Raw genomic sequence first — 57,671 nt, forward strand, 5'->3', positions numbered from 1 at the left:
TGACCAACCTCGTCTGGACCGTCCTGCCGTACCTCTGCCTCGTGGTCTTCGTCGCCGGCCATGTCTGGCGGTGGCGCCACGACCAGTTTGGCTGGACCACGCACACCAGCCAGGTGTTGGAGAACCGCCTCCTGCGGCTCGGCTCCCCTCTGTTCCACCTCGGCGCTCTCGGGGTTGTCGGTGGGCACGTGATGGGCCTGCTGGTGCCCGCGTCGGTGACCGAGAAGATCGGGATCAGCGAGCACGCCTACCACCTCACCGCGGTCTGGGGCGGTACGGTGACCGGCCTGATGCTGATGACCGGTCTGGTCTTGCTGATCATCCGGCGGGTGGTCAACGGCCGGGTCCGCCGGGTGACCACCCGGATGGACAAGGTGCTTTACGCCGCGCTCGCCGCCATGGTGGTGCTCGGCATGATCGCCACGGTCGGGGTGAACCTGCTTGGCGGGGGCTACGACTACCGGGAGACGATCGCCGTCTGGTTCCGCGGGATCTTCTGGTTCCAGCCGGACCCCACCCTGATGACCGGGGCTCCCCTGGTCTACCAACTGCACGCGATCGGTGGCTTCCTCTTCCTGGCGTTGTGGCCGTTCACCCGACTGGTCCACGTCTGGTCGGCGCCGCTGGCGTACCTGTGGCGTCCGTACGTGGTCTACCGCCGGCGCCGCGGCCCGGCGCCGACCGCGGCCGCCTCACCGGAGCAGGTACGGGACGCTGCCGGGGAGCCGTCGGCTCGGCGGTGACCCCTCGTGTGGTGGCGCCTCGATCGGAGGCGCTACCGACGCGGCGGCCCTTCGAGGCGTGAGTTCTGCCTGGATACGTCCTCGGACCACGGTGACCACGGCTCGAGGCTAATGTGTCAATATCGGGCGGTAGCGGAGGGTGATATGCAGCAGCAGTATCTTCCGGATGTCTACGTGAAGTTCCTGGAACGCTTCCCGGATGTCGCAGCGGCGCAGGGCGTGCTGGCGCGGACGGTGCGGGAGCGCAACTCCTTTGACGACCGGACCGACCGGTTGATCAAATTGGCGGTGGCGGTTGGGGCCGAGGCGGAGGGAGCGGTGCGCTCCAATGTCCGTAAGGCGCTTCAGCATGGTGCGACCGTGGACGAGGTGCGAGCCGTCGCGCTCGCGGCCATCACTACCTGTGGCTTTCCTACCGCCGTCGCGGCCTTGGGCTGGATCGATTCGGTTGTCTTGGCGCCGTCGGACGAGTGATGCCGGTCGTGACACCCCCGCGCGGTGCCGGTGGTGCGCGGTTGTCTTCACATCGCGGGCGGTGCGGCCTCCCGCCACTGGGTCGGGGTGACTCCGTGGCGGGCACGGAAGCGTTTGCTGAAGTAGCTGGTGTCGGGGTAACCGACCCGGCGGCTGATCGCACTGACGGCCAGGTCGGTCTCGGTGAGCAGTAGGCGTGCCTGCTGCATCCGGCGTTGAGTGATCCACTGGGTTACGGTTCGGCCGGTCTTGCGACGCACGGCTGTGGTGAGGTAGCCGGTGGTCAGCGCGAGGTCGGCGGCGATGTCGGCGAGGGAGATGGGCTGGTGGTAGCGCGCTTCGATGGCCTCGAAGACGGCCGCCAGCAGCGGTTCGTCGGCGCAGCGCAGGTGGTCGGCGAGGTCGGTCGTCAAGCGGGCCACGGTCACGAGCAGCAGGGTCAGGTGGGCGAGGGCGGCCTCTTGGTGCCCGTCGCGGCGGGTCCGGATCTCGGCGTCGAGTGCGGCGAAGCGCTCCATCAGGCTGCCCCGGTCGACCGGTGGGACCGGTAGCCGCTGGGCCCGGTTGCTGCCCTGCGCGAACGGAAAAAGCAATGGGTGCGTCCGCCAGGATGAGTAGGCGCCGGGCATCCCGGGCCGGACCACGTCGGCCGGGAACCAGACCGTCCAGCCGTCGCTGGTGACCTCCGCGAACGGGTCGCTGGAGGAGACGACCTGCCCGGGTGCGATGACGAAGAGGTCTCCGTCGGCCACTGTCCAGGTGCGGTCGTCGATGCGTACCGTCCCCTGACCCACGTGGGCGTAGTAGAGCACCAGGAATTCGTGGGTGTGGGCGCCGACGGTGGCGAGGTCGAGGAATGGCTCGCCGTCGGGGTGACGGGCTACCGCGACCGGGGCGATGCCGGGCAGGTGGCCGAAGCCGAAGACCGGCACGCCCTGCCCGGTGACACCGACCTGGCGGGATGGGGGAGCCAAGTTCCGTCGCATCCTGTCCACAGTTCCGCCATTGTCCGCAGCTTCGCTGTCCATGAGGCTGAGGGTACGACCGAGTTTCCGCTATTACCGGAGCGTGCCATGACCGGACAGCACAACTCCCATTCTGAGAATCGGGCCTATCTGCCCGCCATGGGCAAGCAATGGTTGCTGCCCCTCTACGATCCGTTCGCCCGCTTTATCGGCATCGGACGGGTCCATGCGAACTTGCTGGACCGCGCGAATCTTCGGCCGGGACAACGAGTACTGGAGATTGGCTGTGGCACCGGTGATCTGCTGCGGACGCTCAAGCGCCGTCACCCGGAGGTCCACGCGGTGGGGATCGATCCGGACCTCAGCGCCCTGCGCCGTGCCCGCCGCAAGGCGGCCCGGGCCAAGGTGCAGATCCAGTACGAGCGTGCCTTCGCCGATGACTTGCCGCTGCTGGACGACAGCGTCGATCGGGTGCTCTCCTCGTTCATGCTGCATCACATTGACGAGGAGGATTGGGTGGGAGTGCTGCGGGAGGTTCGGCGGGTGCTGCGTCCCGGCGGGGAGCTGCATGTCGCCGACATCGACGGCAGTCTTCCCGGACACGAAGGCGGCCATGTCCACCGCTCTGGGCGGACCGGGGACAGCCTCCCCGACCGGGCCCTGTCCGCGTTGGTTGACGCCGGGCTGACCGGCGTCCGGGAGAACGGCTACGGCCGAGCCCGACTGGGCCGGTACGTCTTCTACCGGGCTGACGTCGGTTGAGGGAGAGTGCTTTCGCCCGAGGCGGCGGCGGGCCGTTGAGGACGGTGGTCCGACCCAGCCGAAGCCCTGCGCCGGCACATCAACGCCGGACCTTCGGGGGCACGTCGAGGTCCTGGGCGTCGGCCACGTCGGCGCAGGGGACGACCCTGACGAGGTCACGATGCTGACGGAGGTAGTCCCGAGCGCCCCGGTCCCGGGTGGCGCTCGCGGCGACGCCGGCCCAGTGCGCACGTCCGAGCAGTACCGGGTGTGCCCACCGGCCGTCGTGGTAGCCGGCGACCGCCAGGGCGTCGGGTCGCGCGGCGGCGGCCACCCGGCGTACCGCCTCGACTCCCACCCCCGGCATGTCCACCAAGGTCACGACAGCAGCCGACGCGGCGGTTACCTCCAGCGCCGCCAACCCCGCGCGCAGCGATGAACCCATGCCGGTCGGCCACGCCGGGTTTCGGACGACACCGGAGCGGACCAACTCGGTCACGGCCTCCGCCCGCGCCCCCACCACGACCAGTACGGGGGCGCAGCCGGCGGTCACCAGCACGGCTCGGCTCCGCAGCACCAGGGGCTGGCCCCGGAAAGCCACGAGCGCCTTCGGCCCGCCGTACCGCCGTCCCGCTCCAGCGGCGAGCAGCAGACCCGCGACGTGGCCGGTGCGCACCGCGTCCGGTCCTGCATCCACCGGTCCTGCGTCCACCGGTCCTGCGTCCACCGGTCCTGCGTCCACCGGTCCTGCGTCGGCCGGTGAGCAGGCCGGGCCATGCCGTCGTTTCCGCATGTTCAGCTGACCGGGACGTCGACACGCCTGTGGATGGGGCCAGCCAGGTAGGTCAGCGGCCGACCGGTGCCCCCGGTGCCGGCGACCGCGATCACTTCGGCGCAGATGGACACGGCGGTTTCCTGGGGCGTTTGGGCGCCCAGGTCGAGGCCGATGGGCGCCCGCAGCCGGCCGAGTTCGTCCTCGGTCAAACCGGCCGCGGTGAGCCGGAGCAGCCGCTCGCGGTGCGTTTCGCGGCTGCCGATCACGCCGACGTAGCCGGCACGCCCCCGTAGGGCCAGCGACAGCAGTTCGGTCTCATGGCGATCATCATGGCTGAGTACCACGATGGCGCTCCGGGCGTCAGCCTCGACGCTGCGCAGGTGGCGGTGTGGCCAGTCACAGACCACCTGGTGGGCGTCCGGGAAGTGCTCTGCCCGCATGAACACCGGCCGGGGGTCACACACGGTCACCTCGAAGCCGAGAAAGCGCCCGAGTTGGCTCATCGCGCGGGCGACCGGACTCATCCCGTAGAGCACCATGCGGGGTGCCGGCTGGTGTCTGGCGAGCAGGACGTTAATCGGCTGCCCGCCGCCGTTGACGATGCGTTCGACCTGCCCCGTTCCGGTGGACACCCGCTCCCGGAGCCGGCGTGCCACGCGCTCATCCAGCCCCGGATCGCCCGACGACCCCCACAACCTGTCCGGGTCTGCCACCAGCAGCGTCGCTTGTCGGCCGGCGGGTAGCACCAGAGCGGAACCGACCGTCCGATTCGCCAGCAACCGCTCGAGCAGCGGTGCCATGACCTCCACCGCCGCGGGCAGCACCACCACGTCGATCTCGCTACGACAGGAGAGGCCGAGCACCGGTGAGCCGTCGCTCTGGTGGGTGTAGCGGTTCCGGTGCACCCGACCAGAACGGATCGCGTCCTGGGCCGCCGTGAGGACCGCGCCGTCGATGCACCCGCCGGCCACGCCACCGGCGACCTCGCCGGTGGCGCAGCTGGCCATCACCGTCCCAACCGGACACGGTGCGCTCCCCGTCACCCCGACGACAACGGCCATGGCGACGGAGAGGTCGGCCGAATACCACCGCCGTAGGGTCGGCGCGATGTACCTGATTCCCGCTGTCATCAGACTCCCTGCCGACCCGCGGTGAGCGGCCCAACGCGGTGTGGACAACCCTTGGGCCGTTACCGAGCAGGCTCTGTCATGAGGTCCTCGATGCGGACGGGCAGACGCCGGACCCGGACCCCGGTCGCGTGGTAGACGGCGTTGGTGATCGCCGCTGCCGCCCCGACATGGACGACCTCGCCCAGGTTCTTGAGGCCGAACGCGCTGAACGACGGGTCCGGCTCGTCAATGAAGTCGACATCGAGTGTGGGCACGTCGGCGTTCACCGGAACCAGGTAGTCGCACAGGTTGGTATTGAGGAAGCCGCCGAAGCGAGGGTCCACGGTGCTCTCCTCGCGGAGCGCGGTGCTGATGCCCCACACCAGGCCACCCAGGGCCTGGCTGGTGGCGGTGCGCCGACTGATCACCCGCCCGCAGTCGATGACCGACAGCATCCGGGTGACCCGCGGTCGGCGGATCCGGGGACCGACGCGGACCTCGACGAAGTGGGCGACATAGGAGCAGGTGACGAAGTCGGGGAAGACCGGGCCCACCCGGGCGTTGTCCACGTCCGCCATCACCGCGCTCATCGGCGCCGTGGCGCTGTCGGGTGCTTCGGTCGGGCTTCGCCCTGGGGCGAAGTACTGCCCGGGAGCCTCGACCGAGGGGACACCGGCGGCCATGAGAAGCCCGGTTATCGGTGGCCCCGAGTTGTCTGGCCCGAGCAGCCGTCCCTCCGCCAGTCGGCACTCGCTGACATCAACGTTGGCAACCGGCTCGCCATGCGTGGCGGCGATTTGATGCAGGTGGGCTCGGATCCTGATGGCCGCTTCCCGGATGGCCGGCAGGGCGGAGGCGGTTCCCCACGAGGCACCGGTTTCTGGCTGAGGAGCGACCCGGGTGTCACCAACGGTTACCCGAATGTTGTTGGGCGAGAGGCCGAGGGAGTCGGCCGCGGCCAGCGCGATCACGGTACGGATGCCTTGGCCCATCTCGTGTCCGCTGATCGCGACCTCCGCCGTGCCGTCGTCACACAGCCGTACGTGCGCGCCGGCGGCGGAGGCGAGGCCGGGATAGCAACCCGTCGCCACGCCCCAGCCAATGAGGCTGCCATCGTCGCCGCGCATCGACCCGATCGCCGGGTCGCGATCCGACCAGCCAAACCGCTCAGCGCCCCGATCAAGGCACTGTTTGAGTCGCCGCGAGGAGAATGGTTTGCCGGTTGCTGGGTCGGTAGCGGTGTCGTGGCGCCGTCGTAGCTCGACCGGATCGACGCCCACCCGCTCGGCGAGTTCGTCCAGGGCGCTCTCCAGCGCGAACATCGTCGCCATCTCCATCGGCGCGCGCATGTAGCCGGGGGTCTGGGTATCGAGTCGCACCAGGGTGGTGGTGCCGCGGAAATTCGGGATTCCGTACATACTTCCCGAGACCTGCGGCCCCCAGAACGGCATCAGGTCATGGCGTGATGTCTGCGCGAATGCGTCGTGCACCAGGGAGGTGATCGTGCCGTCGTCCCGTGCACCGAGCCGGATCCGGTGCCGGGTCGCGGCCCGAAAGTGCACGCTGTGGAAGACGGCGGACCGCGGGACGATCAGCATCACCGGCCGGTCAACCCGCCGGGCGGCCAGGGCGGCCAGGGTGGTGCTGTACGTCTGACCGGTGCGCTGGCCGAAACCGCCACCGAGGGTCGGCGAGACGACCTGGACCAGCTCCATCGGGATCCCGAACTGCTTCGCCAGGGCGTGCCGGACGCGTCCCGCCGCCTGAGTGCCCTCATGGATCAGGAGCGCCCCTTCGTGCCACTCGGCGAGGGTGGACAGCAGTTCCAGTGCGTTGTGGTGCTGCGCGGGGGAGTGGTAGGTGGCGTCGACCACAACGGGCGCCTGGTCGAGTGGCCGGTCACCCTCGCCGATCTCCACCACGGGGAACGCGGGCACCGCCTCTGCCTGGTCGACCCGTTCGCCCCCTGGGTCGTCGAGTTCCACCGCGAACGGTTCGACGTCGTAGCGGGCGGTTACCAACGCCGCGGCTTCTGCCGCGGCCTCCAAGGTCTCCGCCACCACGATCGCGATTGGCTGACCGCGGTAGGCCACGGTGTTGTCCCGCAGCGGTTGGAAGCTCTCGCTCGCGCTCCCCAATCCGAAGGAGAATTCGGACGGGTGCAGGCGATCCAGGTTTTCGTGTGTGAGTACCGCGAGCACACCCCGCACCCGTTCCGCCTTGGCGGTCTCGAGCGTCGTGATCCGACCGCGGCCCACGGTCGCACTGACCGGGACCGCGTACGCCATCGCCGCGGCCGTTCGATCGGCACCGTAGATCGGTTCGCCGCGGACCTTGTCGGCGCCGTCGTGGCGGACGTGGTCGGAGCCGATCCAGGCCATGGCGTTCATCCCATCCTCTGCTGAGCCGTCGCGACGGCCTCGAGTACGGTCTCCACCGCCAGCCGTACCCGGAAGTGGTTCTGCGGCGTGGTGCGAGCCGACCGGAATTCCGGCTCCAGCGCCCTACGGATGGACGCCTCGTCCAGCTGGGTACCGGTCAGTGCTTGCTCGGCCTCCCGTGCCCGCCAGGGCACAGTGCCCAGGCTGCCGAGCGCGATCCGTATCTCGCTGGCGGTACCCCCTGCGTCGAGGTGGAGCCCGACGGCTGCTGACGCGAGGGCGAACGAGTACGAACTCCGGTCGCTCACCTTCTGGTAGCTGGACGACTGCGCCGCCGGTGTCATCGGCACCCGGACGGCAGTGATGAACTCGCCGGGCTCGAGGGTCGTCTCCCGGTGTGGCGTGTCGCCCGGCGGCACGAACAGGTCATGGATCGAGATGGATCGGGTGCCGTCGGGCCCGATGACGGAGAGGCTCGCGTCGAAGGCGGTCAGCGCCACCGCCAGGTCGCCGGGATAGACGGCGATGCAGCGGTCGCTGGTACCGAGGACGGCGTGGTGGCGGTTGACGCCCTCCATCGCGGAGCACCCCGACCCGGGCTGACGCTTGTTGCACGAGAACTCGACCGATCGGAAGTAGCCGCAGCGGGTGCGTTGCAGCAGGTTGCCGCCGATCCGCGCCATGTTCCGTAACTGTTGTGAAGCCGCGGACAGGAGGGACTCCGCGAGCACCGGGCAGTTGGTACTGACCAGCGAGTGGTTCGCGACGTCGTTCATCCGGGTCAGCGCGCCGATGACCAGGTCGCCCTGCTCCTCCCGGACGAAGTCGAGGTCCGGGACGTCGGTCAGGTCGATGACCAGACCGGGGGCTTCGACGTCGAGCTTCATCAGGTCCACGAGGGTCGTTCCACCGCTGAGGTAGTGGGGTTGGTCGTCGGGAGAGGTGGCGAACGTCGATACCGCCTCCGCCGTGGAGCGCGCCCGGGTGTAGGTGAAGGCCCGCATCAGGACCGCCCGTGACCGGCGGCCTGAACCCTGGCGACCGCTTGGACGATGCCCTGGTAGGCGCCGCAGCGGCAGAGATTCCCACTCATGAACTCCCGGATCGCGTCGGTGGACCCGGCGTGCCCCTCGTTGACACAGGCAATCGCCGACATCAGCTGTCCCGGAGTGCAGTAGCCACACTGCAGGGCGTCGCAGTCGAGGAACGCCTGTTGCATCGGATGCAGTTGGTCCGCCGATTCCGTGAGCCCCTCAACGGTCCGTACCGAACCGCCGGCGACCTGGGCGGCGAGGGTCAGACAGGCCACCACGGGCCGGTCGTCGACATGGACCGTGCAGGCACCGCACTGTCCATGGTCGCACCCCCTCTTCGTGCCGTAGAGGCCAAGTTGATCTCGCAGTGCGTCCAGCAGCGTCGTTCGGGCATCGAGCGTCCACTCCCGGTCCTGACCGTTCACGATGAGTCTGGTCTGCACGGTCATGGACCCATCCCCCTCCTGGTCTCTTCCCGCAATCGCCTCAGGTCGTCAGCCGTTCGTAGATTAGTGCCTGTTTCAACCCTTATTCGGTGATTGCACCGAATCAGTCGCTGGATTGGCGCCAGCGCCCCCGAGGTTTGCGGGTGGTCGGCGGTTAGCCGCGTTGTCGCTCCACTGGACACAGGTCAGGTGATACGCGGACCGCCCGCGTCGTCGTGGGCCTGGTGTCCCACCTGACTCGGCTGCCGCCCCAGCTCACGCGCCTGCCCGCCACCCGGGACGCGAGTGTGACGGGGGCCGCAGCCGCTCGATTTGACGGGCGAACCCGAATCCGCGTAACTTTCTCTCTGCCAGCGCGGAACGGGGCAAACAGGGCGAAAGCCCAGAGGCCCGCTCCAAGCGGCACCGGCGACAAGAAGCTTCACTTTCAAGTCGCCGGCCGGGTGGTGCCCACCGAGTCTGCCGAGAGGCCGATTTGGTGCGGCGAAACCGACCGGGTAAGGTACTGCCGGCAGGAACCGGGCGAGTCAGCGGGAAACCGCGGGCGGCCGGTCTGCCAAATCCGAGGATCACACACGCGGGCAACCTCGTGTGTGCTCAACGGGAGCTGAACCGTGCGAAGCACGACAGACCGGGACAAACGGTTTGACACGGCGGAGACGGTGAGGTAAAGTAGTAAAAGTGCCTGGCGCGAGAGTGGCGGGCTGGAGCGGTTGCCTCCGGAGGGGCCCTGGTTTGGGGTTCTGATGGTGTGTGGTTGTTCTTTGAGAACTCAACAGGGTGTTTGGAAAGCCAGTGCCGTTTTGGTCTGGGTTGGCCTGCTGTTTGGTGGGTTGGCTTGGGCTTGAATTTGGCAGCAAATTGTTTTTTGTTGCTGGGATTTTCTTCAAGTTTTTGTTGGAGAGTTTGATCCTGGCTCAGGACGAACGCTGGCGGCGTGCTTAACACATGCAAGTCGAGCGGAAAGGCCCTTCGGGGTACTCGAGCGGCGAACGGGTGAGTAACACGTGAGTAACCTGCCCCAGGCTTTGGGATAACCCCGGGAAACCGGGGCTAATACCGGATATGACTGGCTGCCGCATGGTGGTTGGTGGAAAGATTTTTCGGCTTGGGATGGACTCGCGGCCTATCAGCTTGTTGGTGGGGTAATGGCCTACCAAGGCGGCGACGGGTAGCCGGCCTGAGAGGGCGACCGGCCACACTGGGACTGAGACACGGCCCAGACTCCTACGGGAGGCAGCAGTGGGGAATCTTGCACAATGGGCGGAAGCCTGATGCAGCGACGCCGCGTGAGGGATGACGGCCTTCGGGTTGTAAACCTCTTTCAGCAGGGACGAAGCGTTTGTGACGGTACCTGCAGAAGAAGCGCCGGCCAACTACGTGCCAGCAGCCGCGGTAAGACGTAGGGCGCGAGCGTTGTCCGGATTTATTGGGCGTAAAGAGCTCGTAGGCGGCTTGTCGCGTCGACTGTGAAAACCCGTGGCTCAACTTCGGGCTTGCAGTCGATACGGGCAGGCTAGAGTTCGGTAGGGGAGACTGGAATTCCTGGTGTAGCGGTGAAATGCGCAGATATCAGGAGGAACACCGGTGGCGAAGGCGGGTCTCTGGGCCGATACTGACGCTGAGGAGCGAAAGCGTGGGGAGCGAACAGGATTAGATACCCTGGTAGTCCACGCTGTAAACGTTGGGCGCTAGGTGTGGGGGGCCTCTCCGGTTCTCTGTGCCGCAGCTAACGCATTAAGCGCCCCGCCTGGGGAGTACGGCCGCAAGGCTAAAACTCAAAGGAATTGACGGGGGCCCGCACAAGCGGCGGAGCATGCGGATTAATTCGATGCAACGCGAAGAACCTTACCTGGGTTTGACATCGCCGGAAATCCTTCAGAGATGGGGGGTCCTTCGGGGCCGGTGACAGGTGGTGCATGGCTGTCGTCAGCTCGTGTCGTGAGATGTTGGGTTAAGTCCCGCAACGAGCGCAACCCTTGTTCGATGTTGCCAGCGCGTTATGGCGGGGACTCATCGAAGACTGCCGGGGTCAACTCGGAGGAAGGTGGGGATGACGTCAAGTCATCATGCCCCTTATGTCCAGGGCTTCACGCATGCTACAATGGCCGGTACAATGGGCTGCGATACCGTGAGGTGGAGCGAATCCCAAAAAGCCGGTCTCAGTTCGGATCGGGGTCTGCAACTCGACCCCGTGAAGTCGGAGTCGCTAGTAATCGCAGATCAGCAACGCTGCGGTGAATACGTTCCCGGGCCTTGTACACACCGCCCGTCACGTCACGAAAGTCGGCAACACCCGAAGCCGGTGGCCTAACCCTTGTGGGGGGAGCCGTCGAAGGTGGGGCTGGCGATTGGGACGAAGTCGTAACAAGGTAGCCGTACCGGAAGGTGCGGCTGGATCACCTCCTTTCTAAGGAGCGCCATCCGTCGAAGGGCGGTATGGAGCCTCGGTTGCCTGTGTTGGGTGATGGGGTGCTCATTGGTCGGAGACACTGGCTAGTCAGTTTTGGCAGCGGTTTGATGCTCTTGTACACGCTCCCTGTTTGGGGGGTGGTTGGAAGGGGTTTGATGATGCGGCTGGGGTTGGCGTTGGACACCCTGTTGGGTCCTGAAGGAATGACCGTGTGGTTGTTTCTTGGGCCGTTGTTCCTGTGATGTCGCCGGTTGGTGGTGTTGCGGGGGTGGCGGTGTTGCCTGGCGTGGCTTGTCTCGTATACCGGGTGCTGGTTCTGCCCTTGTGGGGTGGGGTTGGTGTTGCTGGTGCGGGGTGGTGGTTGCGGGTTGGTTGTTTGTTGAGAATTACACAGTGGACGCGAGCATCTTTGTGGTCAAGTTGTCAAGGGCGAACGGTGGATGCCTTGGCACCAGGAGCCGATGAAGGACGTGGGAGGCCGCGAAAGGCCTGGGGGAGTTGTCAACCGAGCTGTGATCCCAGGATGTCCGAATGGGGAAACCTGGCATCAGTCATGTGATGTCACCTGCACCTGAACTCATAGGGTGTGTGGAGGGAACGCGGGGAAGTGAAACATCTCAGTACCCGTAGGAAGAGAAAACAATATGTGATTCCGTGAGTAGTGGCGAGCGAAAGCGGATTGGGGCTAAACCGGCGGCGTGTGATACCTGTCAGGGGTTGCGTGGTCGGGGTTGTGGGATCCTGCGACACGGGCTGACACTCGTGTGGGGAGTGATAAAGCTGGTGGTTAGTTGAACAGTCTGGAATGGCTGACCGTAGACGGTGAAAGTCCGGTAGGTGAAAACTGCCAGTCTCCTGTGGGTGTTCCCGAGTAGCGGCGGACTCCTGTAATCTGCCGTGAATCTGCCAGGACCATCTGGTAAGCCTAAATACTTCCTGGTGACCGATAGCGGATAGTACCGTGAGGGAATGGTGAAAAGTACCCCGGGAGGGGAGTGAAATAGTACCTGAAACCGTTCGCCTACAATCCGTCGGAGCCTCATTTGTGGGGTGACGGCGTGCCTTTTGAAGAATGAGCCTGCGAGTTAGTGGCATGTGGCGAGGTTAACCCGGGTGGGGGAGCCGTAGCGAAAGCGAGTCTGAATAGGGCGTTAGAGTCGCGTGTCCTAGACCCGAAGCGGAGTGATCTAGCCATGGGCAGGCTGAAGCGTGGGTAAGACTGCGTGGAGGGCCGAACCCACCAACGTTGAAAAGTTGGGGGATGACCTGTGGTTAGGGGTGAAAGGCCAATCAAACTCCGTGATAGCTGGTTCTCCCCGAAATGCATTTAGGTGCAGCGTCGTGTGTTTCTTGCCGGAGGTAGAGCACTGGATGGTCTAGGGGGCCTACAAGCTTACCGAAATCAGCCAAACTCCGAATGCCGGTAAGTGAGAGCGCGGCAGTGAGACTGCGGGGGATAAGCTTCGTAGTCGAGAGGGAAACAGCCCAGATCACCAGCTAAGGCCCCTAAGCGTGTGCTAAGTGGAAAAGGATGTGGGGTCGCATAGACAACCAGGAGGTTGGCTTAGAAGCAGCCATCCTTGAAAGAGTGCGTAATAGCTCACTGGTCAAGTGGTTCCGCGCCGACAATGTAGCGGGGCTCAAGCACACCGCCGAAGCTGTGGCATTCACGCGTGTACTTCGCATGGCCTTTGGGTTGTGTGTAGGTGTGTGGATGGGTAGGGGAGCGTCGTGCCGGGGGTGAAGCAGCCGAGTGATCGAGTTGTGGACACGGTGCGAGTGAGAATGCAGGCATGAGTAGCGAAAGAAGGGTGAGAAACCCTTCCGCCGGATGACCAAGGGTTCCAGGGCCAGGTTAATCCGCCCTGGGTGAGTCGGGGCCTAAGGCGAGGCCGAGAGGCGTAGTCGATGGATAACGGGTTGATATTCCCGTACCCGCGAAGGAGCGTCCCTGATGAACCTCGTTGTGCTAACCATCCGAGCTTGGTGTGGTCTTCGGACTGTGCTGGGGGAGCGTGGGAACCTGGCGGGTAGTAGTCAAGCGATGGGGTGACGCAGGAAGGTAGCTGAGCCCGGCCGGTGGTTGTGCCGGGGTAAGCGTGTAGGCTGTGTCGTAGGTAAATCCGCGGCGCGTGTGGCTGAGACGTGATGCCGAGCCGATTCAGGTGAAGTCAGTGATCCTATGCTGTCGAGAAAAGCCTCTAGCGAGTTCCGAGCGGCCCGTACCCTAAACCGACACAGGTGGTCAGGTAGAGAATACCAAGGCGATCGGGTGAACTGTGGTTAAGGAACTCGGCAAATTGCCCCCGTAACTTTGGGAGAAGGGGGGCCGGAGACGTGAAGGCACGTGCTGCTGGAGCGTTGTATGGCCGCAGAGAGCAGGGGGAAGCGACTGTTTACTAAAAACACAGGTCCATGCGAAGAAGTAATTCGATGTATATGGACTGACGCCTGCCCGGTGCTGGAACGTTAAGGGGACCTGTTAGTCTTTCGGGGCGAAGCGGAGAACTTAAGCGCCAGTAAACGGCGGTGGTAACTATAACCATCCTAAGGTAGCGAAATTCCTTGTCGGGTAAGTTCCGACCTGCACGAATGGCGTAACGACTTCCCCACTGTCTCAACCACAGGCCCGGCGAAATTGCATTACGAGTAAAGATGCTCGTTACGCGCGGCAGGACGGAAAGACCCCGGGACCTTTACTATAGCTTGACATTGGTATCTGAATTAGCTTGTGTAGGATAGGTGGGAGCCGGTGAAGTGTGCACGCCAGTGCATGTGGAGGCAATCTTGAAATACCACTCTGGTTGGTTTGGGTATCTAACTTCGGACCGTTATCCGGTTCAGGGACAGTGTCTGGTGGGTAGTTTAACTGGGGCGGTTGCCTCCTAAAGGGTAACGGAGGCGCCCAAAGGTTCCCTCAGCCTGGTTGGCAATCAGGTGTTGAGTGTAAGTGCACAAGGGAGCTTGACTGTGAGACTGACGGGTCGAGCAGGGACGAAAGTCGGGACTAGTGATCCGGCACTGGCGAATGGAAGCGGTGTCGCTCAACGGATAAAAGGTACCCCGGGGATAACAGGCTGATCTTCCCCAAGAGTCCATATCGACGGGATGGTTTGGCACCTCGATGTCGGCTCGTCGCATCCTGGGGCTGTAGCAGGTCCCAAGGGTTGGGCTGTTCGCCCATTAAAGCGGTACGCGAGCTGGGTTTAGAACGTCGTGAGACAGTTCGGTCCCTATCCGCCGTGCGCGTAGGATACTTGAGAAGGGCTGTCCCTAGTACGAGAGGACCGGGACGGACGAACCTCTGGTGTGCCAGTTGTCCCGCCAGGGGCACGGCTGGTTAGCTACGTTCGGAAGGGATAACCGCTGAAAGCATCTAAGCGGGAAGCCTGCTTCAAGATGAGGTATCCCATCCACCTTTGGTGGGGTAAGGCCCCCAGCTAGACGACTGGGTTGATAGGCCGGAAATGTAAGCTCGGTAACGGGTTCAGTTGACCGGTACTAATAGGCCGAGGACTTGATTACTAAGTTGCTGCGCGTCCACTGTGTAACTCTTGGCAAACAAACATTGCCTGTGGTGTTGGGTGTGTTTGATATGTCGATAAGTGTTACGGCGGTCATGGCGGAGGGGAAACGCCCGGTTACATTCCGAACCCGGAAGCTAAGCCCTCCAGCGCCGATGGTACTGCACTCGGGAGGGTGTGGGAGAGTAGGACACCGCCGGGCAAAACTTCAGTTGAGGGCCGACCCTACCCGGGTCGGCCCTCAACGCATTTCCAGCCCTTCAACACCACGCCCCCAAGTTTCTTTGCGCCGCCTGCCGCCTGCCGTCCTCGCCCAGTCCCGGCCGATGTTGGACCAGTGTGACGACCGTAAGGGGCCCCGTCAGCGGTGACGGCATTGTCTCTTGAGCTGCGGCAGCGTCAATCACGCTGGCTTCCCTGTCCGCTGCTCGTTGAGTGTGGTCGGCCCGACCGCACCGACTTGTCGAATCCGCCGCATTGTGCCGTCGTGGTCCGCCGAGTCACTGGCCGGACCGTGGGACTGGTCGTCGCGAAGCGCTGTAGCTGTTGGCTACGACAGCTGGACGGCTGCGGGCATTGGTGTGCCCCGCGCTGCGGGTAGATGCCCCTGCGCCGTGGTAACTGCCCCTGCGCCGCGGTCGCTGCTGTCCCGGCTCTGACCGGGGCTGTGGTCGCCGGGGAGAAGACGAGGGCCCTGCCGGCGCAGTGCCGACAGGGCCCGGTCAGTTCAGGTGAGGGGCGGGGTTCAGGAGGGCTCCGGGCCGCAGATGAAGCGTGGCTCCGCGGCGTAGCGCCAACTGAACTTCTCCCGCTTCGTCTCCTTGCCATCCTTGTAGAACACCCGGTAGGCGTTCTGGCTGAACCCGTCGCTGCCGTTGGCGGCGATGCAGTCCGGGCCTGGCTCCAGGTAGACCGTCTTCGGTTTGGTGATGTTGCTTCGGGGGCCGTACTCCGTCTTCACCTTGTCCCAGACCTTCGTGCTCCAGATCGAAACAGTGATCTTGTTCGACGTGTACGAGGTGTCGATCAGGAGCCCGTACTCGGTGTTGTTGCGGAACTTGAAGTCGAGCTCTGGGTAGAAGATCGTGGACTCGATGACCGCGGGGTAGCGGCTGAAGTAGTACGAGTGGGGCTTGTGCTCGACATCCTCGAGCCCCGCGTAGTAGGTGGCGTTGAAGAGCGTCGTGGTGAACTGTGAGACCCCGCCCCCGACTCCCGGTACGAGCTTGCCGTTGAGGATGACCGGCGCGTCCTGGTAGCCCTTGGCGTAGTTCCGGTCGCCGGTATGCCCGTTCAGGGAGAACGTCTCGCCGGGCAACACCAGTGTGTTGTCCACGTCCTTCGCGGCGGTGATGATGTTCTGACTGCGGGGCGAGGAGAGCCCACCGGGGAACTGGGTGGTGAAGGTCGACACCTTCTCCTTGATGCCCAGGCCGGCCAACTTCTCCGTGGTGAGCTCCGGCTCCTTTGTCTTGAGCGTGCCCGTCACCCGACGGTCATCCGACTGCGGTAGGACCGCGAGTAGAGCCTCCCCAAGGTCGCTGGTGTCCAGCTCCTTCCCGTCCCGACTCGCGGTGATCTTCGGCTTGCCGTCGGTGAGGGTCATCTGGGCGTTCTTCGGGCTCACCTCGACCTTGGCCAGGTCGTCATCGAGCGCGGTGCGGAGCCGCTCGCCATCGACCTTCGCCGACAACGTGCCAGCCTCGTCGGCGGTGAACAGCAGGCTCTTCGCGATCGCCGCCGGCGGAATGCTCACCGAGCCCTCGTCCGTCGTCAGGGTCACCGGAGCCGCCACGGCCGGTTTCGCCAGCTCGGTCACCATCCGGTCCACCTCCTCGGCGGTGGTCACCGGGTGGGTCTCGGCCAGCGGAATGGTGACCGGCTCGCCGCTCAACCAGCCCTCCCGAACTGCCTGCGCGGAGTGCTCCCGGTTGAGCTCCAGGCTGGGCTTCGGATGGGTTGCTTTCGGGGTGAGGCCACTCCAGGTGATTCCGGGCATGGTCATCTTGCGGCTCTGCTCCCCCAAGACCTCGTTGAGCGCCGCGTCGAGCCGCTCCACGTCCACCGTCACCACCGGTGGCACCGCGCGGGAGCCGACGAGGCGCTCGAAGACGTGCGCCTCCACCTGCATGGCGGCTCGCACGGTGGCCTCCACGTCAACCTGGAGACCCACCTCGGCCGGCACCAGCTCCGCAGTCTGTTCGCCGACGACCACCGGCAGGGGAGCGTTCAGCTCGGCGGTCTGTCGTTCCACCGCCGCGCGCAGCTCGTCGGCCGCGGCTGCCTGGCTCTGACCGCCGAGCTCCGCGCCGAGGACGGTCGTGCCACGGGGTACGTCACCGGCGTACGCGTAGGTGCCGATGCCGATCGCGGAGGCGAGCACGGCGGTGGTGACCCCGGTGGCGATCAGCAGCCAGGTGCGGTTGGCCCACCCCCCGCGAGGCGGAAGGGACCACCTGCCGCCAGATAGTAGGGACCACTTCCCGCCCGGTTGACGGTTGGCGGGTTGCTCTGTCTCCTCAACGGGCCACTGCACCGCGGTCACCTGCACGGTGGGCCGGTCGTCCGCGGGCAGCTTCTTGTCGCCGTACAGGGTCACAGTCACCTCGATCAGGGCGTCGCACCCGGGTGGCTATCACACCCGGAAGGAAACTACGGTAACCAACATGTGCTCGTTGCGGCAGGGCGCATCCTGCGTCGCGTGTCGCGCCTCCCCCCCGAACCTCGCGTGTCCGTCCGGGCATGCGACGGTGGGGTCCATGCGGGAGGACGAGGCAGCCCTGGCGTACGGCGGTGGTTGGGCGGACCGGGCTGGTGCCGTACGCACCGATCCGGATCGGCTGGCGACGCTGCTGGACGCGGCAGAGACCAGAGTGCTGCCGCTGTGGCAGGACCGCTGCCTGGCCGACGGGGCGGCGCCGGTTCGACTGAGCGGCGAAGCGGCGGCGCCGGTTCGCGCCGCCGGGGCGGAGCCGGTCTTCCTCGGGTTCGTGGCGGGGCAAGCGGTCTTCGCGGTGGACCTCTCCGAGCTCACCGAGGACGCCGCTGCGGCGGCTGCCGGGGCGACTCGGGTGGTAGATGTGCGCAGGCTCGTCGGGCGGCTCAGCCCAGCCGAGGCAGCCCTCCAGGCGTACGCGCGCGGTCTGCTGCACTGGCACCGGCAGCAGCGGTACTGCGGCACGTGCGGTGGGGCGACCAGCGTCCAGGAGGCCGGGCACGCCCGGCGGTGTACGGAGCCGGACTGTGCCCGGTTGTACTTTCCCCGGATCGAGCCCGCCATCATCGTGCTGGTGGAGACAGCGGGATCGCCCGGCCGTTGCCTGCTGGCCCGGCACGCCGGGGCGGCTGAGAACGCGTTTTCGACCCTCGCCGGCTTCGTCGAGGTGGGGGAGACGCTGGAAGACGCGGTCCGGCGGGAGGTGGCCGAAGAAGCGGGCGTCGTGGTGACCGACGTGGCGTACCAGGGGTCGCAGGCCTGGCCGTTTCCGGCGGGGCTGATGGTGGGGTTCCGGGCAACCGCCGAGTCCGACGAGATCCGGGTGGACGGGGTCGAGCTGCTGGAGGCGCGCTGGTTCACTCGCGCCGAGCTGCGTCAGCGGGCGGCGGTGGGCCATCGGCTGGGCCGGCCGGACTCGATCGGTCACCACCTGCTCAGCAGCTGGTTGGCCGAGGACGAGGCCGCAGCGTCAGCTTCCCGCTGACGCCCGCCGCGGTGCCGGCACCCGCGTGCCGGCTCGCGCTGGGGTCGACATCCATGTTCGGAGCGTCATGACCAGGGTCGTGACCACGGCGGCTCCCAGGGTGGGCCAGAGCAGACCGGCGACGGTCCGTGGCGTGGTCCACAACGCGACCGTCGTCAGCAGGACGCTGCCCACCCACAGCGGCGCGGCGGGCCAGCGGACGCCGGTGGCCACCGCCGCGTTCAGCAGGACGAAAACGACGGCGTAGAGCGCTCCGACCGCGGCGAAGAGCGGCGCGAACGGGCCCAGGTGGGTGTAGTCCGGGCCGCCGGCGAGTTGGAAGGCCAGGGTGCCGGCGAACGTCGCGCCGAGAATCAGTAGTACGCCGCAGCCGGCGGTTACGGCGAGGGCGACGGTCCGACTGAACCGGTCGTCGCGGGCCAGCCGGGGCAAGGCGAGTACGGTGGCGACCTGCGGCGCCCACAGCGCCCCCTTGGTCAGCACGGTCCCGACCGCATACCCGCCGGAATCGTCACCCGGCAGTAGCTGACGGGCGAGGAAAAGGTCCACGTACGAGACGACGAGCATGGCGAGCATCGCGGCGCAGCCGGTCAGGATCTGGCCGGCATTCAGCGGCGGCGCCGTGGCGGGGGCCCTCGCGGCAGCCGGCCGGGCCAGCGCGGCGAGCCCGACCGGAGTGAGCGCGGCGGTCCCGGCACCGAGCAGCAGGGAGCCGGTCAGGCCGGCGTCCAGCAGCAGACCGACCAGCACCCCGCCGTACCGGCCAGCGGCCAGCAGTCCCATGGCGACGGCCAGTCGGACGAACCGTTGCCCGCCCTGAAGCTCCCCCAACGTCCGGCAGGAGAGCACGATGGCGGCCGTGGTGATCGCGGAGAGGATGAGGGCCTCGACCGGAAGCCGCAAGCTCGGGACGAGTAGTGGGGTGGCGAGGATCAGGGCGGATGCGCAGAGCGCGGCGGTCAACAGGGCTGCCCGGCGGGTGTGGGTGGGGCCGTGCTTCGCGTGGTGCACGGCGACGGCGAGCTGAAGGCCGAATCCGGGCACGCTCGCGATGGCGATCAGGCCGAGCGTGGTGGCGAGCGCGCTGAGCTCGGCCGAGTCGAGCTGGCGGGCGGCCAGCACCGGAGCGAGATAGGCGAGGCCGTTGCCCAGCAGCCCCGCGGCGGTCACCGCTAGGCCGGCGGTGCCGAGTGCCCGGGCGCCGGTGTTCGGGGAACGCGTCTCCGAACTGTCCACATTGTCGGTTCGCCGGCTCACACGATCCCCGATGGGTCGGAGTCTCGCCAGGAGGTGTTCCCGGCGATGCCGCCGCCTGACCGCGTGGGTACCTCCACGGTTGACGGTGCCGTGGCGGGGCGTTGGGGAGCGCGGTGGACGGGGCGGCGTCGAAGGCAGGTGGACAGCCAGAGGCAGCCGAGGGCGAGAACCATGAGGAGCTGCGGAAGGGCGGCGGTGTGCCGCTGCGTGGCGTCCAGGTACGTCCAGCTGGCGAGAAGGACGAGGGCGGCGGGGAGCCAGGACTCGACGAAGCGGGGGGCGAGCCGTACCCAGCGGGGGTCGCTCGGCCGCGACTCGCGTAGCGAACCGGGGAGGGCCAGTAGGACTCCAGCGGCGACGAGTGCCCCGCCGACGAGGCCGCCGAGCAGGATCAGGGCGGTCGCGCCGACCGCCAGCAGGGGCAGGGAGCGGTTGGTCGGGCGTCGTGGTCGCCGGGCCGGCCGGGCCGGCCCGCTGCCGCGACGTTCGGGGAGCAGCGCGAGGAGGGCGACGCCCAGGAGCAGGGCGCCTCCGGTCAGGAGCGCCACCTGGTACGGCCGGTCCGGGGTGAAGCGCAGGACGACCTCGCCCGCGGCGCCGGCGGGCAGCACCCAGCCCTGCTGCCAGCCGTCAACGACCATGGGGCGCAGTGGCTCGCCGGCGAGCGTGGCCTGCCAGCCCGGGTTGGTGTTCTCCCGCACCGCGAGCACCCGTTCGACGGCGTGCTCAGCGACCTGTACCCGCCGCTCGGTCGCAGCCCACGCGGTGACGTCGAGGGCGCTCGGGCCCAGCACGCCCGTGCGCTGCTGCGGTACGAGAGCGACCCGGGTGGGCGTGGCGAACTGGCTGGCGGCGGCGATGAGACGGTGTTCGGTGGCGCCGAGCGACAACTCGGGGTCGGTGCCGCACGGCTCGGCTGGGACCTCCCGCAACTCCAGGAGGTCTCGCATCGTGCCGCGTAGGGCGGTGGTTACCGTCTTTTCGCCGATCGTCAGCGTGGGGCCGGAGCCGCAGCCCAGCGTCAAGGGTGTGTCCAGGTCTGCTCGGCTGGTGGGGGCGCCCGGAAGCACGGTGATCTCTCCGACCGCGATCGGCAGGGGCTCGGGCAGCCGAAATCCGTATGGATCGATGCTGGCGGCGGAGGGCGGGTCGAGGAACTGGATGGTGATCTCGTTGGTTCGGGCCGGCGGATCCAGGGTCAGCACTCCGTCCTCGCCGAGTAGGCCGCCGCGGATGCCATCGTCGGCGATCACCCGTACGCTGCCGAGCCGGGTGGCCGCGACGGCCGGGTCAACGGCGAACCGAAGGCCGCTGATGACCTGCGGCCTGAGCCAGGTGAGGCGCAGGATCGGTGCGTCATCGCTGGTCGCTGGTGACCAGCTGGTGGCCGGGTCCCCGTCCAACACCGCGCCGGGGCGGCGGGTCGGATGTGGGACGCCGGTTGACGAGGCGCTCACCTCGGGCGCGAGGCCCAGTGCCTGGGCGGCGGTGACCGCCTCGTCCAGGGCCGCGTGTAGGGCGGAGCCGTCCATCGGGCGGGCCCACAGCTGCGGGTCGTAGGTCCCGGCAGCGGGCAGGGTGAGCGTACGGTCGATCGTGCGTCCATCCTCCGAGCCGCGGATCGCGTTGGTGGAACAGTGCGGCTTCCCGTCAACCATGAAGCAGGCGGGCGTGCGGGGGTCGGCGGAGACGACGACGGCCGGTGGTTGTTCGGTGGCGGGGGCGTCCGGCAGCCGGAGGGTGCGACTGGTCCGGATGCCGGGGATGCTGATTTCGGAGATCCCCACCACCCCGGCACCGAGTGCGCGGAGGGCGAAGGTGTCGTCGATGGAGATGCGGATTCGCTGGGTGGCGTGGATGCCGTCCAGGTCGAAGGTCATCCGGTCGCCGAAGCTCTCCACGGTCCGGCTCTCGTATCCGGCGGTAACGGTCACCGTGGTCGGCAACACGTCCGCCGTCAGGTCGAAACTGAGCTCCACCTTGGTGATGTTGGTCGGGTTCTCCAGCGCCACCTCGATCCACTGTCGATCACCGTGGCTGTATGGGGCGGACTGCCAGGAGGTCGTCGGGTCGCCGTCCATCGCCGCATACGGCTGATGCTCGGAGCGGTTCCCACCGGGGGTGCTGACCTGCGAGCGTGCCGTTGCCGCGCGGATCGAGCTGATGCCCTCAAACTCCGCCACTGTGGACCAGTCTGCGGCCCAGTCGGGCAGGTAGTCGTGCGCGGGGGCGGACGACGCGAGGGGCTCGTCGGCGGTGTGGGTGTGCGAGACGTTGTCCTGGGAGCGCCCGAAGGAGACCTCACGGCGCCGAAGCCCGTCGGTCATTGCGACGGGACCGGAGCCGCCGCCGGCTTCCGCTTCGCTGGCCTCCGCGTCGCCGGCCAGGACCGTGGGGGCCGGGCTCAACAGGCCCGCCGCAGCGAGGTCGAGCAGGGACTCCGGGCCACCGACGACGGTGGCGACCTCCGTCCGGTCGTAGGCGACGACTGGCTCCACCCGGCGGTTGACCTGGTAGACCTCGAGTGCCCGTCCCGGTACGTCGAGCCCCTGGTCGCGAAGCTCGTCGACCGCCTCTGGCCCACCCCGGACCGGGCCGAAGGTGGTGACCCGGGTCAGCCCCGGTGAGCGCTGCAGGGCCTGGCGAACCACGGCGGGGCGGGTCGTGTCGGAGCGACCGTGGTCGAGATCGGCACGGAACAGGACATGGCTGATCCCGGAGCGGGCGAGGAGGTCGGCGAGGCCCGCCGAGCCGGCGCCGGAGCTGAGCGTGGCCTCGATCGCGTCCAGGAGCCGAATGGTGGTGGGCGGGGTGAAGGGGATCGAGTTACGTACCGCCCAACTGCTCTCCAACAGCGGTTGGGTGATCTCGTCGGTGGTGCTGCCCCAGTCGTAGGCGGGGCGGCGGGCTCCGGGGACGACGAGCACCCGTCCCGGTCCGGTGTTCGCGTCCAGCCAGTCGGCGGCGTCGTGCCAGTATTGGGGCACTTCCCGCGCGCTTCCCGGGGTGGCGAGTCCGCCGACGATCGCCGGGCTGGCGACCGCCGCGACCGCTGCCATGGTCACGCCGGTGGTGACCCAGGCCCGCGCGAAGGCCGGCTTGCGGCGCGCGGCGGGCGCGGTACGCGCTGCCCGCACGACCAGGCTGACCAGGTGGGCCAATCCGAGCGCCAGTGGTAGGCGGAGCAGGACGTCGAACTTGTGGGTGTTCCGCAGTGGTGCGCCGACCCCGTCGAGGAACTGCTGCTGTCCTCCGGCGAGGAGGTTGGGGAACTCGCTGACGTGCCCGAGCCCGACCATCGCGGCGCCGAGCACCAGGCCGGTGACGAGGAAGCGGCGGTGCGGCATCCCGCGCCGGGAAAGCCCCAGTACACCCAGGGCGGCGACGGCGAGCGTGGCGAGGATCAGCGCAAGCTCGTTGGCCAACCGGGCGCCGCCGGGGATGGCCTGCTCAACCGGGGAGGCCAGGTACGCCACCCAGTAGGACGCGCCGCGGAACGTCGTCACGGCGTCGGTCACGCTGGTGGTGCTCTGGGCGGCTTCGATGTAGTCGAGGAACGGTGGGCTGTACCGCCCGAGAATGAGCAGTGGAGCCAGCCACCAGGCGGTGGCCAGGGCGACCGCGGAGCACCAGGCGGCGAGCGCGCTGATCCGGCGGCGGATCGGTGCGATTGTGGCGAGCCAGAGCAGGGCGAGCGGCACCACCGCGAACACGGCGGTCGCATTGACCCCGCCCGCACAGGCCACGGCGAGTGCCGACCCCGCGACCGCCCGACGTAGGGGCGCACCTCGGGCGAGGCCGACCAGGGGGATCAGCACCCACGGCGCCACCGCGCTGGGCCAGGATTCGACCGAGGACCAGCCGAGTTGGGTGAGAATCCGGGGCGACAGCGCGAAGGCGATGCCAGCGATCATGCGTCCAGTGGGCGAGCCGATGCCGAGCTTGCCGGCCAGCCGCACCACGCCCAGGTAGGCGACGCAGAAGAGCAGCGCCCACCACAACCGTTGAATCACCCATGGTGCCAGGCCAAGCTCTGACCCCACCAGGAAGAACGGACCCATTGGCCAGAGGTACCCGTAGGCCTGGTTCTGTAGCTGGCCGAAGGTGCCGGAGGGGTCCCAGAGATGCAGCGAGCGGAGCAGCCATCCGGCGGGATTGACGTTCAGGTCGACCTTGGTGTCGGGGACGATCAGCCCGGGCGCCTGCTGGAAGGCGAGAGCGGTGAGGACGACGCAGATGGCGAGGTGCCGGAATCTCTGGTCCAGCCGTCGGACTCGATTCGGCCGTGCGCCGGCGCCACTGGTCACCTCTGCACGCATGTCGCTCCTGTTCCGCCGGGGTACGGGTATCGGCAGCCGACGACGGTCGAGCGACGTAGCCGGGACCGGGGGTGAGGGGGTGGCACTAACGAACGGTGTGACGAATGTGGATGGACGGCAACCCCCCACGGCGTGTAAGCGTGTGGCAGGCTGCCAAGCATGTCAATGCCAGAGGCTGGGGCTGTGGCACCTGGAAAGCCCGCTGCGTCGGAGTCCGGCGGCCCGAAAACGTTCGTTCGACGGTTTCGTCCGGATCGCGTCGGAGCGGTGGCGATAGCCCTCATCGTGGTGTCGGTCGCCTGGCGGGCCGGCCTCGCCGCGCGCGGCTGGTTCTCCCAGGACGAGTTCGTGCTCGCCGCCCAGGCCCTTGACGCCCGGTTGGACGCGGACTTCCTGCTGGGAACCTTCAACAACCACCCGACGCCCGGCGGTCTGTTGATCGCCTGGCTGATGGTGCGGCTGGCCGGTTTCGCCAGTTGGCCCTGGGTGCTGATGCTGGCGGTGGGACAGGCGGTCGTGGGCATCGCCGTCTACCGGCTGCTGCGTGACCTGCTGCGGCCGGGCTGGGGTCTGCTGGTCCCGTTGGCCCTCTTCCTGTTCAGCCCGCTGACGTTGGAGGTGTCGTCGCTGTGGCTGGTCGGGCTGCTCCTGTTGCCGGTGCAGCTCGCGCTGGTCCTGGCGGTGCGGGCCCAGGTCTGGTACGTGCGCACCGGCCGCCGCCGGCACCTCGTGATGGTCGCCCTGTGGCTGCTGTTCGGCCTGCTGTTCGACCCGAAGGCGCTGCTGATAGCACCGCTGTTGTTTCTGCTGACCCTCTTCCTGTTCACTGCCGGCTCGCCGTGGCGAAGCGTGGTCAGGGTGGTGCGTCGGTACTGGCCGGTTTGGCTGTTGCTCACCGTGCTCTCCGGGGCCTACCTGGCGTTCTACCTGACCCGACCGGCTCGTGCGCTGGACCAGGTGACCTCAGCCGGTCAGGCTTTCACCTTCCTCGGTGACCTGGTCGGTGCGACCGTCGTGCCGGGCCTGCTCGGGGGGCCGTGGCGGTGGACCTACGCCGGTGACGGGCCGCCGTTGGTGGATCCCTATTCGGTCGCGATGTGGCTGTCGTGGCTGGTGCTGGCGGCTCTGGTCGTGGTGACCGTCCGCCGGCGCCGGTCGGCGGCGCGGGCCTGGCTGCTGCTGGCCTGCTACCTCGGCCTGGTCGCGGTGCTCTTCGCGGCGACCCGCCTCGGTGGCGTGCTCGGCCCGATGGTGGGCACAGTCCCACGTTTTGTGGCTGATGTGGTTCCGGTCGCCGCGATCTGCGTCGGGGTAGCCCTGTTCGGGCTTCGGGATGCCGGCGAGCAGGACCGGTACGTCCCCCGGCCGCTACCGGGGATTCCGCGGGTGCTCAACTCGATTGCGGTTGGTCGGGCGGCGATCACCGCCGTCCTGGTCGCGGTCGGGCTCGGTGCGGTGTGGAGCACCGTCACGTTTGGCGATAACTGGAGCACCAAGTACGGCCGGGAGTACCTCGCCACGGCCCAGGCCGAGCTGGCCGCCGCGCCTGCGGGCACCGTCTTCCTCGACGCGACCGTCCCTGATCGGGTGGTGTCCGGCTACTTCTGGCCGGACAACCTTCAGTCGTACTTCTTCCGACCGGCGGAGCACCAGCCGGAGTTCGTCGAGGTGGCCGAGCTGCCGGTTACCTTCGACGCGGAGGGTCGAATCCGGCCGGTTCGGATCGAGGGAGTCCCGGTTCTGCCAGGCCAGGTGTCCGACTGCGGGCACCTGGTGGAGAGCGGTCGTACGACTCGGATTCCGTTGGCAGCGCCGGTCGAGGAGTGGCCGTACGTGGTGGAGTTCGGCTACCTGAGCTCCGGCGACGCGACCGTGACCTTGCGCCTGGGCGAGGACACCCGGGAGATCGCGGTGCGGAGTGGACTGAATCAGCTGTTTTTCCCGTTGCACGGTGCGGGGGACGCCATCGAGGTCACCATCAACACTCCGGACATCTCCCTCTGCACCAGGTTGATCACTGTCGGGCGGGTGGTGCCGGCGTCGTGAGTGGGTGACCGACCAGCCGTACGGGCCCGGGTGGTGCGGGATCGGCTCCTGCTGTACGCCGTCGCGGCGGTGGTGACGGCGATAGTGCTCGCCCCACTGGCGGCACCGGGCTACGTGTTGCGCTACGACATGGTGTTCGTGCCCCGGCAGCCGCTGACCTGGGATCTCGTGGCGCCGGCGCAGGGCCTGCCGCGGGCGGTGCCGATGGACGCCGTGGTCTCGGTGCTCACCCAGCTTGTCCCGGGCTGGGTGGTGCAGCGGATCGCATTGGGCGGGGCGGTCCTGCTGGCGGCGGTTGGTGCCGGGCGCCTGGTGCCGACCGAACGGACCGGGGTTCGGCTGCTCGCGGCGGTCGGCTATGCCTGGACGCCGTACCTGGCCGAGCGGCTGTTGATCGGGCAGTGGGGGCTGCTCGTCTGCTACGCCGCCCTGCCGTGGTTGGTGCGGGCCGTGCTGGAGTTGCGGGCTGGGCGGGCCGACGCGGTGGCCCGCGTGCTGCTCGCCGCCGCACCGGCGGCGATAACCCCGACCGGTGGCCTGATCGCGTTTGGCGTGGTGTCGCTGCTCGCACCGCAGCGGCGGCGTTGGCGGGGATCGACGGTCGCGGTGGCGGGGGTCGCCCTGCTCAACGCCCCGTGGGTAGCCGCTGCCCTGGTGACCGACGCGGGCGGCACCTCCGACCCGGCGGGAGTGGCCGTCTTCGCCGCCCGGGGCGAGAACTGGGCAGGTCCGCTGGCGGCGCTCGCCGGCACCGGGGGCATCTGGAGCGCTCAAGCCACTCCGGCGAGCCGAGCCCTGCCCCTGGTACCGCTGGTGACCCTGGTGCTGTTGGCCCTGGCCGCCGCCGGGTTTGGCCTACTGCGGCGGCGGATGTCGTCGGATGCTCTGACCCGGTTGTTGGTGCTGGCGGGGGCCGGTTTCCTGCTCGCCGCGCTTGGTGTGGTGCCGGGGAGCGCCGACGTGCTGCGGTGGGCGGTGGCGCAGCTACCGGGGGCCGGGCTGCTTCGCGACGGGCAGAAGTTCCTGGCGCCGTACGCGTTGCTGCTGGTGGTCTGCGTGGCGCTGGGCGCCGAACGGCTCGTGACCCGGATGGAGCGGACGAACCGGGAGGTGGCGGGGGTGATGCTCGGTGGTGTGTTGCTACTGCCGGTCGCGGCTATGCCGGATCTTGCGTTCGGCGGCGCGGGCCGGTTGTGGCCGGTCAGCTATCCGGCGGACTGGCAGGTGGTGGCGGGGCGACTGGCGGCCGACCCCGGTGGGGAGGTCTTGGCGCTGCCGTTGAGCGGCTACCGCGCGTACTCGTGGAATGCCGGGCGGACGGTCCTGGACCCGGCTCCGCGCTACCTACCGGCGACCGTCCTGATCGACGATACGCTCCGGGTCGGTGATGTCGCGGTGACCGGCGAGAACGCGCGCCTGCGGGAGATCCGCCAGCTGCTCGGGGCGGGGCGGCCGGTGGCGGAGACGGGGGTGCGCTGGGTGCTGGTGCAGCAACACCGCGCGGACCAGGTGGATCCGGCTACCCTCACCGGCCTCGAACTCGTGCACCAGGGGGCGTTCCTGGCCCTCTATCGCAACCCAGCCGTACCGCCGAGCCCGGTGGTGGTGTCCCCGGTTCGGTGGGCGGTGGTGGTGGCGTTGGCTGCCGCCGTCGCGGTGGTGGTCGCTGCCATGTTTCGGCGCTACGTCGGTGGGCTACTGCGTGGTAACCTCCGCTCCGAGGTTCAGACATTGGAGGATTGGCATGCGTAAAGCCCTGACCTTGGCCGTAACCGGCCTGGTGGCGGCGGTGCTCGGGTTCCTGTCTCTCGCCGGGCTGGCGGCCGCGACGACCGCCACCGAGGAGGAGGCGGTCGCCAAGGCTGAAGAGCTCGTTGAGAAGGCCAAGCAGGCCAACGAGCCGGACCCCTACGTACCCGAGATCTACGGCAGTAGGTAAGACGGGGCGCCCCGTGTGCGCGTCTGGCGGGGCGACTCCGCGCTCTCCAGTAGAGCGGCGAAGCGGCTTCCGGCCGCCGGCCAGGTAAAGGCCGCCGCGTGCTCCCGCGCTGCCGCACCCAGCTGCTGTCGTAGCTCGTGGTTGTGCAGCAGGGTCTGCACCTTCGCCACGTAGTCGTCCACGTCATCGGCGAGAAGCCCTGTTTGGCCGTCCACCACCGCCTCACCCACGCCGCCCGCGCTCCGGAAGGCGACGGTCGGAGTGCCCGCCGATCCCGCCTCCACGATGGTCAGACCCCAGCCTTCCTTCAGGGACGGGGTGAGCGCCACCCAGGCCGAGGCGAGGAGGGCTGCCTTCTCCTCCTCCGTCACGAACCCCCGGAACTCCACTCGGTCGGTGATGCCGAGCTCGTTGGCGACCTCGCGGAGTCGCCCTTCCCACCAGCCCTGGCCGGCGACGACCAGCCGCAGCTGGGGTAGTTCGTCGGCGAGGGTGGCGACCGCCTGCAACGCCACCTCGACGCGCTTGTGTGGGACCAGCCGGTTGAGCGTGACCAGCAGTGGGGAGGAGGTGCGTTCCGCGTCGGTGGGCGGGAGCGGCGGAGTGCCGTTGTGCACCACGGAAATCTGTTTCGCGGGTACGCCGAGCTGGATCAGCTCCTGACGGGTGGCGTCGGAGACGGTGATGTGGTGACAGTGCCGGTAGACGAATACAGCGAAAGATGACTCCACCCACCAGCCAAATCGAGCGGCCCATGCTGGAAGCACAACACCCCATTGCTCGCGGTGAATGTGGTGGACTAGCTTGACAATCGGTCGCCGAGCCCATAGTGGTGACATGAATGGCAGGCCGTTGCAGACATCCACGAGCACGTTCGGCCGGCCGCCGCGGCGGCGGGACAGGGGGCCGATGCCAAGGGCGCCGGCGAGATAGCAGAGGGCGGCCCACAGGTAGACGGTGTGGCGTCCACCGCGTCTGACCAGCCGAATCCCACCCTCGTTGACCTCATCGCGGGTGCCCTGACGATGTGCGGCGCAGAACAGTGTGACCCGGAAGCCGCGGGCTACCAACTCTGCGGCAATCCGCTCAACGTATACCTCGGATCCACCGCCTTCGGGGTTCCGGGTGTCCCGCCAGTTGAGGAACAGCACATGTCCGGCGGTGGCGGAAAAGTGCTCCACGTGATCCCTACTCTCGAGTAATTTAGCGCCACACTAAAGCTCGAGAGCCGGCTAGGCAATGCCTACGTGAACTATATGGGTCAATGTGGCGAATTGGTCGTCGGCACTCTCCTCTCGGGTTGAGGGGTGGTCGGTCGAGGGTGTCGGCGGTCGCCGAGCGCCTGGATCGGGCGTTCGATGCCGTAGTAGCTCAACGCCGCGAACGCCAGCCCACCCGCCATCGTCAGGGTGAAGGTCTCGAGGAGTCCGCCGGTGAACAGTGGGCGGTCTCCCGCGAGGTAGATAATTTCGATCACCAGTGGATGCCAGAGGAACAGCCCGTACGAGACGAGGCCGAGCCAACGGGCGGAGGTGCTGCCGAAGGCCTGGTGGATCCGGGTCTTCCGCTCGCCGAATGCCACCGGAATCATGATCAGAGTTCCGACCGCGAGATAGAGGGTGAGCTTCACGGTGAACTCCCCGGCGGTCGGCTCGGCGAGATCAAGCGGGCCGGCGATGGGCGTCGTCGCGATCGCCAGCAGACCCGCGGCCGCGGCCCAGCAGGCGACCGGCGCCGCGGCGAGGTCGTCGAGGACGCGCAGGGCGGCCGGACCCGTCCTGGTCTGTAGGGCGACATGCGCCACCGCCAGGACCATGCCGCCGCAGAACCAGGCCGCGTACGAGGGGAACCACATGGTGTGGACGGCGGTGTCGACCACGTCAAGTCCCATCAGGGTCAGCCACCCCGCAGTTACCAGGACGCCCCCGGCGGCGAGCACCAGGGTGCGGACCGGGCGCCAGGTGCGGCCTACGGCGAGTACCGCGACCAGTGGCAGGACCAGGTAGAACACGACCTCGGTGGCGAGGCTCCAGGTCTGACTGAGGCCGGCGCGAAGCTGATCGGGTTGATAGATCTGGGTGAAGGTCAGGTGGCGGAGCCAGTCGCCGGCCGAGGTGGGCCGGTTCTGCGGCAGAACGATCAGGCAGACCAGCACCGTCAGCCAGTAGGCCGGCAGGATCCGCAGGGCGCGCCGCCAGAAGTAGCGGCGAACCCGGGGCCGGGGACGCCCGGCGGCGGCACTCGATACCCAGGGCCGAAAGAGCAGGAATCCAGAGAGGACGAAGAAGATGGCGACTCCGACGTCCATCCGCGCCAACCAGGTGCCCCACTGGCTGTTCATGCTCACGCCGGTGTGGAACCCGACGTGGTGGGCGACGACGGCTACCGAGCCGATCGCGCGGAGCGCATCCAGGGCGGGCAGCCGGCCGGTGATCGAAGGAGGTGTCGGGCTCGGGGTAACGGTTGCGGACATCTGGACATCCAGGGGGTTCGCTTTAATGTTGACTGGGGAGTAACCTCCCGCCATGTTATGGATCGATTGCCCTGGGCGACAGGCCGTGGGGCGGCAGGCGTTACAGGAGGAAGAGTGAAGCTTCGGGTTAGTGCCGCGCTCTTCGGGCTCGGCATCTTGCTGTTGGTCCTCGCGGTCGGGTTGCCGCTCTATGTCGCCCCCGCCGTAACCAAGCTCCCCTATGACCTGGAGCCGACGACGTCGGTCGCGGAGGCGACGAACGCCCGGTTCCTGCAGATCACGGCCGAGGCGGAAACGGTCACGATCGAGGTCCCACGAGCGGATCTACGCTCCACCATCGAGGTTCTTCCCCAGCCCGGCCTCACCAGGGACGAGCTGCCGGAAAAGCTCAAGGGCGACGCGGTGGTCTGGGACGTCTACCAAACGGTGCGGCGGACCGACAACGACCGGGATATCACCGCGTACAGCACGCAACTGGCCCTCTTCCGGGTCTCCGGCACCGCCGCCCCCTGGGAAGATCAGTGGCTCAAGCAGGACGACAGCGACGAGACCCCGCGAGGCAACGTCGAATACTCGGGGCTGACCTACAAGTTCCCGTTCGGTGCGGAGAAGAAGGCCTATCCGCTCTTCGACCGCGACGTCAAGAAGGCGTTCCCGGCGGCCTTCGTCGGCACCGAGACCGTCGAGGGTATCGAGGTGTACCGCTACGAGCAGCGGATCGAGGAGGAGGAGCTGTACACCCCGGAGGAGAGCCTGCAGGTGCTGCTGGGCGCCTTCGCCCCGGAGGCCACCACCGGCAAGGTTATCTACAGCAACACCCGGACGTATTGGGTTGATCCGGTAACTGGCGTCTGGATTGACGCACGGGACCAGCCGCGCAAGGAACTGCGTCCGGACATCGGGCCCACCACGGTCCTGCTCGACGCTGACTTCAACTACACGGAAGACACCATCAGCAGCACCGTCGAGTCGGTTAAGAAGAACCGGTTCCAGATCAGCCTGGTCGGCCTCTGGGCCCCGATCGCCGCGGCCGTCCTCGGCCTGATCGCCCTGGCCCTCGGCCTCCGGCTGTTCTTCCAGGCTGGGGGTGGCGCAGGTCGGCACTCCGCCCGCGCGTCCGTCGCCGGTGGTCCAGCAGCCACCAAAGTGGATCAGGATCCGAGCTAGCGCATGAATGGGTGGCTCCGGGGGTAGGGGCGGGTCGTACCCGCCCCTACCCGGGCTCCTGCCCCGCCGACCAGCTGTCCTGCCTGGACTGATCGCTACCCTCGCACCGGCCGCTCGGCGGCACCCGGATCGGGGCGGTCAGCGTCCGCCCTCAGATCCGGGCGAGCGCCCGACGGAGCGGGTCCAGGCCGAGGGAGCCCAGGTCGAGCGCCTGCCGATGGAACTCCCGAAGGTCGAACTCCGCCCCCTTACGAGCCTTGGCATCGGCCCGAGCCTGCAGCCAGATTCGCTCACCAACCTTGTAGGACGGTGCCTGCCCGGGCCAGCCCAGGTAGCGGTTCAGCTCGAACCGCAGGACCTCATCCGGAACCCGGCAGTGCGCCCGCATGAACTCCCAGCCCAACTCCGGCGTCCAGCGTTCGCCCGGGTGGAAGCCGAACGGGTTGTCGGCCGGGATCTCCAACTCCAGGTGCATGCCGATGTCGACGATCACACGAGCGGCGCGGAGCGCCTGGCCGTCGAGCATGCCCAGCCGCTCGCCCGGGTCCTCGAGGTAGCCCAACTCCTCCATCAGTCGTTCGGCGTAGAGGGCCCACCCCTCGCCGTGCCCGGAAACCCAGCAGAGCAGCCGCTGCCAGCGGTTGAGGGTCTCCGCCCGGAGCACCGTCTGGGCCACCTGAAGATGGTGGCCCGGAACGCCCTCGTGGTAGACGGTGGTGACCTCGCGCCAGGTGGAGAAGTCGTCAATGCCCTGCGGCACCGCCCACCACATCCGGCCGGGGCGGGAGAAGTCCTCACTCGGGCCGGTGTAGTAGATCGCGCCGTCACTCGTCGGCGCCAGGCAGCACTCGATCCGGTGGACCTGTTCCGGGATGTCGAAGTGAGTGCCGTGCAGCTCGCTGACCGCCCTGTCGGCGAGGTTCTGCATCCAGTCCCGGAACGCCTCCTTGCCCCGGATGGTCCGCGCCGGGTCCGCGTCCAGCGCGGCCACCGCCTCGTCAACGGTGGCGCCGGGGCCGACGATCCGCGCGGCGACCGCTCGCATCTCCGTCTCCAGGCGGGCCAGCTCCGCGAACCCCCAGGCGTACGTCTCGTCCAGGTCAACCCGGGCACCGAGAAAGTACTGCGAGGCCAGCTCGTAGTGCTCCCGGCCGGCGGCCTGTTTCGCCCTGCCCCGCGGGGCCAGTTCGGTCCGGAGGAAGCGGCCGAACTCGGCGGTCGCCGCCGTGGCTGTCGTGGCACCCCGGCGCAGTTCGGCACCGAGTGCGCCACCCGCGCCCAGCCGTTCGACCAGCCCGTGGAAGAAGTTGTCCCCGTCGGGGGCCACCCAGGTGTCACACTGTTTGGCTACCTCGAGTAGCTGGGCTCGCGCGCTGGAATGGCCGGCCGCAGCCGCCTCGCGCAGCGTGGTCTGGTACTGCTCGAGCGCTTCGGCGAAGTGGTTGAGCCGCGCGGCGATGTTGGCCTGGGCCTCCTCGCCATCGGTCGGCATCAGATCGAACACGGAGCGGAGCTCGTGCAGCCCGCTGGTGATGACGTTGACTCCCCGGCCGACCTCTCCCGCCGCGTAGCGGGCGAGCTCCAGGCCGAGTCGCTCCTGCATGGCCTCCTTCGCGGTCTGCTCCGGCAGCGACTGAGGCTCCACGCCCTCGAGGTCGGCGAGGGCTCGGCGGCTCAGGTCGGCACGGGCGGCGTAGCCGTCCGGCGAGAGGTCGTCGAGGCGGTCGTCGTGGCCGGTGATGCCGACGTAGGTGGCGCCGGTCGGGCTCAGCGTGGCCCACTCCGCCACGTACCGGTTCGCAATATCGTCGATTGGTCCCACGGGCTCGACCCTACGTGATCGTGCAGTCGGGGTGGCCCGTGAGTTCGCCGGATTCAGGGTTGCCTCCGGGACCTGTGGTCACCGGCCGGACAGCTCTTGTGACGGCCAACACGGCGTCGGAAAATCGCCAGACTTTCCCGCGTACGGCCGGCAGAGTGTCCGGGGTGACAGTCGAGTCCGCCCCTGACCGGGCTGCGCTGCGGAGCTGGCTGCCCGGGTACCTCGCGCTGGCCGCGATCTGGGGTTCCAGCTTTCTGTTCATCAAAATCGGGGTACGGGAGCTGCATCCGGTTCACCTGACCCTCTACCGGGTCGGTGCCGGCGCGGCGACGCTGCTGATCCTGCTCGCGGTGCTGCGCGACCGGCTGCCCCGCGAGCCGCGGGTCTGGGCCCACCTGGTCGTCACCGGTGGGATCGGGGTGGCGCTTCCGTTCACCCTGTTCGGCTACGGCGGGGAGCGGGTCGAGTCCATGCTCTCGGGGATCTGGAACGCCACCACACCGCTGGTCGTGCTCCCCATGGCGGTGCTGGTCTTCCGCACCGAACGGCTGACCGCCGCCCGGGGCGTCGGGCTCGGGCTGGGCTTCCTCGGCGTACTGGTGGTGCTCGGGGTGTGGCAGGGGGCTGGTGGTGCGCACTTCGTCGGCCAGCTGATGTGCTTCGGCGCCGCGGCCTGCTACGGAGTAGCCATCCCGTACCAGAAGAAGTTCGTCGCGGGCCGCTCCTACTCCGGGCTGGCCCTGTCGGCGGCGCAGCTGTTGATGGCGCTGGCGCTGCTCACCGTCGTCACCCCGTTCGTGGCGGGTGCCCCGCCGCTGCCGACCGCCCTCTCCGGCTCGGTCCTGGCCAGCATGGTCGCGCTCGGCGCACTCGGTACCGGACTGGCCTTCCTGATTCACTTCCGGAACATTCGGGTCGCCGGCGCGAGTACCGCGGCGACGGTGACCTACGTGATCCCGGTCTTCGCGGTGCTGGCCGGTGCGCTGGTGCTCGACGAGCGGCTGACCTGGCACCAACCGGCCGGTGCGGTGGTGGTCCTGCTCGGTGTCGCTGTTGCCCAGGGCCTGATCGGCCCCCGCCGCCGACCGCGCGACACCACGCTACCGGCCGCTACAACCGGAACCTCGACCTCGGCGGGGGAAGCCTCAACCCCGGCGGCGGGAGCACCGGCCGCCGTCGGTCAGGAGCGGCTTGCGGCCCACGCCACCAGCCGCTCCGCCGGCCAGGTGTTGACCACCCGGTCAGCGGGGACGCCGCAGCGGGCGGCGCGTTCGCAGCCGAACCGTTGCCAGTCGAGCTGACCTGGAGCGTGCGCGTCGGTATTGATCGCGAACTGGCAGCCGGCCTCCAGCGCCCGCCGAATCAGCCGTTTCGGCGGGTCCTGCCGCTCCGGCCGGGAGTTGACCTCGACCGCGACGCCCCGCTCTGCGCAGGCCGCGAAGACAGCGTCCGCGTCGAAGTCGCTCTCCCCCCGGGTACGCCGCCGGTGCCCCCGGTCGCCCGGCCCGGTCACGCCCGCCGGTCGGCTGGAGACCATCCGGCCGGTGCAGTGCCCGAGGATGTCCAGGTGCGGGTTCGCGATCGCGGTGAGCATCCGGCGAGTCATCCGCCCCCGCTCGTCGGAGAGGTTGCTGTGCACCGAGCCCACCACCACGTCGAGCTGGGCGAGCAGCTCCTCGTCCTGGTCCAGCGTGCCGTCGGCGAGGATGTCCACCTCGATGCCGGTGAGGATCCGGAACCCCGTCGGCAACGCCTCGTTCAGCTGCCCCACCTGCTTCAGCTGGCGGCGTAGCCGGTCGGCGGTCAGGCCGCGCGCCACCTTCAGCCGAGGCGAGTGGTCGGTGAGCACCAGGTACTCGTGGCCCAGCTCGACCGCGGCCAACGCCATCTCCTCGATCGAGGAGCCGCCGTCGGACCAGTCCGAATGGGTGTGGCAGTCGCCGCGTAACGCTGTCCGGAGCGCTGCCGCCTCAGCGTCCAGGTCGGTGCCCTCGGTCGCCGCCAACCGACGCAGGTAGACCGGCTCCTCGCCCGCCAGCGACTCGGCCACGCAGCGGGCGGTGACCGCGCCCACCCCGGACAGGTCGGTGAGCTTGCCAGCACGGGCCAGCTCGGCGACCTCCGCGGTCGGCAGGGCAGCCACGGCCTTCGCCGCCGACCGGAACGCGCGCACCCGATAGGTGGCCTCGTTGGCCCGTTCCAGCAGGAAAGCTATCCGGCGTAGGTCAGCGATGGGATCCCGGGCGGTCATTCCTGCAACCTAGCGGCTGCGGCCAGGACACTCACGGCTCCTTCGGGCAACCGTGTCGGCGCTGCCAGTCCGCCACCGCCACGGCGGGTGACCGGTTGACCCCACGACGCCACGCGTCCAGGTAGGGCGCCGGCCACACCACCCCCCGTCGGATCCACCAGCCGTCCTTCCCCGGACACGGCGGTGAGATGCCGAAGTGCAGGTGACACACGTTGTTCGCGTTGCCGGTCCGGCCGACGGTGCCGAGTTGCTGCCCGGCGACTACGCGTACGCCCGGCTCCAGGCCCGCCGCGACCTCGGTCAGGTGTGAGCCGTAGTAGCGCACCCCGTCATCGCCCAGCACCGCCACCGACAGGCCGCCGTTGAACGGGCCGCGGGGTCCGCCCGGGTCGAAGCGGTCCACGCGGCTCACCTCCAGCACCGAACCGTCCGTCACCGCCACCACCGGCGCACCGCAGTCGGCGAAGATGTCCGTGGCGGGGTACACCGAGTGCGTCGGATGGTAGGAGGCGTTGCTGGCCCGGACCGGGAAGACGTGCCGGAGCTCGGCGGGCGGTGGCTGCGGTGGGGTCGTTGACGGCGTGCTGGGGGCCGGCTCCGTGGTGGCCGGGCGAGTGGCTGTGCCGCTGTCCACCCCGCTGTCTACCCCGGGGCGGGTGGTCGCGCAGCTTGCGGTGAGCATCGCGGCGAGCAGGAGCAGCAGGGGGTACGCCGGGCGGCGTCCGGCCAACGGCGCGGGCATCCGGCCATCCTGACAGACCAGTACGGTGGGAGGGAGAAGCCGGGGAGGAGGCGGTCGTGACCGACCCGTACGACGGGGGTCCCCGAAACCCCTCGGGGCTCTTTCCCGCCGGGCTGCCAAGGCGGCCCACCTACCGCGAACCCCACCAGATCGATGGTGCCGCGGTGCTCCTCGGCGGCGTGGTCGCCACCACCTGGCTGATGCTCTTTGGGCTGCTCGGCACCGGCGTGCGGGGATACGTCTGGTGGACGCTGTTCGCCGGTGGCATCGCCTGGCTGGTGGCCCTGCTGTTGGTGCGTCACGGCGACCGGGGAGTCGCCACCGGCGTCGCGATCGTCGTCGGTGGTGGGTGGAGTATCGCGGCGGCAGTCGTTGCGAGTCGCTGGATGGTCAGCGGAGACTGGCCTCTCTGGTAGGGAAGCCGGCACCCGCTCCACCTTGCCCGCGGCGGCTTCGATCAGCGTGGCGGCGTTGATTGACCGCGCGTCGGGGCGTTGGCCGGTCGCCCGCCGATCCCACCGGCTAACGTGCACGCGTAAGACCATCCGCGCGTCCTGGGCGAGCGAGCAGGCGGAGCTGGCGGGCTGGTCACGCCGCAGGTGAGCTGCGGTCGGTGACCGGGTCAACCACCGACGGCGCGAAGCCGCGGGCGGTCGAAGGAATTCGGGCTACGTCGAGGAAGTTTTGGGGGAACCGTGTCGTACTTTGCTGCGGCCGTCGTGCGGGACGAGAGCGGCTGGACCGCCGCCGAGGTAAACCTCCGTGGTGCCGTCGACGTGGACGGGGTCGCCGACCGGTTGCGCGACGTCGACCCGGGTGCCGACCTGTCGCTGCTCTTCGTCGAGGCCGAGGAGGAGTACCTGGTGATCCTGCGCCTCGACGAGGGTGAGGACCTGCGGGTCTTCGGCTCGGATTCGGCGTACGCCGAGGAGACCCAGCTGGGCGCGTTGCTGGTCGGGGACCTCAAGGGGTCGGTGCCGGGGTTCGACGAGCCGGAGGAATCCCGCGCCACCACCGGTGATCCGGAGAGCGAACAACCCGCCGCGGATCCGGAGGCGGACCCGGTCGGGGACGCGGACCTCCTCGCCGACCTGGGGGTATCCGGGACAAAGCTGATCGCGCTCTGCGGCCACGAGGGGATGCTGCCGGCGGATGTCACCACCGAGGCGTGCACGGTGTTGGGCTGCGCCGACGAGGTCGAGGAACTGCGTGAGGTGTGAGCCCGTCGGCATGGTTGCGGGCCGGAGCGGCGTGGGCGGTGCCGACCGCCGGCGGCGCCACGAAGAGTGGATGCGCCGGGCGTTGGAGGTCGCGGTCGCCGGGGCGGTGACCACGGCCACCGCCGCTGACGACCCTCCGGTCCCCGCCGTGGATGACATTCCGGTCGGTGCGGTGCTACTCGGGCCGGACGGGGCCGAGTTGGCCACCGGCCGCAACGAGCGGGAGCTGACCGGGGACCCGACCGCGCACGCCGAGGTGCTGGCGCTACGCCGGGCAGCTGGCCGGCTCGGCCGCTGGCGGCTTGACGGGTGCACCCTGGTGGTGACCCTGGAGCCGTGCACGATGTGCGCCGGGGCGCTGGTGCTGGCCCGGGTTTCCACGGTGGTGTTCGGCGCGTGGGAGCCGAAGACCGGCGCGGCCGGCTCGCTCTGGGACGTGCTGCGCGACCGCCGCCTGAACCACCGTCCCGAGGTCTACGGCGGTGTCCTGGAAACGGAGACGGCGGCGGTCCTGCGCGCCTTCTTCCGGTAGGGCCGGCGTCCGGTTCGTCCCGGGTAGCGGGTTCCGGGCGAGCGCGTGTCGATCAGGCGATGATGGTGTCCAGGGCGATCTCCACCATCTGGCTGAACGTCTGCTCCCGCTCCTGTGAGGTGGTCTTCTCCCCGGTGCGGATGTGATCGCTGACCGTCAGGATGGTCAGCGCGCGTGCCTTGAACCGGGCGGCGATGGTGTAGAGCGCGGCTGACTCCATCTCGACCGCCAGCACGCCGTAGTCGGCGAGTGAGTCGTAGAGGTCCGGCCGGTCGGTATAGAAGGCGTCCGCCGCCAGAACCGGCCCGACCCGCATGGTCACGCCGCGCCGCTCGGCCATCTCCACCGAGGTACGCAGCAGCCCGAAGTCGGCGACTGGGGCGTAGTCGACCAGCCCGTCGAAACGTACGCGGTTCATGTTCGAGTCGGTGGAGGAACCGATAGCGGCCACCACGTCGCGGAGCTGAAGGTCCGCGGTCAGGGCGCCGCAGGAGCCAACCCGGATCAGTGACCGGACACCGTATTCGTTGATCAGCTCATGCGCGTAGATCGAGGCGGACGGCATGCCCATGCCGGAACCCTGGATCGACACGTCGACCCCGTTCCAGCGGCCGGTGAAGCCGAACATCCCGCGGACGGTCGAGTAGCACTCCGCGCCCTCAAGGTAGGTCTCCGCGATCCACTTGGCCCGCAGCGGGTCACCTGGCATCAGGACCCGCTCAGCGATCTCTCCCGGCTTCGCGCCGATGTGCGTACTCATGGCAGGGATTCTGCCAGCCCACCCCCGGCGCCGTACCGATTGGGCCTTCCGTCGGGCGGTCCTGTAGCCTACTCGGCGGTGGTGTGTCCGAGTGGCCTAAGGAGCACGCCTCGAAAGCGTGTGAGGGTTTACGCCCTCCGCGGGTTCAAATCCCGCCACCACCGCCACTGAACAGGCGAAACGCCCGGTCGGTCCGGAAGGACCAGCCGGGCGTTTCGCTATTTCGAGATCGCTCGGCTCGGTTGTGGTCTCAGTCAGGGCCGGCGGGCCACCACCGCGCCGTTAGCGCCGGGCGCGTCGAAGGCCACGACCCGGGCGTCCACGAAGCCGGCGTCGCCGAGCCAGGTGACGTACTCGGCGCCGGAGTAGTTCTTGCCGCCCTCGGTTTCGACGAGCATGTTCATCCCCATCAGGGCGGCCTCCGGTGGGCCGGTGCGTTCGTCGTTGAGGAGCAGCTCGGAGATGATGATCGCGCCATCGGAGGGGAGCGCGGCGTGGCACCGGGCCAGCAGTGCCCGGTTGGTCGCTTCGTCCCAGTCGTGCAGGATCATGCTGAGCAGGATTACGTCGTGCCCGTCCGGCAGGGACGGGTCGGCGAGGAAGTCGCCGGGGACCGCGCCGATTCGACCGGTCAGGCCCGCTTCGGCGATCCGCTCCTCGGCCCGGGCGCAGACGTGCGGTAGGTCCAGGATCGTCGCCTGGAGCTGTGGCAGTCGCTGGCAGAGCTCGATCGGGAAGGCGCCGGCGCCGCCGCCGACGTCGAGCAGCCGGCGGTGGGTGCCGAAGTCGTACGCGTCGGCCAGCGCCCGGGCGGTGAAGCGGGAGGTGGAGAACATGGCGTCCCAGAACTCCGCCACCATTTTCGGGTCGGTGGTGTCGAACATGGACTCCTGCTGCTGCGGGTCCCAGGTCAGTGGGTGGTTGCCGCGCAGTGCCTCGCCGATCCGGTGCCAGGGCAGGTAGGTGCGCAGGTCGGAGTAGCGGATCTGGGCGCCGAAGTAGTACGGCTGCCCCTCGACCAGGAACTGCTCGGCCAGCTCGGAGTTGCGGTAGCCGGCACCGGCTTTCTCCAGTAGCCCCAGGGAGGCGCTTGCGGCAAGTAACAGGTCGGCTGGGCGTTCGTCCATCCCGAACTCGGCGGCGGCTTCGGTGACGGTGATGGTCCGTCCGCCGGCCAGGCGGGTGAACAGTCCGAACTCGACACCAATGGCGAGGGTCTTGAAGCCCCAGACGCCGGCTACGAGTTGCATCAGCGGAGTAGGAGTGATCATTAGTAGATAAGACCACGAAGTGGTTCATGGACCTGGGTCGGCGCCGGCGGCGGTGCGCGAGGCTGGCGAGGTGGCGGACGTGCGTCACGCTAGGAGCATGATTCGATTCGTCCTGAACGTGCTGTGGCTCATCTTCGGCGGCGGAATCGTGCTGGCCTTCGGCTACTTCGTCGCCGCGTTAATCTGTTTCGTCCTCGTCATCACTATCCCGTTCGGGGTCGCCTCGCTGCGGCTGGCTTCATACTCGCTGTGGCCCTTCGGTCGCACCTTGGTCACCAAGCCGGGGGCCAGCGTCGCCTCCGGGCTGGCGAACGTGCTCTGGGTGCTGTTGGCCGGCTGGTGGCTGGCGCTGTCGCACCTGGTCGCCGGGGTGTCCCTCTGCATCACGATCATCGGCATTCCGTTCGGCATCGCCAACTTCAAACTCGTACCGGCGGCATTCTGGCCACTCGGCCAGGAAGTCATCGAGGTCCGCTGAACCGAAACCCGCCTGGCTCGGGGCGCTGGCTGGCCTCGGCTTCGCGCCGCTCCCACTCCTCGACCAGCTCGTCCCAGTAGTCGGCTCCCAGCCCCCGACGCCCGTGCGCCAGCCAGCCGGCGGTGTTCCGCTCCAGGTGCAGGCCGAGCTCGGCGAAGAGGTCAACCCACGGGCCCGGCTCCACCCCCACCTCGACCAGGGCGGCGTTGATTGGCCACTGCCCACGCGGCCCATCGAAGACCGAGTCGAAGCGCGGCCCCCAGGACCGCTGACCGCCGAGCCACACCGCCGCCGCCTGGTGGCCGACGCCACCGGTGAACTCCGCCTCGACATACGCCACCGGGCCGCGCCGCGACCAGTCGGCCAGGACTCCGGTCAGCGCGGTGGAGAGAACCAGCGTGAACGGGCGCTCCGGGGCGGGCTCCTCAACGGCGTAGTCCGGCGGCGCCCCGGTCAGCTCTTCGACCAGTTGCGAGGTCACCGGCAGTAAGGCGAAATCCTGGCGTAGGTTGCCGAGGACCGCGTGATCCAGCCCGCGGGTCTCCTCGTGCAGCAACCCGACGTCCGCGATGATCGCGCTGAGCTGGTAACTCATGTGTCCACAGGCTGTGGATGAAACATGTGTACGAAGGGCCTCGCCAGCCTCGCCAGCCTCGCCGCCGTTGGTTGCCCGCTCCGCTGCACGCGCATCAGTATCCCTGCTCGGGCGGGATGGCGACGAGTTCCACCTCGAAGCCGTCGATGTCCTCGAGATAGGCGGCGTAGTGGTTGGGGCCCCCGGCGTAGGGGTGGCGGTCGGAGAGCAGGAGGCGCCAACCGTACTGGGTGGCCTCCTCGCAGAGCGTGTCGACGAGTTGGGTGCTTTCGACGTGAAAGGCAAGGTGATTGAGGCCGGGCCGGCGACGGTCATGGTCGTCCGCGGTGAGGTCCGGGGATTCTTCCAGCACGAGGTAGGTCGGGCCCATCCGCCAGCTGCGTCCCGCTGGCCAAGACTGGAACTGCGTATAGCCGAGACGCTGCAGCAACCATCCCCAACTGTGGATGGCCCGGGCGAGGTGGGGTACCCAGATTTCGATGTGGTGCGGTGTTCCAGTGGTCGCGCCCGGCATCTACGCTCCCTCGCCGTGGCCGCCATCAACGGCGGGCTTGTGGGTCAGGGCCGGGACACGATCCACCAGGCGGTGGTCGCCAGGACCGCGACCAGGCCGCTGAAGATGAAGGGTGCTTCGATCCCGATTGTTGCGGTGAGGACACCGCCGAGCAGCGCGCCCACGGCGGCGGCGCTGAAGCTCAGGGTGCGACCGGCCGCAACCGTACGGCCGAGTAGTTCCCGTGGCACCAGCCGTTGCCGTAGCGACACGACCGTGACGTTGAGCACCGCGAACGATCCGCTCGTGACCACGATGACGAGGATTGCGGCCCACAACTGGGTGGTCACAGCGAGTGTCGCCGGGATGCCGGCGGTGATCGCCAGTGAGCAGGTGAGAATCATGCGGTGCCGGCGGCCCGCGACGAGTCGGTCAACGAGAAACGAGCCGAGCAGGCCACCGAGGGCGCCAGCGGCGAGCAGGATGCCGAAGCCGGTCGCGCCGATGCCGAGGGGGCCCTCCGCGTACAGCACCAGGATCGCGAACCAGGCGCTGTCGGCGGCGGCGACCGCGGCGGTGACCAACGCGAGTGTGCGCAGCACCCGCTGGCCGGCCAGCCAGCGCAGACCCGCCATCACCCCCGGGCTGGCCTGCTTCGGCGCGTCCTGCGGTGGCCGGGCGGCGATGCTGATCGGCAGAGTCAGCAGGAGCATGACGGCCAGGGCGAGGGACGCCCCGTTCGCCGCGAACGGCAGCGCGGCGCCGGCCACGAAGAGCGCGGCACCGACCGGTGGGCCGACGAACTCGTTGCCGACGATCTCGCCGGCGACCAGTCTTCCGTTGGCGCGCTCGAGTAGCCGTTCGGGTACCAGGCCGGGAAGTGCCGTCTGCGCGGCCGTGTCGCGTACCGTCTCCCCGACCCCGAGCAGGAAGCTGGCCAGCAGGACCAGCGGCAGCGACGCCCAGCCCATCGCCACGGCCACCACCAGGACGCCCAGGACGACCACCCGGGCGGTGTCGGCTTGGGCGAGCAGCGCGCGAGGGCGGCGGCGGTCGGCCAGCGACCCGGCGAGGAGGCCGGTCACCAACCACGGCAGGGACTGGGCCGCGGCTACCGCGGCCACCGCGATCGGGTTGGCGGTCAGCGACGCGGCGAGAAGGGGGAAAGCTGCCAGTCGGATGCCGTCCCCGACGTTGGCGAGGGTCGAGGCGCTCCAGAACGTCCAGAAGGGCCGGCCCAACGGAACGGAATTGGTCACCATGACGGGCATCATTGCACTACTAGCGCCCCCGGTGGGGGCGCTGGATCGGCTCCGCAGCCCTCATCCCGGCGGACCAGCTCCCGGACCAGCTCCGCGGTGATCTCATGATCGACGTTGGTCATGCGGAGCAACGTATCCGCCGCCGGGCCCCCGAGGGGGCCCGGCAGTACTCGCCTACTAACCGGCGCAGCCGGGAACCTCGACGCAGTTGTTCGGTCGATTCTTGACCACGACGGTGCCGGTGGCGGTGTTCAGGTTCACCGTGCCGCCCACCTCGTTGTAGATGCCGCCACCGTCGGCGCCGGCGATATTTTTGGTGACCTTGGTGGTGAAGAGGGTCACGGTTCCGATGTTCTCGTTGTAGATGCCACCGCCCAGGCTGCCGGCCTGGTTGCCGAAGACCTTCGTGTTTCGTAGCACCAGATCGGAGGTGTTGTAGATGCCGCCGCCCTCGATGCTGGCATTGTTGTTTTTGATAACACTGTCGTCAACGACGACGGACGCGTTGTAGTCCACCCCAAGGCCGCCGGCGACTGCGTTCAAAGTTACGTTGTCGGCGATGGTTACCGAGCTGATCGATACTTCTGTGCTCAGGCCCGCGAGAATGCCGCCGACCACCTGGGTGGCGCTATTGTTCGTAACGCTACTGTCCGTGACTGTGGCGGTGCCGCTTTCGACAAAAAGACCCCCGCTGGATTCCCGGGCGTTATTTTTGGAGATGCTGCTGTGTTCGATCCGAACTGCTCCCGTACTGGTGACTCCGGCTCCCATGAATCCGGTGTTGGCGTGGATGCCGGAGTTGCTGATATTGAGTAGGCCGGAATTCAAGATGCCTCCCCCAGTGGAGCCGGCGGTATTGCGGCTGACCTTGGAGGACCGGAGGTGGGTGGTGCCGTTGTTGGCGATGCCGCCACCCGCGTCGCTGGCGATGTTGCGGGTGATGGTGCTGTGTTCAGTGGTCAACGCCCCACCCGCGTCCACCAGGATGCCAGCGCCATCAGCGCCAGCGCCGGTGGTCTGGCCGCCGGTGATCGTCAGCTGGTTGAGGGTGAGGTCACCGCCGGTGCCGACGTTGAGGATGCGGAACTGGTCAACCGCAGCGGCGCGTTCGATGGTGGTGCTCTTACTCCCGTTGAGGGTGATCGGGCTGGTGATGGTGGGGAGGCCGGCGCCGTCGATGTTCGCGGTCAGCAGGTAGGTGCAGTTTCGGGCGAGGTCGAGCGCACCCCCACCGCGAGCGTTGGCCAAGGTGATCGCAGCGATCAGGGCGTCCGCGTTGCAGGGGACCGGTACGCCCGGTGACCTCCCGCTTTTCTTTGCCGGGTCGTCCCTGCTCTGGTCGTTGGGTTTGCCGCCGTCGAGTTGGCCGCGGTGCTCGTCGGTGGCGGGCCGGTCGGCGGCGGCGGGGCGGGTGCGTCCCACCGCATCGGCGGCTGGGATGGCGGTGACGCCGACGGTGGTGAGGGCCAGGCCCGTCACTCCGGCAGCCCACCACCGGGACCGCCCCCGGCGTCCACCAGATGGAGCCGGGTCAGGCTGGTGGGTGTGCTCCTGATGGCTCATCGCAGTCTCGGTGTCCTTCCCCGTCATGGACGAGAAGCCACCAAACCCGGGGCTGGCCGGGTGACGCTCCTCGGCTACCAGGCCGGCGGTAGCAGCCACCTCTGAGTTAAACCCGGTGTAGACCCCATAAGGACATGAATACGAAAAATATGCCAAAACCGCCCAAAGGTGTCATGTGGGGTAGCGCACCGCTGCGCGTCCCAGCGGGGCGGGTTGCGTCGGCTGGGGGCGCTACCGCCCCGGGGCTGGCAGTGCCCGGATCGCGAGGAACCCGATCGGCTCCCGCAGCAGACGCTCGTAGCGTTCTCGATCGACCAACGCCCCTTCGGCGGCCGGTCGTGGCTCCAGCAGCCGCTCAATCAGAAAGCCCGCCTCGTGTAGCTCTTCGCAGGTTCGCTCCAGCGGGGCCAGCCAATAGCGCACCTGCCAGCCCCTGCTCCAGGTCTCTTCGACAACGCGCACGTCGAAGTAGCTGCCACCGTGCCGAAGCCAGTCACCGGTGGGGTGGAGCCGGGACAGCACGAGCGCGCCGTCCGGCCGCAACACCCGCCGCAACTCCCGTAGCGTCGAGGTCCGGTCATCGACATACTCCAGCCCGAGCGCGAACAGGACCAGGTCCACCGAGGCGTCCGGCAGCCAGTGCAGCCGGTCGGCAAGATCGTGTACGTGGAAGACGCCGGTGGGGACGCGCTCTCGACACAGCTGGACCATGCGCGGACTCTGGTCCAGCCCGATCACCCGAGCACCCCGGGCGACCAGCTCTTCGGCGTAGAGCCCGGGACCGCAGGCCACATCCAGCACCGTGCGCCCAGCGACCGCACCGAGCAGCCGTAGGCATGTCGGACGGTCGTAGTGAGCGTTGTAGAGGCCCTCGCGTGCGTGCTCCAAGAACTCGTCGGCGAACGCGTCGTACTGCGGTCCCGGCCCCACGGCGTCGGTCATGTCGTCGGTTCTACGCGCAGCAGCGCGGGCTAGCTATGGGCTTTCACCGGTCATAGGCGAGGTTGATGGTGAGCGCGGCGAGAGAGAGCACGAAGAAGAGTGCCCAGGCGCCGAGCCGAAAGTTGCCGGCCCGCACGTGTACGCCCAGCGCACCGAGGAAGTACAGGACCAGACCGGCCGCCGCGAAGGTGCCCAGGACTGGCACGACGATCCCGGCCAGCAGGCCGAGCGCACCGGCGCCGAGGAGCACCCCCAGGGGCCGTACCCACGACCGGGGAACCCGGTTGCGGTCCGCCTCCGTCTTCGGATATTCGTGCCCGACCAGGTTGGCGACGGCGGCCGAACCGGTGAGGGCCGAGGCGAGCAGGGTCACGACAAGATACGTTGCGAACATTTTGCCTCCGTGCGCGGGACAGGGTGTTGGTCAGTCGTTCACGGACGAGGTGGTGACCCGAGTTGTGACGCGGCCGCGGGTGAGCTGGGTCACCCGAATGCCCCGGTCAGCTTCTGCGGGTTGCTGACCACGTGGATCGTCCGAACCAGACCCCCCGCCAGGTGCAGGGTCATCACGAGCACGGTCTCTCCGTCGCAGCGGACCACCACCCCGGGGCCACCGTTGACGGGTAGCACCCCGACCGTCGAACCGACCGGCTGCTGCCGGGAGAGCACGACGATGGCGCGGGCCACGCGGTCCGATCCGTGAATCGGCTTGCGCGGCGCACCTGTGAAGCCGCCGCCGTCGCTGACCATCGTCACGTCCGGGGCCAGCACGCCGATCAGCGCGGTGATGTCACCACCGGAACAGGCGGCCAGGAAGCGCTCGGTCACCTGCTGCCGGGTCACCGGGTCGCTGTCGTAGCGGCGGTGGCGGTTCTCCACCGCCTTCCGGGCCCGGAAGGCAAGCTGCCGTACCGCCGGCTCGCCGCGGCCCAGGAACCGCGCGATCTCGGCGTACGGGTATCCGAAGGCCTCCCTCAACACAAACACCGCACGTTCCAGCGGGGACAGCGCCTCCAGGACGAGCAGTAGTGCGGTGGAGACGGAGTCGGCGAGGACCACGTCGTCGGCGACGTCCGGCCGAGTGAGGACGGGCTCCGGCAGCCACGGACCGCTGTACGCCTCCCGCCGTACCCGGGCGCTGCGTAGTTCGTCGATCGCCAGCCGGATGGTCACCCGAACCAGGAACGCCTCGGGGTCCACGACGGTGCTTGGATCGACCCGACTCCACCGCAGCCAGGTCTCCTGCACCACGTCCTCGGCCTCCTTGGCGCTGCCGAGCGTCCGGTACGCGACCGCGTACAACAGGCCACGGTGCTGCATGAAGGACGACTCGTGCGGGGCTCCTGCCACTTCCTCAGCCACCCGACCAATGATCCGGATGTGGGCCCGAACCTCGCCAGCGCGATCTCATCGTCGGAGGAGGGCCCCCTTCCTCCTGACAGGCTCACCGGGAACGGGCGGCGATCTCCTTACTGAGACGCCTGTTGCGCTCCCATGCTGGTCCCCGAACGACCGTCCACGACGATCTGAGACAGTGCGTCGCAGGAGGACGAGGTGGGTAGTACGGGCGTAACGGGTGGCACGTGCGCGTCGCACCTCTGTCGTACGGTTTGCGACGTGACTCTCGCTGATGTGACGCGCGACGGTGTTCTGGCCGCAGTCCAGGAGTTCGATCGTGTCGGTCGTCAGACGTACCTCAAGGCCACCGGCTTCGGCCGCGCAAGGGCCTACTACCTCGACTACGAGGGACGGCTCTATGACTCCAAGGCGATTGTCGGCTACGCCCACGGCATCAGCACGGGGGTTCCGTGGGCGGCTAAGAGGTTTACCGGGGGTGACAAATCGGTGGCGCAACGCCTGGAGGTGCTTGGCTTTACCGTCGCGTTTTTGCCGAACCCCAACTGGACACGCGACGAAATCATTCTTGCGTGCGAGTTGGTAGAAGCAAACGGCTGGCGCCAGCTCGACGCCCAGGACGAGCGAGTCAAGTCCCTCTCAGAGCTGTTGCAGAGTCCTGCCATTCACTCAGGCCGCCGAAACCCGGACTTCCGTAATCCTGCCGGTGTTGCGTTGAAGACCTACAACATTGTGGTTGACGACAGCAACAGCAATCAGCTCGATAAGCTCGTGCGAGAAGAGTTTCGCGCCAACCCTGCCGAGATGAAGAAAGAGGCAGACCGTATCAGGGAATCCCTCCTTAAGGGTTCCGAATCACAAAGCCAAAGAGAGGCTGAACCTCGCCAGGGAGAGAAGTTTTCAGCTCACCAAAACAGGGCGGATCTTGGCGCTCTGCCGCGGCCGGCGGCCAGGGTTCCCCTGGTGCTGATCGCCCCGTGCTACGGAAATCCTGCCTCTCGCGCCCGGTTCGATGACACGCTGGCCGTGGAGGTTCCCTTCATGGAAGGGCCGATTAGGGAGGCCTTGGCCCAGGCAGAGTTCGAAGCACTCCTTCAGCTGCATCCGGGCGGTGCCGCGAGGTTCTGGGGGGCCCTGGGAAAACACGACAGTAAGATGGACCGGTTGGCGACGACTGACCCCATCCTGTTTACGGGTGATAACCGTGTACAGGCGATTGGCCGAGTTGGTTGTAGGATCCGGAATACGCGGCTGGCGAACCTGCTTTGGGAACCTGACACGAAGACGGGTGGTTGGAGTAACGTCTACAGCGTCTTGGAGTTCCAGCGTGTCCAGGACCTGACGTATAGCGACATTCAAGTGCTAGCCGGGTATAGCCCCAACGATGTCTTCCAGGAAACCAGAGTCCCCAACGTCGAACGATCGACGGCACTGATCGTCGGCCTCGGCCTGAATGCAACGCCCGATGAGGCGGAGAAGGACGTCCAGGCCGAACGAAAGCTGCTGGAAGCTCTCGGCGGCCGCCCAGAGGTGTTCGAGGCCGAGGCCATGCACACGGAGAGCGCCGAGTACCAGCGCTCAGTCAAGACAGTCACGGTGCGACGCGTCGAAGCGCGGCTGATGGCGAGGTACCGCGACAGCTTGCCCACGGGGCAGGGGAAGCGGCTGCGTCTCGCGGTTGGATGGACCGACCTTTACGACCTCGCTGGCGCCGACCTCATCGAGGCCAAACGGTCGGCATCCCATCGATACGTGCGGGACGCTCTTGGTCAACTCCTCGACTACGCAGCCCACACGAGCCAACCGATCGACCGCCTGACTGCCCTCTTTCCGGAGTCCCCGGCAGAGGCCGACGTCCGCCTTCTGCACATTTACGGCATCGACTGCCTGTACTGGGCCGGCGGCCAGGAATTCGAGCGCTTGGAAGCGCCAGCTGAAGCGAGAGAACGCATCCGAGCGGCGTGGTCGGCAGCCAGCCTCCACAGCTGACGTCTCACGTCCGGATGATGCAGATGCTGGCACCGGGCCACGCCCGCACTGGTACCCAAGCTGAACGCCAGCGCTGACGGCATCCACCGGCCGCCCACTCGGGGCGAGTAGGTGTTGCTGACGCCGCCAAAACACGTCAGCGCCTGACCTGCCGGAACAGGGCGAGTGAGACGACAACTGAGACGGGAACGACCGCAGAGACGACTCAGGGCCGGTCCCCCTCGGGGCCGGCCCTGTCGTTCGTGCTGCTCAAGCGAGCGGAGGATACGAGATTCGAACTCGTGAGGGTGTGAACCCAACACGCTTTCCAAGCGTGCGCCCTAGGCCTCTAGGCGAATCCTCCGCCGAACAGGATACAGGTCCCGCCGGGGGCGCCCACCCCACCACCCCCCGTTGATCGACACTCGGTCGGGTAAGCTGTCTGCACCCCCCGTGCGGCGTGCATCTCGTGAACCTCCCCAGGGCCGGAAGGCAGCAAGGATAAGCGGGCTCTGGCGGGTGCACGGGGGGCCTTTCGGTGCCGCGGTCGGCACCTGCCGCTGAGCTGCCTTGTCAGCAGGGGCTCCTTCTGTTAACGCGGGCGTCAATCTGGTTCCTTCCTCGCCCCGGAGTCAGCGGGGCGGGTGGTCACCCGGGCCGGACCGGCGCAGAATGGCTCGGTCGAGAGGAGGCGGGACGCTGTGGCGCTGGCGCTCTACCGCAAGTACCGGCCACGTACCTTCGCCGAGGTTATCGGGCAGGAGCACGTCACCGAGCCGTTGTCGCAGGCGCTGCGCAGCGGGCGGCTCAATCACGCGTACCTCTTCTCTGGGCCGCGTGGCTGTGGCAAGACCTCCAGTGCCCGCATCCTGGCCCGGTCGCTCAACTGCGAGCATGGCCCGACCCCGGAGCCCTGTGGGACCTGTGTCTCCTGCCGGGCGCTGGCCACCGACGGCGCCGGTTCGATCGATGTCATCGAGATCGACGCGGCCAGCCACGGCGGCGTTGACGACGCGCGCGAGCTGCGGGAGAAGGCGTTCTTCGCGCCCGCGCAGAGCCGTTTCAAGATCTACGTCATCGACGAGGCGCACATGGTCTCGTCGGCCGGCTTCAACGCGCTACTCAAGCTGGTCGAGGAGCCCCCGGAGTACGTCAAGTTCATCTTCGCCACCACCGAGCCGGAGAAGGTCCTCGGCACGATCAAGTCGCGGACCCACCACTACCCGTTCCGGCTGATCCCGCCGAAGGTGCTTCGGCCGTACCTGGAGCAGCTTTGCCAGGCTGAGGGCGTCCAGGTCGAGCCAGCGGTCTTCCCCCTCGTGGTGCGGGCCGGCGGCGGCAGCGCCCGGGACAGTCTCTCGGTGCTCGACCAGCTCATCGCCGGGGCAGGTCCGGAGGGTGTCACCTACGCCCGGGCCGCCGCGCTGCTCGGTGTCACCGACGCGGCGCTGATCGACGAGATGTGTGACGCGCTCGCCGCGGGGGACGGTGCGGCGGCGTACGCCACCGTTGATCGGATCGTCGGCGCCGGGCACGACCCACGTCGGTTCGCCGCTGACCTGCTGGAGCGCCTGCGTGACCTGATCATCCTCCAGCGGGTGCCGGACGCCGCGCCGAAGGGCCTGGTGGATGGCCCGGACGACCAGATCGAGCGGATGACCGCCCAGGCGCAGCGGCTTGGGCCGGGCACCCTGTCCCGGTGCGCCGACATCGTGCACGACGGCCTGGTCGAGATGCGGGGTGCCACCGCGCCCCGGCTGCTGCTGGAGCTGATCTGCGCCCGGCTGTTGCTGCCCGGTGCCGACGACTCGGCCGTTGGCCTCCTGCAACGCCTCGAAACTCTGGAGCGTCGGCTCACGCTCGCTGGCGCTGGCGCTGGCGCTGGCGCTGGTGCTGGTGCTGGTGCCGACACCCCACCGGCTGCTCCTCAGCCGGCTGTCCCCGCCGCGCCGGCTGGCGGCCCGTCTCCCGCGCCGGCCACTGGTCCGCCTTCCGCGCCGGCTGTCCCTGCGCCGGCTGCTAGTTCGCCTTCCGTGCCAACGGCCGACTCCCCGCCCCGCCCGGCGGTTACCGCGACGTCCGCGAGCGTGGCGAGTTCGGCTGGTCCGGACGCGCTTGACAGTGCGCGCCGCGGCTCCCCCCGGCCGGCGGTTATGCCCGACCCGGCCACCCCCGAGCCGCCCCGGCCAGGTACGACCGGCCCGGGTCCGCTCGACGCGGCCGCGGTACGGCGGCGCTGGTCGGAGGTGGTCGGCCTGGTGGGTCGCAAGAGCAAGAAGGCCGCTGCCTGGGCGCGGGAGGCGACGGTCCACGAGGTTGACGGTCAGACCCTCGTGCTGGCCTTCCGCTATCCGTTCCACGCCCAGGCCCTCGCCAACGAACCGGATCTGCTCATCGATTCCCTCCATGAGGAGCTGGGCGAGCGCTGGCAGATCAGGTGCGAGGTAGCTGGTGAGCGGGTCGGCGGACCCGCTGCCGGGCCCCGCGCCAGCAGCCCGGCTCGGCCTGCGGCCGCGCCGGCTCGGCCTGCGGCCGCGCCGGCTCGGCCGGAGCCGGCGGCGGCTCCCGCCGCGCCGCCGCGTCCGTCGGCTAGTGGTGGGGCGGCTGATGGTGCGGCCCGGCGCTCCGCTGGGCCCGCCGAGGAGCAGGAGTGGCCGGAGCCGGCGCGCCCCGGTGGGGCTGCCCCGCCCGCGCCGGCGGGTGCAGCCGAGGAATGGCCCGCGACGGCCCGCCCAGGTGGGCCGGGGGTGGCCGCCCCGGCTCCGTCAGCAGCGGCGTCGGCGGGGTCAGCAGCGAGGCCGGCGGTCGCGACCGCCGGTGGTGGCCGGGCCTCCGGCGCGGGAGCGGCGCCTGCCGCTGCGGTCGCTTCCCGGCCGTCAGCGCCGAGTGGTACCCCCGCGAGTAGCGCGATCGCCGCCGCCCGGGCGGCGGCTGCCGGCGGGGGGCGGTCGCAGCGTTCATCCGCCCCGTCGCGGCGGATAGCGGAGCCGGACTGGGCCGGCGAGCCGCCGTACGATCCGGACTACGACGGTGCGCCGCGCGGTGGTACGGCTTCCGCGGTGGTGCATGAGGGGTTCGATCCGGGGGACGAGCCGCTGGACGAGGTGATCGATGAGCGGACCGCCCGCCAGTCCAGCGAGGAGCAGGCGGTGCGGCTGCTCCGCGAGGCGTTCGGCGCGGAGCGGATCGACGAGGTTGAGTCCCGTTAGGGCGGCGGTGCGGCCGGCGGGGAGCAACACCCGTGAGGCACACCAGTAATCAGTAGTAGCAGTAGCAGTAGCAGAGTTCGCAGCAGGTCGAGTGATTAAGGAGCCGTTCGTGCGCCCAGGTGGACAGCCGAATATGCAGCAGATGCTGAAGCAGGCGCAGAAGATGCAGCAGCAGATCGCCCAAGCGCAGGCCGAGTTGGCCGAGGCGGAGCTGACCGGTGCCGCGGGTGGCGGCCTGGTCACCGCGACCGTCGCCGGCACCGGCGAGCTCAAGTCGGTCACGATCGACCCCAAGGCGGTCGACCCGGAGGATGTCGAGACCCTGGAGGATCTGGTGGTCGCGGCCGTGCGGAACGCCGCCGAGGCGGCTCGGGAGCTGACCGACCAGAAGATGGGGCCGGTGGCCGGCGGCATGGGCGGCCTCGGCCTGCCCGGTTTCTGAGTCGACGATGTACGAGGGCGCCATCCAGGACCTGATTGACGAGCTGGGCCGGCTGCCGGGCGTTGGCCCGAAGAGTGCCCAGCGGATCGCCTTTCACGTCCTGTCCGCGGATCCGGCCGACATCAACCGGCTGGCCGGCGCGTTGCGCAAGGTCAAGGAGCTGGTGCGTTTCTGCACCAGCTGCTACAACGTGGCCGAGTCCGAGCAGTGCCGGATCTGTCGCGATCCACGCCGTACCGATGAGGTGCTCTGCGTGGTGGAGGAGCCGAAGGACGTGGTGGCGATTGAGCGGACCGGTGAGTTCCGCGGCCGCTATCACGTCCTCGGTGGCGCGATCAATCCGCTGGAGGGGATCGGGCCGGACAATCTGCGCGTCCGGGAGTTGCTGACCCGGCTGGGCGGCGGCGCGGTGCGGGAGCTGATCCTGGCCACCGACCCGAATACCGAGGGTGAGGCGACCGCGACCTACCTGGCGTTGATGGTGAAGCCGATGGGCATCGCGGTGACCCGGCTGGCCAGTGGCCTGCCGGTCGGCGGTGACCTGGAGTACGCCGACGAGATCACTCTCGGTCGTGCCTTCGAGGGGCGCCGGACGGTCTGAGCTCCGGCTGGTATCCGCGGACCAACGGCCTGAGCGCCACCGGCACCCGGAGGGGCAACGGTCCTTGCCTCCGCTGGTGCCCGGGCCAACGGTCTGGGCCCTGCTGGCATCGCATCAACTGGCGTCGTATTGATCTAACACCTGAGGTCTTCCAGGGCTGGGATGACGTAACAGTTTCGCATCACGGCCACCGATTATTCGGGCAGATCGTCTTTTTTTCTTCGATCCTTCGGTCCGGGCGGGGGAAAGGCACGATCCGACATCGACTGTCCACCTGGCAGTTTCCGCACCGTTGGCCGGACGGCTATGGTTCCCGCCATCGGTGACCCCGGTCACCGCGTTGTCCGTATCCACAAGGACGAGGTGAAGCACCCATGCGTGCATCCAGGCCGAAGGCTGCTGTCGCGGCCATCGCGGTCGCGGCCCTCGCGGTAGCCGGCTGCGCCGAGAGCGACCGCGAGGATTCCGGCGGTAGTAACAACGACACCCTTGTCTTCGGTGTTGCCCATGACCCGAAGGTGCTGGACCCGAGCTTCGCCAGCGACGGTGAGTCGCTGCGGGTGGCCCGTCAGATCTTCGAGACCCTGGTCCGTCCCGAGGAGGGCGGCACCAAGGTGAGCCCGGGCCTGGCCGAGTCCTGGACTCCGGACGAGGCGGGCACCACCTGGACCTTCAAGCTCCGCTCGGGCGTGAAGTTCCACGACGGCACCGACTTCAACGCCGAGGCCGTCTGCGTCAACTTCAACCGCTGGTACAACGCCACGGGCCTCATGCAGAGCCCGGACGTGACCGCCTACTGGCAGGACGTGATGGGCGGCTTCGCCCAGAACGAGGACGAGGGGCTCTCGGAGAGCCTCTTCAAGTCCTGCGCCGCCAAGGACGCCACCACGGTCGACCTGACCTTCACCCGGGCGTCCAGCAAGGTTCCGGCCGCCCTGATGCTGCCGTCGTTCTCCATCCACAGCCCGACGGCGCTGGAGAAGTACGACGCGGACAACATCGGCGGCACCGCGACGGACGTCAAGTACCCCGAGTACGCGACCAAGCACCCGACCGGCACCGGGCCCTTCAAGTTCAAGAACTGGGACATCGCCAACAAGTCGCTCACCATCGAGCGCAACGACGACTACTGGGGCGACAAGGCCAAGCTGAAGACCCTCATCTTCAGGACCATCTCGGAGGAGAACGCGCGCAAGCAGGCGCTGAGCTCCGGCGACGTCGACGGCTACGACCTGGTCGGGCCGGCTGATGTCGAGCCGCTGAAGAGCGAGGGATTCAATGTCCTGACCCGGCCGGCGTTCAACATCCTCTACCTGGGCATGAACCAGGAGGGGAACCCGAAGCTGGCCGACCTCAAGGTCCGGCAGGCGATCGCCCACGCGATCAACCGTCAGGCCCTGGTCGACTCGAAGCTGCCCCCGAAGGCGAAGGTGGCGACGAACTTCTTCCCGGACACGGTCGAGGGCTGGAACGGCGACGTCACCACCTACGACTACGACGTTGACAAGGCCAAGCAGCTGCTGGCCGAGGCCGGTGCGGCGGACCTGACGCTGCGGTTCCACTACCCGACCGACGTCACCCGTCCGTACATGCCGAACCCGAAGGATCTCTTCGAGCTGGTCTCGGCGGACCTCGAGGCGGCTGGCATCACGGTCGAGCCGATCCCGCTGAAGTGGAGCCCGGACTACCTCAACGCCACCACCTCCGGTAGCGAGCACGACCTGCACTTCCTCGGCTGGACCGGCGACTACGGCGACGCCTACAACTTCATCGGCACCTTCTTCGACCGGCAGAAGGACGAGTGGGGCTTCGACAACCCGGCCCTCTTCGCGCAGTTCCAGGACGCCGACTCCACCCCCGACATGGCGGAACGGGTAGAGAAGTACAAGGCTCTGAACAAGACCATCATGGACTTCTTGCCCGGTGTGCCGGTCTCGCACTCGCCGCCGACGATCGTGTTCGGCAAGGACGTGACCGGTGTCAAGGCCAGCCCGCTCACCGACGAGCGGTTCGCCAGCGCTGAGTTCAAGTCCTGATCTAACGCAAGAAACCGGGCGGGCGCTGTGCTACACAGCGCCCGCCCGCGTCCCTCCGCACCCTTCTGAGGCATCGTGTTCCGGTTTATCGTCAGACGCCTGCTCCAGCTGATACCAACGCTGTTCGGGCTTTCGCTTCTGCTCTTCATCTGGGTCCGCCGCCTACCGGGCGGCCCCGAGGACGCCATCCTCGGCGAGCGGGCCACCCCCGAGATGCGCGCGGCGATTCGTCGCAGCATGGGTCTCGACGAGCCGATCCTGGTCCAGTACGGCCGTTTCGTGCAGCGGCTCCTCCGCCTGGACCTGGGCACCTCGTCGTCGACCAAGCGCCCGGTGGTCGAGGAGTTCCTGGAGCGTTTCCCCGGCACCGTCGAGTTGACGATCACCGCGCTGGTGATCGCGATCGGGGTCGGCATTCCCCTCGGCTACCTGGCCGCCCGCCGTCGGGGGCAGCTACTCGACCATCTCTCGGTCGGCGGATCGCTGGTCGGGATCTGCGTCCCCATCTTCTTCCTGGCCTACGTCCTGAAGGCGATCTTCTCGGAGAACCTGGGCTGGTTCCCGTCCAGCGGCCGGCAGGATCCGACCATCGAGGCGACCCGGATCACGAACTTCTTCGTCCTCGACGGGTTGATGACCCGAGAGTGGGATGCCGCTATGGACGCGCTCTGGCATCTGGTGCTGCCGGGGCTCGCGCTGGCCAGCATCCCGCTGGCGATCATCGTCCGGATCACCCGGGCGAGCGTGTTGGAGGTACTCAACGAGGACTTCGTCCGGACCGCCGAGGCGAAGGGGCTGACCGAGCGGACCGTGCGGGGCCGGCATGTGCTGCGCAATTCGCTGCTGCCGGTGGTCACCTCGATCGGCCTGCTCACCGGGGGACTGCTCTCCGGTGCCGTGCTGACCGAGACCGTCTTCGCGTTCACCGGCATCGGGGCCTTCATCTACGAGGCGATTGGCCAGCGTGACTACCCGGTGCTGCTGGGCTTCATCATGATCATATCGGTGGTGTACGTGCTGGTGAACCTCCTGGTTGACCTCTCCTACAGCCTGATCGACCCGAGGGTGAGGGTCCGATGACGATGACAGGTAAGAAGGAGCGGTTGGACCGGCTAGCCGAGATGGTGAACCGGGACGACGAGCGGGGGGTCAGCCTCTGGCAGGAGGCGTTCCGGCGGCTGCGGCGGAACCCCGCCGCCATCATCGGCGCGGTCATTCTGACGGCCTTCGTCCTGGTGGCGCTGGTCGGCCCGTTCTTCGTCCCCTACGAGCCGAAGGACACCATCGGGATTCGCGAGGGCCTGGTGAAGTCGGGGCAGGGCATCATCCCCGGCGCCTCCGCCGAGCACTGGTTCGGCTACGACCACCAGGGTCGGGACGTCTTCAGCCGGATGATCGTCGGAGCCCGGCAGACCCTGCTGGTCGGGGTGGTCGCCACCCTGATCGGACTGGCCGTGGGCGCCCTGATCGGCGGGGTCGCGGGAGCGGCCGCCGGTCTCGGGGGCCGCTGGGGGCGCGCGGTCGACAACGCGCTCATGCGCGTCATCGACATGATGCTGGCGCTGCCCAGCCTCCTGCTCGCGGTCAGCATCGCCGCCCTGCTCGGGGCGAGCCTCAGCACCGTCATGATCGCGGTCGGCATGGTGTCGGTGCCGGTCTTCGCCCGGCTGCTGCGGGTTTCGATGATCGCGCAGGCCAACAGCGACTACGTGCTCGCGGCCACCTCGCTCGGCGTCCGGAAGCCGAAGATCGCGCTGACGCACATCGTGCCGAACTCGCTGGCTCCGGTCATCGTGCAGGCCACGCTGACCCTGGCCACCGCGATCATCGAGGCAGCCGCGCTCTCGTTCCTTGGCCTCGGCAACCCGGACACGGCGCAGCCCGAGTGGGGTGTCATGCTCGCCGACGCCCAGCCGTACCTCGGTATTCGACCCGCACTGGCGATCTTCCCAGCGGTAGCGATCATCATCACCGCGCTCGGCTTCACCCTGCTCGGTGAGGCGATGCGTGAGGCCCTCGACCCGAAGCTGCGGAAGTAGGTCCCGCTATGTGTGTAGCCCGAGAAACGGGTTCGCGAGCCCCGCAGGTGCGAACGGAGGGCCGGTAATGGCACTGCTCGAAGTGGATGACCTGAGCGTCACGTTCGCCCGGCGTGGGCAGCGTACGGTGCGCGCGGTGGACGGGGTCTCCTTCTCGGTTGACGCCGGGGAGGTCGTCGGTCTGGTCGGGGAGTCCGGCTGCGGCAAGAGCGTCACCTCGATGGCGATCATGGGGCTGCTGCCGCGGCATCCCGGCACCCGGATCGGCGGCAAGGCGGCCTTCGACGGAACCGACCTGCTTGGACTCGACGACCGCGCCCGGCGGGACATCCGCGGTCGGGACGTAGCGATGATCTTCCAGGATCCGCTCTCCTCGCTGAATCCGGTGATCCCGATCGGGTTGCAGGTGACCGAGGTGCTGGCCCGCCACCGGGGAATGAAGGGTGACGCGGCGCGTAAGGAAGCGGCCGGGCTGCTGGACCGGGTCGGCATCCCGGATCCGACCCGGCGGCTCAAGGAGTATCCGCACCAGCTCTCCGGTGGGATGCGGCAACGGGCGTTGATCGCGATGGCGGTCGCCTG

At 68.3% G+C, this 57,671-nt stretch carries 44 protein-coding genes, 2 tRNA genes, 3 rRNA genes, 1 other RNA gene and 1 pseudogene (3 of these 51 running past the window's edge); 27 read left to right on the top strand and 24 right to left on the bottom strand.

What is annotated here, in order from left to right:
* Positions 1-3, top strand: partial view of a nitrate reductase molybdenum cofactor assembly chaperone gene (gene narJ / locus SALPAC4_RS0110805; protein ID WP_018737955.1) — the 3' end only. It extends 669 nt beyond the left edge of the window; the window shows 3 of its 672 coding nt (coding positions 670-672); the start codon falls outside the window, past its left edge; its stop codon occupies positions 1-3.
* A protein-coding gene (gene narI, locus SALPAC4_RS0110810; RefSeq protein ID WP_019870329.1) for a respiratory nitrate reductase subunit gamma crosses the window boundary here: on the top strand, positions 1-743 show its 3' portion. It extends 1 nt beyond the left edge of the window; 743 of the gene's 744 nt are visible here — the last part of the coding sequence; the start codon is cut by the window's left edge — 2 of its three bases fall inside, at positions 1-2; its stop codon occupies positions 741-743. The genes narJ and narI overlap by 4 nt, the downstream gene beginning before the upstream one ends.
* A gap of 144 nt (positions 744-887) precedes the next feature.
* Positions 888-1,217, top strand: coding sequence for a carboxymuconolactone decarboxylase family protein (locus SALPAC4_RS0110815; protein ID WP_019870330.1), 330 nt, complete (start codon positions 888-890; stop codon positions 1,215-1,217).
* Between the two features lie 47 nt (positions 1,218-1,264).
* Here the strand turns inward: SALPAC4_RS0110815 and SALPAC4_RS0110820 are convergent, their stop codons facing one another.
* Positions 1,265-2,149 carry an AraC family transcriptional regulator gene (locus SALPAC4_RS0110820; RefSeq protein ID WP_019870331.1) on the bottom strand — a complete coding sequence of 295 codons (885 nt, stop codon included), beginning with the start codon at positions 2,147-2,149 and terminating at the stop codon, positions 1,265-1,267.
* A 141-nt stretch (positions 2,150-2,290) separates the two neighbouring features.
* Between SALPAC4_RS0110820 and SALPAC4_RS0110825 the strand changes: the two genes are divergently transcribed.
* Entirely contained in the window at positions 2,291-2,944 is a 654-nt protein-coding gene (locus tag SALPAC4_RS0110825) for a class I SAM-dependent methyltransferase (RefSeq protein WP_018730799.1), read from the top strand.
* 79 nt (positions 2,945-3,023) lie between these two features.
* On the opposite strand, the gene SALPAC4_RS0110830 is transcribed toward SALPAC4_RS0110825, so the two are convergent.
* From SALPAC4_RS0110830 to SALPAC4_RS0110850, 5 genes are read right to left on the bottom strand one after another with little or no spacing between them, the layout of a single operon-like run.
* Positions 3,024-3,716, bottom strand: a complete 693-nt coding sequence (locus tag SALPAC4_RS0110830; protein WP_027644755.1) for a nucleotidyltransferase family protein — start codon at positions 3,714-3,716, stop codon at positions 3,024-3,026.
* A gap of 2 nt (positions 3,717-3,718) precedes the next feature.
* On the bottom strand, positions 3,719-4,828 hold the full coding sequence (locus SALPAC4_RS0110835) for an XdhC family protein (protein WP_019870334.1): 1,110 nt from the start codon (positions 4,826-4,828) through the stop codon (positions 3,719-3,721).
* 59 nt (positions 4,829-4,887) lie between these two features.
* Positions 4,888-7,197 (bottom strand): xanthine dehydrogenase family protein molybdopterin-binding subunit, encoded by a 2,310-nt coding sequence (locus SALPAC4_RS0110840; protein ID WP_019870335.1) that lies wholly within the window; start codon positions 7,195-7,197, stop codon positions 4,888-4,890.
* Entirely contained in the window at positions 7,194-8,192 is a 999-nt protein-coding gene (locus SALPAC4_RS0110845) for an FAD binding domain-containing protein (RefSeq protein WP_019870336.1), read from the bottom strand. The genes SALPAC4_RS0110840 and SALPAC4_RS0110845 overlap by 4 nt, the downstream gene beginning before the upstream one ends.
* Entirely contained in the window at positions 8,192-8,671 is a 480-nt protein-coding gene (locus SALPAC4_RS0110850) for a (2Fe-2S)-binding protein (protein ID WP_019870337.1), read from the bottom strand. Before SALPAC4_RS0110850 ends, SALPAC4_RS0110845 begins: the two co-directional genes overlap by 1 nt.
* Positions 8,672-9,562: 891 nt before the next feature.
* Between SALPAC4_RS0110850 and SALPAC4_RS0110855 the strand changes: the two genes are divergently transcribed.
* The 3 genes from SALPAC4_RS0110855 to rrf all read left to right on the top strand — a co-directional run bounded on the left by SALPAC4_RS0110855 (position 9,563) and on the right by rrf (position 14,807).
* Positions 9,563-11,078, top strand: a 16S ribosomal RNA gene (locus SALPAC4_RS0110855).
* Between the two features lie 416 nt (positions 11,079-11,494).
* Positions 11,495-14,606: ribosomal RNA gene (locus tag SALPAC4_RS0110865) — 23S ribosomal RNA — on the top strand.
* Positions 14,607-14,690: 84 nt separating this feature from the next.
* A 5S ribosomal RNA gene (gene rrf / locus SALPAC4_RS0110870) occupies positions 14,691-14,807 on the top strand.
* The 16S, 23S and 5S rRNA genes sit together here, the layout of an rRNA operon.
* Positions 14,808-15,350: 543 nt before the next feature.
* On the opposite strand, the gene SALPAC4_RS0110875 is transcribed toward rrf, so the two are convergent.
* A complete protein-coding gene (locus tag SALPAC4_RS0110875) occupies positions 15,351-17,210 on the bottom strand; it encodes a VanW family protein (RefSeq protein WP_027644657.1) in 1,860 nt (619 codons plus the stop codon).
* 154 nt (positions 17,211-17,364) lie between these two features.
* Here SALPAC4_RS0110875 and nudC point away from each other — a divergent pair, with 154 nt between their 5' ends.
* The gene (gene nudC, locus SALPAC4_RS0110880) at positions 17,365-18,306 is read left to right on the top strand and encodes an NAD(+) diphosphatase (RefSeq protein ID WP_019870340.1); all 942 of its coding nucleotides are present in this window, start codon (positions 17,365-17,367) and stop codon (positions 18,304-18,306) included.
* Here nudC and SALPAC4_RS0110885 read toward each other — a convergent pair.
* On the bottom strand, positions 18,292-19,563 hold the full coding sequence (locus tag SALPAC4_RS0110885; RefSeq protein WP_019870341.1) for a polysaccharide biosynthesis protein: 1,272 nt from the start codon (positions 19,561-19,563) through the stop codon (positions 18,292-18,294). The two genes, nudC and SALPAC4_RS0110885, sit on opposite strands and share 15 nt — an antisense overlap.
* The gene (locus SALPAC4_RS0110890) at positions 19,560-23,882 is read right to left on the bottom strand and encodes an alpha-(1->3)-arabinofuranosyltransferase (protein WP_019870342.1); all 4,323 of its coding nucleotides are present in this window, start codon (positions 23,880-23,882) and stop codon (positions 19,560-19,562) included. Before SALPAC4_RS0110890 ends, SALPAC4_RS0110885 begins: the two co-directional genes overlap by 4 nt.
* A 165-nt stretch (positions 23,883-24,047) precedes the next feature.
* On the opposite strand from SALPAC4_RS0110890, the gene SALPAC4_RS0110895 reads away from it, so the two are divergent.
* The 3 genes from SALPAC4_RS0110895 to SALPAC4_RS0110905 are packed head-to-tail and all read left to right on the top strand — an operon-like array spanning position 24,048 to position 27,867.
* Complete coding sequence (locus tag SALPAC4_RS0110895; RefSeq protein WP_050564978.1) at positions 24,048-25,928, top strand: hypothetical protein; 1,881 nt, start codon at positions 24,048-24,050, stop codon at positions 25,926-25,928.
* Positions 25,929-27,680, top strand: a complete 1,752-nt coding sequence (locus SALPAC4_RS0110900; protein WP_019870344.1) for a hypothetical protein — start codon at positions 25,929-25,931, stop codon at positions 27,678-27,680.
* Positions 27,673-27,867 carry a hypothetical protein gene (locus tag SALPAC4_RS0110905; protein ID WP_019870345.1) on the top strand — a complete coding sequence of 65 codons (195 nt, stop codon included), beginning with the start codon at positions 27,673-27,675 and terminating at the stop codon, positions 27,865-27,867. Before SALPAC4_RS0110900 ends, SALPAC4_RS0110905 begins: the two co-directional genes overlap by 8 nt.
* On the opposite strand, the gene SALPAC4_RS0110910 is transcribed toward SALPAC4_RS0110905, so the two are convergent.
* Both SALPAC4_RS0110910 and SALPAC4_RS0110915 read right to left on the bottom strand, forming a co-directional pair.
* Positions 27,852-29,048 (bottom strand): glycosyltransferase family 4 protein, encoded by a 1,197-nt coding sequence (locus tag SALPAC4_RS0110910; RefSeq protein WP_019870346.1) that lies wholly within the window; start codon positions 29,046-29,048, stop codon positions 27,852-27,854. The two genes, SALPAC4_RS0110905 and SALPAC4_RS0110910, sit on opposite strands and share 16 nt — an antisense overlap.
* Positions 29,049-29,128: 80 nt before the next feature.
* Positions 29,129-30,340, bottom strand: coding sequence for an acyltransferase family protein (locus SALPAC4_RS0110915; RefSeq protein WP_019870347.1), 1,212 nt, complete (start codon positions 30,338-30,340; stop codon positions 29,129-29,131).
* 114 nt (positions 30,341-30,454) lie between these two features.
* On the opposite strand from SALPAC4_RS0110915, the gene SALPAC4_RS0110920 reads away from it, so the two are divergent.
* Positions 30,455-31,507 (top strand): DUF3068 domain-containing protein, encoded by a 1,053-nt coding sequence (locus tag SALPAC4_RS0110920; RefSeq protein ID WP_019870348.1) that lies wholly within the window; start codon positions 30,455-30,457, stop codon positions 31,505-31,507.
* Between the two features lie 151 nt (positions 31,508-31,658).
* Here the strand turns inward: SALPAC4_RS0110920 and SALPAC4_RS0110925 are convergent, their stop codons facing one another.
* Entirely contained in the window at positions 31,659-33,329 is a 1,671-nt protein-coding gene (locus SALPAC4_RS0110925; RefSeq protein ID WP_020113486.1) for a DUF885 domain-containing protein, read from the bottom strand.
* A 164-nt stretch (positions 33,330-33,493) separates the two neighbouring features.
* On the opposite strand from SALPAC4_RS0110925, the gene SALPAC4_RS25285 reads away from it, so the two are divergent.
* Positions 33,494-34,630 carry a DMT family transporter gene (locus SALPAC4_RS25285; RefSeq protein WP_019870350.1) on the top strand — a complete coding sequence of 379 codons (1,137 nt, stop codon included), beginning with the start codon at positions 33,494-33,496 and terminating at the stop codon, positions 34,628-34,630.
* Here the strand turns inward: SALPAC4_RS25285 and SALPAC4_RS0110935 are convergent.
* Positions 34,579-35,580 (bottom strand): annotated as a pseudogene (locus tag SALPAC4_RS0110935) (PHP domain-containing protein); the annotation flags it as partial. The gene SALPAC4_RS25285 and the pseudogene SALPAC4_RS0110935 overlap by 52 nt on opposite strands.
* 31 nt (positions 35,581-35,611) lie before the next feature.
* Positions 35,612-36,322 (bottom strand): M23 family metallopeptidase, encoded by a 711-nt coding sequence (locus tag SALPAC4_RS0110940; protein WP_019870352.1) that lies wholly within the window; start codon positions 36,320-36,322, stop codon positions 35,612-35,614.
* 56 nt (positions 36,323-36,378) lie between these two features.
* On the opposite strand from SALPAC4_RS0110940, the gene SALPAC4_RS0110945 reads away from it, so the two are divergent.
* The 3 genes from SALPAC4_RS0110945 (at position 36,379) to SALPAC4_RS0110955 (ending at position 38,074) form a co-directional block, all read left to right on the top strand.
* The gene (locus tag SALPAC4_RS0110945) at positions 36,379-36,738 is read left to right on the top strand and encodes a hypothetical protein (RefSeq protein ID WP_019870353.1); all 360 of its coding nucleotides are present in this window, start codon (positions 36,379-36,381) and stop codon (positions 36,736-36,738) included.
* A gap of 279 nt (positions 36,739-37,017) precedes the next feature.
* Positions 37,018-37,542: a tRNA adenosine deaminase-associated protein gene (locus SALPAC4_RS0110950; RefSeq protein ID WP_018730379.1), complete on the top strand. Its 525-nt coding sequence runs from the start codon at positions 37,018-37,020 to the stop codon at positions 37,540-37,542.
* A gap of 10 nt (positions 37,543-37,552) precedes the next feature.
* Entirely contained in the window at positions 37,553-38,074 is a 522-nt protein-coding gene (locus SALPAC4_RS0110955) for a nucleoside deaminase (protein ID WP_188116849.1), read from the top strand.
* Positions 38,075-38,126: 52 nt separating this feature from the next.
* On the opposite strand, the gene deoD is transcribed toward SALPAC4_RS0110955, so the two are convergent.
* Positions 38,127-38,834, bottom strand: coding sequence for a purine-nucleoside phosphorylase (deoD, locus tag SALPAC4_RS0110960; protein WP_019870355.1), 708 nt, complete (start codon positions 38,832-38,834; stop codon positions 38,127-38,129).
* Between the two features lie 77 nt (positions 38,835-38,911).
* On the opposite strand from deoD, the gene SALPAC4_RS0110965 reads away from it, so the two are divergent.
* Positions 38,912-39,001, top strand: a tRNA-Ser gene (locus SALPAC4_RS0110965).
* Between the two features lie 87 nt (positions 39,002-39,088).
* Here SALPAC4_RS0110965 and SALPAC4_RS0110970 read toward each other — a convergent pair.
* A complete protein-coding gene (locus SALPAC4_RS0110970; RefSeq protein WP_027644656.1) occupies positions 39,089-40,105 on the bottom strand; it encodes a methyltransferase in 1,017 nt (338 codons plus the stop codon).
* Between the two features lie 97 nt (positions 40,106-40,202).
* On the opposite strand from SALPAC4_RS0110970, the gene SALPAC4_RS0110975 reads away from it, so the two are divergent.
* Positions 40,203-40,583: a YccF domain-containing protein gene (locus SALPAC4_RS0110975; protein WP_019870357.1), complete on the top strand. Its 381-nt coding sequence runs from the start codon at positions 40,203-40,205 to the stop codon at positions 40,581-40,583.
* Here SALPAC4_RS0110975 and SALPAC4_RS0110980 read toward each other — a convergent pair.
* The 7 genes from SALPAC4_RS0110980 to sigJ all read right to left on the bottom strand — a co-directional run bounded on the left by SALPAC4_RS0110980 (position 40,567) and on the right by sigJ (position 46,809).
* Positions 40,567-41,178: a hypothetical protein gene (locus tag SALPAC4_RS0110980; RefSeq protein WP_019870358.1), complete on the bottom strand. Its 612-nt coding sequence runs from the start codon at positions 41,176-41,178 to the stop codon at positions 40,567-40,569. The genes SALPAC4_RS0110975 and SALPAC4_RS0110980 overlap by 17 nt on opposite strands.
* 94 nt (positions 41,179-41,272) lie before the next feature.
* Entirely contained in the window at positions 41,273-41,692 is a 420-nt protein-coding gene (locus tag SALPAC4_RS0110985; protein WP_019870359.1) for a VOC family protein, read from the bottom strand.
* A gap of 44 nt (positions 41,693-41,736) precedes the next feature.
* Positions 41,737-42,945: an MFS transporter gene (locus SALPAC4_RS0110990; protein WP_019870360.1), complete on the bottom strand. Its 1,209-nt coding sequence runs from the start codon at positions 42,943-42,945 to the stop codon at positions 41,737-41,739.
* Between the two features lie 165 nt (positions 42,946-43,110).
* Positions 43,111-44,412 carry a hypothetical protein gene (locus SALPAC4_RS0111000; protein WP_019870361.1) on the bottom strand — a complete coding sequence of 434 codons (1,302 nt, stop codon included), beginning with the start codon at positions 44,410-44,412 and terminating at the stop codon, positions 43,111-43,113.
* Positions 44,413-44,727: 315 nt separating this feature from the next.
* Entirely contained in the window at positions 44,728-45,438 is a 711-nt protein-coding gene (locus SALPAC4_RS0111005; RefSeq protein WP_019870362.1) for a class I SAM-dependent methyltransferase, read from the bottom strand.
* A gap of 43 nt (positions 45,439-45,481) precedes the next feature.
* Positions 45,482-45,832 (bottom strand): DoxX family protein, encoded by a 351-nt coding sequence (locus SALPAC4_RS0111010; RefSeq protein ID WP_019870363.1) that lies wholly within the window; start codon positions 45,830-45,832, stop codon positions 45,482-45,484.
* A gap of 89 nt (positions 45,833-45,921) precedes the next feature.
* Positions 45,922-46,809: an RNA polymerase sigma factor SigJ gene (gene sigJ / locus SALPAC4_RS0111015; RefSeq protein WP_027644655.1), complete on the bottom strand. Its 888-nt coding sequence runs from the start codon at positions 46,807-46,809 to the stop codon at positions 45,922-45,924.
* A 246-nt stretch (positions 46,810-47,055) separates the two neighbouring features.
* On the opposite strand from sigJ, the gene SALPAC4_RS0111020 reads away from it, so the two are divergent.
* A complete protein-coding gene (locus SALPAC4_RS0111020; protein ID WP_223874731.1) occupies positions 47,056-48,783 on the top strand; it encodes a hypothetical protein in 1,728 nt (575 codons plus the stop codon).
* Between the two features lie 258 nt (positions 48,784-49,041).
* Here SALPAC4_RS0111020 and SALPAC4_RS0111025 read toward each other — a convergent pair.
* Positions 49,042-49,126, bottom strand: a tRNA-Ser gene (locus tag SALPAC4_RS0111025).
* An 81-nt stretch (positions 49,127-49,207) separates the two neighbouring features.
* Here SALPAC4_RS0111025 and ffs point away from each other — a divergent pair.
* The 8 genes from ffs to SALPAC4_RS0111060 all read left to right on the top strand — a co-directional run.
* Positions 49,208-49,298, top strand: an RNA gene (gene ffs / locus SALPAC4_RS26445) — signal recognition particle sRNA small type.
* Positions 49,299-49,463: 165 nt separating this feature from the next.
* Positions 49,464-51,971 carry a DNA polymerase III subunit gamma and tau gene (locus tag SALPAC4_RS0111030; protein ID WP_019870366.1) on the top strand — a complete coding sequence of 836 codons (2,508 nt, stop codon included), beginning with the start codon at positions 49,464-49,466 and terminating at the stop codon, positions 51,969-51,971.
* A 133-nt stretch (positions 51,972-52,104) separates the two neighbouring features.
* The gene (locus tag SALPAC4_RS0111035; protein WP_018254726.1) at positions 52,105-52,413 is read left to right on the top strand and encodes a YbaB/EbfC family nucleoid-associated protein; all 309 of its coding nucleotides are present in this window, start codon (positions 52,105-52,107) and stop codon (positions 52,411-52,413) included.
* 7 nt (positions 52,414-52,420) lie between these two features.
* Positions 52,421-53,014 (top strand): recombination mediator RecR, encoded by a 594-nt coding sequence (recR, locus tag SALPAC4_RS0111040; RefSeq protein ID WP_018221666.1) that lies wholly within the window; start codon positions 52,421-52,423, stop codon positions 53,012-53,014.
* 374 nt (positions 53,015-53,388) lie between these two features.
* Complete coding sequence (locus SALPAC4_RS0111045; protein WP_019870367.1) at positions 53,389-55,050, top strand: ABC transporter substrate-binding protein; 1,662 nt, start codon at positions 53,389-53,391, stop codon at positions 55,048-55,050.
* Between the two features lie 75 nt (positions 55,051-55,125).
* On the top strand, positions 55,126-56,130 hold the full coding sequence (locus SALPAC4_RS0111050; RefSeq protein WP_019870368.1) for an ABC transporter permease: 1,005 nt from the start codon (positions 55,126-55,128) through the stop codon (positions 56,128-56,130).
* On the top strand, positions 56,127-57,089 hold the full coding sequence (locus SALPAC4_RS0111055; protein ID WP_019870369.1) for an ABC transporter permease: 963 nt from the start codon (positions 56,127-56,129) through the stop codon (positions 57,087-57,089). The genes SALPAC4_RS0111050 and SALPAC4_RS0111055 overlap by 4 nt, the downstream gene beginning before the upstream one ends.
* A 67-nt stretch (positions 57,090-57,156) precedes the next feature.
* Positions 57,157-57,671 carry the beginning of an ABC transporter ATP-binding protein gene (locus SALPAC4_RS0111060; RefSeq protein ID WP_019870370.1) on the top strand. 544 nt of this gene lie beyond the right edge of the window, so the window shows 515 of its 1,059 coding nt (coding positions 1-515); it begins with the start codon at positions 57,157-57,159; its stop codon lies off the right edge, out of view.

This window comes from Salinispora oceanensis (assembly GCF_000383575.1).
Taxonomy (GTDB): Bacteria; Actinomycetota; Actinomycetes; order Mycobacteriales; family Micromonosporaceae; genus Micromonospora; species Micromonospora oceanensis.

What these genes read in the sequence shown, in the direction of transcription:
- SALPAC4_RS0110955 (WP_188116849.1), top strand. Translation starts at nt 37,553, where the DNA reads ATGGTTGCGGGCCGGAGCGGCGTGGGCGGTGCCGACCGCCGGCGGCGC.
- SALPAC4_RS0110970 (WP_027644656.1), bottom strand. Translation starts at nt 40,105, where the DNA reads ATGATCACTCCTACTCCGCTGATGCAACTCGTAGCCGGCGTCTGGGGC.
- SALPAC4_RS0110890 (WP_019870342.1), bottom strand. Translation starts at nt 23,882, where the DNA reads ATGCGTGCAGAGGTGACCAGTGGCGCCGGCGCACGGCCGAATCGAGTC.
- SALPAC4_RS0110990 (WP_019870360.1), bottom strand. Translation starts at nt 42,945, where the DNA reads ATGATGCCCGTCATGGTGACCAATTCCGTTCCGTTGGGCCGGCCCTTC.
- SALPAC4_RS0111055 (WP_019870369.1), top strand. Translation starts at nt 56,127, where the DNA reads ATGACGATGACAGGTAAGAAGGAGCGGTTGGACCGGCTAGCCGAGATG.
- SALPAC4_RS0111005 (WP_019870362.1), bottom strand. Translation starts at nt 45,438, where the DNA reads ATGACCGACGCCGTGGGGCCGGGACCGCAGTACGACGCGTTCGCCGAC.
- SALPAC4_RS0110850 (WP_019870337.1), bottom strand. Translation starts at nt 8,671, where the DNA reads ATGACCGTGCAGACCAGACTCATCGTGAACGGTCAGGACCGGGAGTGG.
- SALPAC4_RS0111010 (WP_019870363.1), bottom strand. Translation starts at nt 45,832, where the DNA reads ATGTTCGCAACGTATCTTGTCGTGACCCTGCTCGCCTCGGCCCTCACC.
- recR (WP_018221666.1), top strand. Translation starts at nt 52,421, where the DNA reads ATGTACGAGGGCGCCATCCAGGACCTGATTGACGAGCTGGGCCGGCTG.
- SALPAC4_RS0110830 (WP_027644755.1), bottom strand. Translation starts at nt 3,716, where the DNA reads ATGCGGAAACGACGGCATGGCCCGGCCTGCTCACCGGCCGACGCAGGA.
- SALPAC4_RS0110985 (WP_019870359.1), bottom strand. Translation starts at nt 41,692, where the DNA reads ATGCCGGGCGCGACCACTGGAACACCGCACCACATCGAAATCTGGGTA.
- SALPAC4_RS0110980 (WP_019870358.1), bottom strand. Translation starts at nt 41,178, where the DNA reads ATGAGTTACCAGCTCAGCGCGATCATCGCGGACGTCGGGTTGCTGCAC.
- nudC (WP_019870340.1), top strand. Translation starts at nt 17,365, where the DNA reads ATGCGGGAGGACGAGGCAGCCCTGGCGTACGGCGGTGGTTGGGCGGAC.
- SALPAC4_RS0111045 (WP_019870367.1), top strand. Translation starts at nt 53,389, where the DNA reads ATGCGTGCATCCAGGCCGAAGGCTGCTGTCGCGGCCATCGCGGTCGCG.
- SALPAC4_RS0110895 (WP_050564978.1), top strand. Translation starts at nt 24,048, where the DNA reads ATGCCAGAGGCTGGGGCTGTGGCACCTGGAAAGCCCGCTGCGTCGGAG.
- SALPAC4_RS0110815 (WP_019870330.1), top strand. Translation starts at nt 888, where the DNA reads ATGCAGCAGCAGTATCTTCCGGATGTCTACGTGAAGTTCCTGGAACGC.
- deoD (WP_019870355.1), bottom strand. Translation starts at nt 38,834, where the DNA reads ATGAGTACGCACATCGGCGCGAAGCCGGGAGAGATCGCTGAGCGGGTC.
- SALPAC4_RS0110840 (WP_019870335.1), bottom strand. Translation starts at nt 7,197, where the DNA reads ATGAACGCCATGGCCTGGATCGGCTCCGACCACGTCCGCCACGACGGC.
- SALPAC4_RS0111035 (WP_018254726.1), top strand. Translation starts at nt 52,105, where the DNA reads ATGCAGCAGATGCTGAAGCAGGCGCAGAAGATGCAGCAGCAGATCGCC.
- SALPAC4_RS0110835 (WP_019870334.1), bottom strand. Translation starts at nt 4,828, where the DNA reads ATGACAGCGGGAATCAGGTACATCGCGCCGACCCTACGGCGGTGGTAT.
- SALPAC4_RS0110905 (WP_019870345.1), top strand. Translation starts at nt 27,673, where the DNA reads ATGCGTAAAGCCCTGACCTTGGCCGTAACCGGCCTGGTGGCGGCGGTG.
- SALPAC4_RS0110845 (WP_019870336.1), bottom strand. Translation starts at nt 8,192, where the DNA reads ATGCGGGCCTTCACCTACACCCGGGCGCGCTCCACGGCGGAGGCGGTA.
- SALPAC4_RS0110825 (WP_018730799.1), top strand. Translation starts at nt 2,291, where the DNA reads ATGACCGGACAGCACAACTCCCATTCTGAGAATCGGGCCTATCTGCCC.
- SALPAC4_RS0110975 (WP_019870357.1), top strand. Translation starts at nt 40,203, where the DNA reads ATGATTCGATTCGTCCTGAACGTGCTGTGGCTCATCTTCGGCGGCGGA.
- SALPAC4_RS0110915 (WP_019870347.1), bottom strand. Translation starts at nt 30,340, where the DNA reads ATGTCCGCAACCGTTACCCCGAGCCCGACACCTCCTTCGATCACCGGC.
- SALPAC4_RS0110940 (WP_019870352.1), bottom strand. Translation starts at nt 36,322, where the DNA reads ATGCCCGCGCCGTTGGCCGGACGCCGCCCGGCGTACCCCCTGCTGCTC.